Genomic DNA, 54,307 nt, shown 5'->3' with positions numbered 1-54,307 from the left:
CGCTCGGCTGGGAAACCCCAGCCGAGCGCCTGCATAAACTCATCGCGGCCTGATCAAACCGACCACGTGTTGCAACGACCCCTAGAAACCGCCCCCTCGCCCGGGGCACTGCCACGTCCGCGCCGCTACTTCCTCAGCTTCCACACCGGCGCGGTGGCGATCGCCTTCAGCTGGTCGTTGCTCAGCGCCGGGGTGCTGCGGGTCGCCGGGGTCTGCTGGGTGCCACTGTTGAACGCGCTGATCACCACCCGCAGGCCGTCCGCGTGCAGGGTGTCGACGGTCCACATGCCCGGGTTGGAACCCCGCTTGCCGACCACCACCCTGGTGCCGTCCGGCTGCGCCTGGGCGCTGCCGAACAGCTCCTCCTTGGTCTTGTCGTCGCGGGACCAGTCCTGCACATTGATCTCGACCAGGGACTTGCCCTTGCCGTCGTTGACCACGAAGTTCGCGTAGCCCGGCTGGCCCCCGGTCTCCGTCTCGGTCAGCCCGGACGGCAGCAGCTTGGCGACGATCGCCAGGATCTCGTCCTTGCCGTACTCCTTGCCGTTGTCCGGCCCCGGCTCCGGCCGCGGCTCGGGGAACCTGGCGATGATCCCGTCCCAGGCCTTGTCGGTGACGACCGCCCTCAGCTGCTCCGGCGACAGCGGCGGCGTCCGACGGCTGTCCGGCGCGCCCTTCTCCGCCTCGGCGTTCCACTCCGTCAGCTCGATCACACGGCCGTCGGCGCCGCCCAGCCAGGCGGACCACCTCTTGGTGCCCGCCTGCTTGTTCGGGTACTCGTAGCCCTGGAACAGGGTCAGCTTGCCGCCGCCCGGCAGGCCCGCGCTGGTGCAGGCGTCGTACGGGACGAGCTTCCGGTCCGGGCAGCCGTTCTCCGTCAGGACCGGGCTGCCGGCCCCGACCCGGTTGACCGAGACCGCCATCGCGGCCCTGCCCCGGCCGTCGTCGAAGACCAGCGTGCCGCCCTGGCGTTGGCCGGCGTTCTCGTCGCTGGTCCGGCCGCCCGGCAGCAGACCCCGCAGGGTGGCCAGCACCTCCTCGCCGGTGACCTCACCCGGCTCCGCGGAGGAGGCCGCGGCCGGAGCCGCCGAGCCGCTCCCGCCGCCACCGGCGGTGCTCGGGGCGGCCGCGGGCACCGTACTCGGGCGCGGCGAGGAGCCGGTGAGGTACACCGCGCCGGTCCCCACCAGGGCCAGCGCGGCCGCGCCGCCCACCACGGCGGCGGTCGAGCGGCGGCGCCAGCGGCGGCGGCCGCGCTGGTACCCGCCCGCGAGCAGGTCGGACGGCTCGGTGTGGAAGCCCTCGCCCGTACGGGTGAGGGCGTAGAGAAGATCGTCCTCGAACTTGTCCGGTTCGGACATGGGTGGTCACCGTCTCCTTGCGTCACGAAGTTGCGTCACGAAGTCGCGTCACGGATCGCGCCACGGATCGCGTCCCGGACTGCGAGAAATGGTCAGCGGGCGGCGAGCTCGGCCAGCGAGTCGCCGAGCAGGCCGCGCAGCCGGGCCAGCGCCCGGGTGGTGCGGGTGCGGACCGCCCCCGGGGAGGAGCGCAGCACCTCGGCGGTCTCCGCGACGCTGCGGTCCTCCCAGTAGCGCAGCACCAGGACGGCGCGGTCCTTGGGCGGCATCCGGCCGAGGGCGTCGAGCAGGGTCATCCGCAGCGCGCCGTCCGCCTCCCGCGCCTCCGACTCGGGCACCGCCCCGATGGGGCGCTCGGTGCTGGAGCGGCGGCGCTGCTGGGCGAGGAAGGTGCGCACCATCACCGTGTGGGTGTAGGCGGCCGGGTTGTCGATCCGGTTCCGGCCGCCGGTCCAGGCGCTGCGCCGCCAGAGCACGTACATCCGGCTGAGGGCCTCCTGGACGAGGTCCTCGGCGTAGTGGGTGTCGCCGCTGGTCAGCAGGCAGGCCGAGCGGTACAGGTGGCCGGTGCGGCCGGACACCAGCTCCAGGAACTCGGCGTCCTCGGCCTCCCGGCCCGCCCCGATCCACCCCATGCCCACCGCTCCCCCGTGTCCGCGCTCCCCGACACTTCTTGGATGCGGCGAGCGGCCCACGACGTTACAGCCGTTGCGGAGGATTCCTCCGTGCACTCCCCGGGCGCCGGGCAGGTGCCGCGCACCCGGATCAGTCGGCGGACCTGCGGCGCAGGTCGCGCAGGACGACGCCGCCGCCGATGAGCAGCGCGACCAGCAGCGCCCCGATGCCGAGGACGTACGTCGCGGTGCGGCCGTCGCGGTCGGCCTGGGTCTCGCCGAGGCCGACCGGCCGGGGCACGATCGGGGCGGCGGCCAGTTGGACGGGGGCGTCCGGGGTGGCGGTGAACGGCGCGCTCTCGGGGGCCTTGGTGACGGCCCTGACCGGGTCGACCACGCCCCAGCCGACGAACCGGTCCGGATCGCGCTGGGTGCGCTGGGCGGTCTGCTCGATCCAGGCCCGCACCTGGGCCGGCTTCCAGTTCGGGTGCGCGCCGACCAGCAGTGCGACGAGCCCGGACACGTACGGGGCGGAGAAGCTGGTGCCGTTGTCGACGCACTGGCCGCCCCGGGGGACGGTGGAGAGCATGTCGACGCCGGGTGCGGCGACCTTCACGAAGGAGCCGTACTGGGAGAACGGGGCGCGCTCGTTGTTGCGGTCGGAGGCGCCGACGGCGAGCACGGTCGGGAACGCGCCGGGGTAGGTGTCGCCCTCCTTGCCGTCGTTGCCGGTGGAGGCGACCACCACGACGCCGCTGTCCTCGGCGGCCTGGACGGCGGCCTTCAGCTCCTGGTACCCGCCGAAGCCGGCGGCGCCGGCGCCGCGGACGTCCTGGGAGATGTTGATGACCTGCGCCTTGGCCCTGACCGCCTCGTTGACGGCCTGGACCAGGGTGGAGACGTCGCCGTTGCCGTCGCTGTCGTTCTGGCGGATCGACAGGATGGTGGCGTCGGGGGCGAGCCCGACGAAGCCCGTCCGGTCGTCACGGCGGGCGGCGATGATGCCGGCCACCTTGGTGCCGTGGCCGACCGGGTCCTCCTTGGAGCTGCCCGGGACCTTCTCCTTGGTCTCCCGGTTGACCAGCAGGTTGCGGCCCTCCAGGACCTTGCCGGCCAGCTGCGGGTTCTGGTCGTCCACGCCGGTGTCGATGACCGCGACGGTCACCCCCGCGCCGGTGGTCCGACCGCCCTGCCACAGCTCGTCCAGCAGCAGGCGCTGCAGCGACCACGGCACGGTCGGCACGTCGGGCGCGTTCTTCGGGCAGTCGCCCGCGGCGGCCAGCCCTGGTCCGCTGTCCGCGTGCGCCGGGGCGGCGAGCGGGCCGCCCAGCACGGCGAGCGCGGCCAGTGCCGCGGCCGCCTTCCGGTACCCGCGTCCGGACACCCTGCCACCCCTCATGTCGTCCACCCGTGCCGCGCGCCGAAGGGCGGGTGCCCGCAGTCCGAGCACCCGCCCCCTCACGTTCCCGCTGGGGAACGCGTGGTCAGCTGTTCCCCCACAGCTTGGCGTTGTTGTTCTCGGTCGTCCGGTAGCTCTGCGCGGCGCCGTCCAGCGAGGAGGCGATCTGCGTGCAGACCTTCTGCAGGTCGGCGGCGCGCGCGTCCCACTGGGTCTGGTGGGCCCGGTAGCCCTCCTGGGCCGCGCCCTGCCAGCTGGACGCGATGCGGTTGACGTCGCCCTTGAGGTCGTTCAGCAGGTGGTCGATGCGACCGGCCGAGGCGCGCACTTCCTCGGCCGCGTGGTGGACGGTCTCGAAGTTGACGAGGATGTGGTCGGACACGATGTCTCCCTTGACGAGGATGCGGAGCACCCCGCGCTCAGCCGCGGGCGCCCCACCGAGCGGAAGGTCGGAACAGAACGGTGATCAGCGCGGTGCGGCTGATCAGCCCTGGGCGTTGGAGAACAGCGCCTTCTGCTCTTCCTCGGTGCTCGCGTAGTGCTTGGTGGTCAGCTCGATCGCGTGCTGGATCGCGGTCAGCGACTCCTTCAGCTTCGCGATGTCGGTGTTGACCTGGTCCTGCAAGGCCTTGTAGGCGTTCGCCGCCTGGCCCTGCCAGCCGCCGGTGATGCCATCGACCGTGCTGATGAGCTTCTGCCGCTCGGCCTCGATCTTCCCGATCGCGTCCTCGATCCGCTTGGCGAAAGCCAGCATCTCCTGAGCGGTCATCGTGAACTGACCCTGAGCCATGCTCCACCATCCCCCATGAGACAGACATTGCGTGTACGGAGGGCAGCGCGGCCCGACCGTCCCATCACCCTAGTGATGTCCAGGAGCACTGTAGTCGGCACACGCAGCTCGCCCAACACCGAACTCGGCGCAGTTACCGGACCATGACACCGCGGCCAATTCCGTTGCCGGGCTTGGTCGATCAGGCGTTCTGCGGCTGGGCGGCGCTCTTCGCCGTCAGCGGCGGTCCGGCCGGGACGAGGTCCGACCACTCGTGCGGCACCGGGAGCGGCTGGAGCTCCTTGTAGCCCAACCTGGCCTGGTTGGCGCCCGATTCGTCCTGCGGCGGCTGCTGGTCCGGCGTGGTGGCGCCCGGCTGCGGGGTGGGCGCCCTCGGGGCGGCGCCCTGGCCCGGCTGTCCGCTCCGGCCCGGCTGCGGGGTGGGCGGGGTGGTGGCGCCGCGGCCGCCGTCGCCGTTGGACGGCACCGAATAGCGCAGACCGGTCTCGGTGATCAGGAAGTCGGTGCCGGAGCCGCCCGCCGCGTTGTCCAGCGCGCGGTAGAAGAGGCCGTGCCCGGGCGTCACGTACGCGGCGCCCGCGCCGTTGTTGTACGGCGCCGGGTAGGACGTCCCGGCCCACACGCTGCGCCGGGGAGTGCGGCCGTCCTCGGCGACGCCGTCGAAGGTGCTGCACACGACCAGGCGCGCGTCCTGCCGGTCCTGCCAGTTGTTGGCCGGCGCACCGGACTTCAGCGGCCAGTCGTCCCCGGTGCTCGGCAGCCGGACGTCGTTGCCGAGCTTGGCGTGGTCGGCCGGGGTCATCTCGTCGCTGCGCGGCCGCTTGTCGCCGTCGTACTTGTAGAGGTCCTGGTAGTCCGGGTTCTGCCGGATCAGCTCCGCCTGGAACGGCGTCACCAGGTAGAGCCGGTCCTTGCCGACCACGTAGTGGCGGTCCTGGTAGTGCACCAGCCGGCCGATCCGGCGGTCGGCCTGGTTGCCCAGCTCCACCGAGGAGTTGGGGTTCGGGCTGTCCGCCACCCCGTCGACCTTCGGGAAGGTGATCGGGCTGCCGGTCACCAGGGTGTCCAGCCACTCGCGCTTGACGCGCTGCGGCACCGCGTTGGGCCCGAAGACCGCGGTGATCAGCGACTTGCGCTCCTTGTCGTCCGCCTGCGGCGAGCCGATGCCGTGCTTGCGGCCCTGCGCGTCGACCAGGAACACCTTCGCGTCACCCGGCCCGGCCGCGGGCTGGCCCGGCGCCGGCTGCGCGGAGACCTGCTGCTCGTCCGCCTGCTGCACCAGCAGCAGTTGGTCCTGGCCGAGCATCCGGTCCCTGGCCGCCAGCGCCGCCGCGTCCGGGCCGGCCGCCACGAACACCGCCTGGTTGACGGTCTCCTGCTTGTCGTCCGAGCCCGGGCGGTCGCAGACCGACCACTTCATCGGCTTGTCCGCGTTGTCCCTCGCCGGCAGCTTGTCCGGCGCGTACGGGATGCCGATCGTCGGACCGTGGTTGGGGTAGCTGTCGAGCACCCCGTCGTCGACCACCACCACCTTGGCGTCGGCCGGCAGCACCAGCCGCGCCGAGGACATGTTGAGCACCTGGTGCAGCCGCTTGGTCCGGCCGTCCGGGTCGGTCAGCACCACGTACCGGGTGGTCGACTTCTTGCCCTGGACGACGTTCTTGCCGTCGTCCCAGTGCAGCGGCGCGCTCGGCTTGAACACCCCCCACAGCCCGAACCCGGCGACGATCACCGCCCCCGCCAGCACGCTCGGCAGCACCGCCTTCACCGGGCGCGGCGCGTCCTCGTCGCTGCCGCCGCCACCGGGCAGCAGGAACGCCCCCACCGTGCGCTTGCGGGCGAAGGTGTACGCGTTCAGCTCGTCCCGGCGCGATGCCATCCTCGTCGTCCCCCTCGTCAGACAGTGTCGGACCGGCCTGCACCACCCCCCGCACCCGCCGGGCGGGAACCCGTACGAACCCTCTACGATGCGGCAGCAGACGGTGAGTACGGTACGGGTACGGTCCGCGCACCGGCCAGCCGGGCCGCGGCAACTGATCAGAGAGGGTCACCCGGGGGATGCCAAGCCAGACCGCTCCAGGACGCCGCGGACCGGCAACGGGCGGGAGGTCGCGCCGCTCCGGCCGGGCGCAGCGCGGCGGCCCCGCCCCCGAGACCGCGCCCGGGCAGCCGCTGCCGCCCGCCGGCGAGAGCGGCGGCGGTGAAGGCGGCGGCGGTGAAGGCGGTGGCGGCGGGCCCGTCCTGATCCGGGTCAACCCCCGGCCCGGGCTGCTCGGCGGGCGGCTGAGGCTCCAACAGCTCGTCCTGGTCGAGGTCGCGGCCGCGCTGGTCGCGGTGGGCTGGACGATCAGCCGGCCGGTCGCCGCCGGCTTCGGCGCGGTCGCGCTGGTCCTGGTGGTGCTCGCCGTGATCCCGCTGCGCGGCCGGACCATCCCCGAACTGCTGCGGGTGCGCGCCGCCCTCAAGTCCCGCCGCCGGCAGGCCCGCGGCACGCTGCCGCCGGCCGGCACCGACCCGGCGCTGGCCCCCGCCCTGGAACTCGAACCGGCACTGCGCACCTGCACCCACGCCACCGAGGCCGACCTGGGCGGCCGCCCCGTCCGCCGGGAGACCGGCATGGTCGGCGACGGCACCTTCCTCAGCTCGGTACTGCTCGTCCAGGCCAAGGACCAGCCGCTGCGCCCGGTGCGCACCGCGCTGCCGCTGCCCCTGGACGTGATCTGCTCGGCACTCCAGATCGACGACATCACCCTGGAGTCGGTACAGCTCGTCCAGCACACCCAGCCGGCCCCGGCCCCGCACCTGCCCGAACAGTCGCTGGCCGCCCGCGCCTACCGGGAGCTGCCGGACGGCACCGCCACCCCCGGGCTGCGGCTGACCTGGGTGGCGCTCAAGCTCGACCCGGAGCGCGCCGCGGCCGCCGTCCGGGCCCGCGGCGGCGGCGAGGAGGGCGCCCGCAAGGCGCTGCAACGGGTGACCGACCAGCTGGCCGGGCGGCTCAACAGCGCCGGGTTCAACGCGACCGTGCTGGACGAGCGCGAGCTGATCGCCGCGCTGGCCATCTCCACCTGCGCCAACCCGCTCGCGGTGGCCGGGCGCCAGGGCACCGGCAGCGGCGGCGGGACCACCCGCCGCACCCAGGAGGGCAGCCGGTTCTGGCGGATCGACGACCGCTGGCACAGCACCTACTGGATCTCCCGCTGGCCGCAGCTCAGCCGCCCCGGCGGCTCGCCCGGCCGGATCGCCGCGCCCGACCTGGTCAACCTGGTCACCGGCTCCCCCGCGCTGGCCAGCACCTTCAGCCTGACCGCCGGGCGCGGCACCGGCGGCTCGGTGACCGTCAGCGGGCACCTGCGGGTGACCGGGCGCAGCGAGAGCGAGGTGACGCAGGTCGGCCGCCAGGTGGAGGCTCGGGCGCAGGGCGCCGGACTCGGCCTGGTCCGGCTCGACCTGGAACAGGCCCCCGGGGTGCTCGCCACCCTGCCGCTGGGAGGAGCGTCCTGATGGCGTACCAGACCTATCCGGCCCCCGGCCCGCAGCACGGCACCGAACGGCCCCGGGCGCGGTCCCGGATCCTGCCCGGCTTCGGACTGCGCGGCCCGCGCCGGGAGAAGCACGTGCTCGACGCCTCGGACCTCGGGGCGCTGGCCTTCCCGGTCGGCGACGACGGCGTGGTGATCGGCGTCGACCCGCAGGGGCTGCCCGCGGTGCTCGGCCTGTTCCGGCCCAGCGCGTACGACCTGGTGCTGGTCGGCGGCGTGTGGACGGCGCAGGTCGTCGCGCTGCGGGCGGCCGCGATCGGCGCCCGGGTCGCGGTGGAGACCGCGCGCGGGCAGCTGTGGGGCCCGCTGGCGCAGGCCGCGGGCGGCGGGCAGCCGTGCGTGACGGTCCACCAGGTCGGCCGACTCGGCCCGCAGGGCGCCTCGGTGGCCTCGCCGGTCCTGGTGGTGCGCGACCTCGGCGCCCGCCCGCCGCGCAGCCGGCTCTCCGCCACGCCCTGGCAGACCACCCTGACCCTGCTGCCGTACCTGGGGCCGAACGCGGCCCGGGTGCTCAACGCGGCCGACCTGGTGGGCGTGCAGCGGATCTCCCCGCAGGAGGCGGAACTGACCGGCCGGGTGCTGTCGCTCCCGCCGGAGGACGTCGCCGCGCTGCCCACCCTCGGCGACGACCTCACGCTGTGGGCCACCCGGGTGCGGCGCCAGTACGTGCGGGCCGTGGCCGGGCAGGCCGAGCAGCAGGTTCTCGGCGGTCCGCGCCGGATGGACTGAGCGGCGGCGCCGGGCCCGGGGGGCCGCTCCGGATCCGACGCCGCCTTCAACGGGGGTTGCCGCACGGCCTAGTCTTTGATGCGGTAACGGCACCGCTGAACAAGCGGCGGCGAACACGAGGGAGCCCTAGTGAGCAGCGATCGGGACGGCGTCTACGTCGGCGACAACGCGGCAGAGGACGACGACGACTGGTCCGACGCGCCCGACTACACTCCCCCGTCCTGGTACGTGCAGACGGACGCCTCGGCGGCACCGGCACCGGCACCGGCACCGGCACCGGCGGTGCAGGCTCCGGCAGTTCAGGCTCCGACGGCGGTGCAGGATCCGCAGGCCGCCGCTCCGGCGCCGGTGCCCGCCCGGACTCCGGCCCCGACGCCGGCTCAGGCGCCCGTACCCGCACAGCCCGTACCCGCGCAGCCCGTCCAGGCCGAGGCGCAGCACGTCCCGTTCCCGGCGTCCGCCCCTGCCCAGGTCCCCGCCCCCGCCCCGGCGTTCGAGCAGCCGCCGGCCGTCGTCCCGGGCTGGCCGGCGCAGGCCCCGGCGCAGCCGCAGCCCACCCCGGCCGCGCAGCCGCCGTACCCGGCCCCGGCCTCGCCGCCGGCGCAGCCCGCCCAGCCGGTCCCGCCGCAGCCGTACCCGCAGCACCTGCCCCCGCAGCAGCCGCTGCCGCCGCAGGACCCGCAGCCCGCCGCCGCGTGGTCCGCCCAACAGGCCGCCGCCCAGCCGCAGCCCGCGCAGCCGCAGCAGCCGGCCCCGCAGCCCGCGCCGGTGGATCCGCGCCAGGGCGGCTGGCCGCAGCCCCCCGCCTACCCGCAGTCGGCCCAGCCCCAGCCGCACGAGTACCGGCCGTTGCTGCCGGGCTCGCCGCACGAGCAGTCCGGCGGGGTGCAGCCGTGGCCGCCGCAGAGCGCCGCCGCGCCGCCGCCGGTCGCGTTCCCGCACTCCGCCGCCCCGCAGCCGCCCGTGGCGCACGGTGCGCCGCTCGGCTACACCGCCGCGGTCGAGCTGTCCTCGGACCGGCTGCTGCGCAGCCAGCCCAAGCAGCAGCGCCAGCAGCCGCGGTTCCAGTTCGGCGGCAAGGCGGCGGCCGCCGAGAAGTCGCGCAAGCTGGAGATCATCCGCACCCCGGTGCTGAGCTGCTACCGGATCGCCGTGATCAGCCTCAAGGGCGGGGTCGGCAAGACCACGACCACCACCGCGCTCGGCGCGACCCTGGCCAGCGAGCGCCAGGACAAGGTGATCGCGATCGACGCCAACCCGGACGCCGGCACCCTGGGGCGCCGGGTCAAGCGCCAGACCGGCGCGACCATCCGCGACCTGGTGACGGCCATCCCGCACCTGCGCAGCTACATGGACATCCGTCAGTTCACCTCGCAGGACCTCAACTCGGGCCTGGAGATCCTGGCGAACGACGTCGACCCGGCGGTCTCGACCACGTTCAACGACTCGGACTACCGCCAGGTCATCGACGTGCTGGGCCGCCAGTACCCGATCATCCTGACCGACTCCGGCACCGGCCTGCTGTACAGCGCGATGCGCGGGGTGCTGGACCTCGCCGACCAGCTGATCATCGTCTCCACCCCCAGCGTGGACGGCGCCTCCAGTGCCTCGACCACCCTGGACTGGCTCTCCGCGCACGGCTACGCGGACCTGGTGCAGCGCAGCATCACGGTGGTCTCCGGGGTGCGCGAGACCAGCAAGCTGATCAAGGTCGAGGACATCGTCGCGCACTTCCAGACCCGCTGCCGCGGGGTGATCGTGGTGCCGTTCGACGAGAGCCTGGCGGCCGGCGCCGAGGTCAACCTCGACATGATGCGGCCCAAGGTCCGCGAGGCCTACTTCGAGCTGGCCACCCTGGTCGGCGAGGACATCGTGCGGGCCCAGCAGGCCGCCGCCCAGCAGTCCGGGTGGCAGCAGCAGGCGCAGGCGACGCCGTACCCGCCGCAGCCCCAGCCTTATCCAGGTCAGGCGGGTCAGGCCGCTCAGCCCGCCCCCGGGGCGCCGTGGGCACCGCAGCCCGGCCAGGCCCCGCCGCCACCACCGGGCTACGGCTACCCGCAGCAGCCGCCCGCCCCCACGGCCTGGCCGCAGCCGGGCGTCCAGCAGCAGCCGGCCCCGCAGCCGGGCCCGGGCTACGGCTACCCGCCCGCCCAGGGCCAGCCGCCGCAGCCCGCCCCGCCGTCCCCGCCGGACGGCTACCAGCCGCCGCCCGGCTACGGACACCCGCAGCAGCCCCCGCAGTGACGCCGAAGGGCCCGCCGACCAGGCGGGCCCTTCCCCGTGCTGCGGCGGTGCTCAGACGCCGTCGGTCAGCTCGCGGGCCTGCTTGACGTCGTCGGCCATCCGGTCGAGCAGCGCGTCGATGGAGTCGAACTTCTCCATCCCGCGCAGGTAGGCCAGGAAGTCCACGGCCACGTGCAGCCCGTACAGGTCCAGGCCGACCCGGTCGATGGCGTACGCCTCGACGGTGCGGGCGGTGCCGTCGAAGGTCGGGTTGGTGCCGACCGAGATGGCGGCGGGCATGCGCTCGCCGTCGGCGGTCAGCCAGCCCGCGTACACGCCGTCGGCCGGGATCGCGCTGTGCGGCACGGTCTCGACGTTGGCGGTGGGGTAGCCGAGCTCGCGGCCGCGCTGCGCGCCGCGCACCACCACGCCCTCGACCCGGTGCGGGCGGCCCAGCACCTCGCCGGCGCCGGCCATGTCGCCGGTCTCGACCAGCCGCCGGGTCAGGGTGGAGGAGAACGGCTCGCCGGCCCCGGCGGCGCCGCTCACCTGGAGGTCGACGACCTCGACGTCGAAGCCGGCCGAGCGGCCCAGCTCGCCGAGCAGCGCGACGTCCCCGGCGGCCCGGTGGCCGAAGCGGAAGTTGGGGCCCTCGATGACGGCCCGGGCGTGCAGGGCGTCGACCAGGACCTGCTGGACGAAGGTCTCCGGCGACTCCTGGGACAGCTCCGGGGTGAACGGCAGCACCAGCACCGCGTCCACGCCGAGGCCCGCGATCAGCTCGGCGCGGCGCGCCTGCGGGGCGAGCAGCGGCGGGTGGCTGCCCGGGCGGATGACCTCGCGCGGGTGCGGGTCGAAGGTCACCACCACCGCGGGGAGACCGAGTTCGCGGGCCCGCTCGACCGCCCGACCGATGATCAGCTGATGCCCGCGGTGCACCCCGTCGAACGAGCCGATGGTGACGACGCTGCGTCCCCAGTCAGCGGGGATCTCCTCCAGGCCACGCCAGCGCTGCACCCTGACCGCTCCTTGTTCCGTACGGCGCGTACCCTCTGTACGCTCAAACGCTCAAACCCGAACCCCTATAGCGTGCCATGCTCCTGCTCCGGCACCGGAATACGGGTTGGGCGCACCGGCGGGTTCACGGCCCGCCCGGGCGCGGTCCGCTCGGCCTCGGCGGCCGCGTACTGCGGGTCGCGGCCGGCGGCCACCAGGGCCCGCATCCGGGCCAGCCCGGGCCCGTCCGGCGCGGTCGGGGCGGCGTCCCGCGGCCACTGGACGAGCAACTGCGCGAACGCCGCCGAGCGACCGGCCCAGCGCACCAGCAGTTCGTCCGCGCCCGGCAGGGCGGGCGTCGCCCGGGCCAGCACCGCGCGGGCCCGGGCCGGATTCTCGGCCGCGCAGTGCTCGGCCAGCCGCTCCACGGCCGCGGTCAGCACCGCCGGGTCGGTCTCGATGGCGAGCAGGGTGTCCAGCAGTTCGCAGCGCAGCGCGTCCGCCGCCGGGTCGGCCACCGGGACGGACAGCACCTGGGCGAACGGCCGCCGCACGCCCGCCGTCCGGGCGGCCAGCGCGCCGCCGAGCAGCACCCGCAGCTCCAGCCGGGCGGCCGGGCCGCCGGTCGCGGCTCGCTCCAGGCGGCGGCCCAGGTAGTCGACGGCGACCGGGCCGGCCAGTGCCGGGTGCTCGCGCAGCAGCCGGGCGGCCAGTTCGGCGCCCCGCCGGGTGGCCACCGGGGTGCGGGCGTCGGCGAGCATCCGCAGGGTCTCGGCGGCGGCCGCGCCGGGGACCGCCAGCCGGTCGGCGAGCGCGGCCAGGACGGGTTCCGGGTCGCTCTCCAGGGCGGGGGCCAGCGCCCTGGGGGTGAGGAAGGCGTCGCCGCCCGCCCGGTGCAGGGCCAGCGCGGCGGGGAGGTGCTCGGCCCTGGTCGCCGGGTCGCCGACCAGCAGGGCGAGGGCGGCGCCGTGCAGGCCCGGTTCGTCCTCGCGGGCGAGCAGGGTCAGCGCGGTGAACCGCAGCAGTCCGGCGGCGGCGCCGACGGCGTGCGGGGCGGCGTGCAGGGCGTGCACGGCGGCGGCGACGTGCCGCTCGGGCCGCCCGTCGTGGCTCCAGCGGTCCACCGCCCGGCAGAGCGCGGAGGGCTCCTCGGCGGCGAGCACGGTGAGCAGCGCGTCCGCTCTCGGGTGCGCGGCGTCGGCCAGGGCGTCGGCCAACTCGTCCAGGGCGAGCCGGCGGTGGGCGTGCAGCAGGTCGTGGGCGAGGTCGGCGACGGTGTGCCCGGGGCGGCCGGGCAGGCCGCGCGGATCGTCGAACCAGGCGCAGAGCAGCGGGAACACCGCGACGGGGGCGGCGCGCAGCCGCTCGGCCACCGCGCCGAGGAACGGCTGCCCGGGCCCGTCGGCGGCCACCAGGCGTCGTAGCAGGGCGAGTTCGGCCTCGGCGGGCAGGCCGAGGCCGGTCCAGAACGCCGGGCCGAACGCGCCGAGTCCGTCGGCCGGGAGAACGTCCAACCCGCCCTCGGCGACCGCCCGTTCGGCGATCCGACCGGCCAACTGGTCGAGCAGCGCCAGGTGTTCGGACGGATCGGGGCTGGCGGCCAACCCGGCGGTGAGCAGCCGGCCCGCCCACCAGGCCGGTTCGCTGCCGGGCGGGCGCAGGTCCAGGGCGCGCCAGAGCCGGTGCAGCCACGGGTCCAGGGCGGGTGCGCCCCAGGTCTCGGCCAGTCGGCGCAGCGCGGCGGCGACCGGGCCGATCCGGTGCCGGGGAACGCTGCGCGGGGGGCCCTGAGCAGGCGCGCCCTCCAGTCCGTTCGCGGGTGAGGAGGGCGTGTCCGCGGCCTCGCCGAGCAGCAGCCGCAGCGCGGCGTCCAGGTCCAGGTGCAGGCCCTGCAGCCAGTCCGCGAACTCCCCGTGCGCGAACCGGAATCCGGGCCCGGCCGGGACGAACAGGCCCTCGGCGAGGACGGCCGTGGCCCAGCCGCCCGTCGCCGGGAACAGCTCCTCGAAGGCGGCCCGGCCCAGCCCGCCCGGCCCGGCGCCGAGCATCCGCCGGGCCGCCTCGTGCACCCGTCCGGCCACCGCGGCCGCCAGCCGCCGCACCCGCCCGTGGGAGGGCCCGGCCGGGCGGGCGGAGCTCCGGCGGTGGGCGCCCGGGCGGCGCTGCCGGCCGTCCTCGGCCAGCCGCCCGGCCACCCGCAGGCAGCGCAGGTCCAGGTAGGCGGCGAACAGTTCGCCCCGGCGGGCCGGCTCCCCGCGCAGGCCCTCCGCCCACAGCTCGCCGGCCAGCCGGACGGCCAGCGGGTGCCGCGCGTCGGCGTCGGCCGGCCAGCCCGGCGGCAGCCCGTAGCGGCGGCGCACCCGCTCGGCCGCCTCGGCGGGGAGCGGGCCGAGCCGGTGCCCGGCGAGGCTGGGGGCGCCGGGGCCGCCGCCGTCCATCCGGACGGTGGGGGCGCTGGCCAGGTCGCCGCCTGGCTCCGGCGGGTCCGGGTACCGGGCGGGGCCGGTGCCGCTGCCCCACTTCTCGGCCGCCAGCCGCACCCAGGCCTCCTCGCCGCAGGCGGTCAGCAGCCGCGCCCCGCAGCCGGTCAGCCAGTCCCCCGCGCCGCGCAGCCAGCGCGGGTCCAGCGGCGCCGGGGCCTCCTCGGGGCCGTCCAGGATCACCAGCAGCGGCCGCCCGGCCGCCGCGCACAGTGCCGCCACCGGTTCCGGCGCGGGCGCCGGGATGCCCAGCTCGGCCGCGACGGCGGCCAGGGCCCGTTCCACCGGGGCGGCGAGCGAGCGGTCCTCGGCGCGCAGGTCGGCGCCGCGCAGCCAGAGGGTGGGCAGCGGCCGGGCGCCGCCGGCGCGGCGGGCGGCGAGGGCCGCGAGTTCGGTGGAGCGCCCGCTGCCGGGGGCGCCGACCAGGGCGGTGACGGTGGCCTGCGGCTCGTCCCCGGCCAGTCCGTCGGGCCGGTCGACGCGGTCGGCGGCGAGCCCGGCGACCCGGTCCGGGCCGGCTCCGGCGGCGGCCAGCTGGGCGGCGGTCAGCCGCAGCACGCCGGCCAGGTTGAGCGCGGGCCCGTAGCCGGGCACGGCCGCGCCGTTGCGCGCCAGCAGTTCGGCCAGCACCGGGGCGACCGCGACCGCGCCGCCGCCGGCCGGCACCGCCGGGAGCGCGCCGCCGTGCTGCGGCCCGCGCAGCGCGGGCACGGCCAGGGCCACCACGGCGCCGCTGCGGGCGTCCAGCACCGGCGAACCGGCCGGCACCGCGACGCCGGCGACCACCGGCGGGTCGAGCAGCAGCACCCCGCCGACCCCGCCGACCCCGCCGCACCCGGCCCCGGCGGCACCGAGCAGACCGCAGCGCAGCGCCACCACCCGCCCGTCCTCGCCGGCCAGCGCGGGCAGCAACACCTCGCGCCCGGCCCCGAGGGCCGCGACGGGCAGCGGCGGCACGGGCAGCCCGCCGACCGCGTCGGTGCGCAGCAGGGCGAGCCCGTGCTCGGGCAGCGGCAGTACGGCGTCAGGGCCCAGCACCCTGGTCTGCCCGCCGGGGGTGTGCAGGACGATCCGGTCCAGGCCGGTGACGCTCTCGTGGGCGGTGAGGACGGTGCCCTGCGGGTCGGCGACGAACCCTAAGCCGTGCAGTCGCCCGTTGAGGTCGCGGATCCGCAGCAGGTACCGCCCCGGGTCTCCCGCCACGCCGTCGCCGTCCAGGAATCCCGGCATTCGCACTGCCCTCCCCGCAGGCCGGACGGCCCGGGGGCGGGCTCGTCACGGCGACCTGCTCGCCGCCGGGGAGCCTGCCCGCCAGGGAGGCGGCCCCACCGCGCCTGCGCCGCTCACCACGGGCGTTCACCTCGCGCGCTCCCCCGGGCGGGTGACGCCTACCCCGCCGGAACGAACCCCCCGACCTCGCCGGAACACCCCCGAACGAGCGAAGCACCTCCCGGTACACCCCCCGAACGGGCGAAACCCCCGCCGGAAGACTCCCGACGGAGGTTGCGCGTGCGCTGCGGGGCGTCAGCCGACGAAGACCGCGACCGGCTTCGCCTGCCCGCCCGTCTCCTCGACCAGCGCGAGGAAGCGCCCGTCCGGCCCGAACACCGCGATCGGCCCGTCCACGCCCAGCCCGGGCGCCTTGAGCCGGGCGCCGTGCGACAGCTTCTCCGCCGCCGACTCGTCCAGGTCCCAGCGCGGGAAGGCGGCGGCCGCGGCCTCCCCGATCGGCAGCACCTGCAGCCCCGTCGGGGACTCGCCGGTGACCGCGGCCTCCAGCTGCTCCAGGGTGTGCGCCGACTCCACCGAGTACGGCCCGACCCTGGTGCGCCGCAGCGCGGTGAGGTGGCCGCCGACGCCGAGCCCGGCGCCCAGGTCGCGGGCCAGCGCCCGGATGTAGGTGCCGGAGGAGCACTCGACGGTCACGTCCAGGTCGATCACCGGCGTGCCGTCCTCGGCGAGCGCCGCGCGCTGCCCGTGCACGGTGAAGGAGTGGATCGTGGTGGGCCGGGCCGCGAGCTCGAAGTCCTCGCCCTCGCGCACCCGCGCGTACGACCGCTTGCCGTCGATCTTGATCGCGCTGACCTTGGAGGGCACCTGCATGATCTCGCCGGTGAGCGCGGCGATCCCGGCGTCGATCGCCTCCCTGGTCACCGCGTCGGCCGGAGCGGACGCGGTGACCTCGCCCTCCCGGTCGTCGGTGACGGTGGTCTGGCCGAGCCGGATGGTCGCCTCGTACGTCTTGGCGGTGAGCATCAGGTGGCCGAGCAGCCGGGTGGCCCGCTCGACGCCGATCACCAGTACGCCGGTGGCCATCGGGTCGAGCGTGCCGGCGTGCCCGACCTTCCGCGTCCCGGCCAGCCATCGCAGCTTGGCGACGACCCCGTGGGAGGTGATGCCCTCGGGCTTGTCGACGATCACCAGGCCGTCCGGGCCGGTGCCTTTGCGCTTCATCAAGTTCTTTCTCTAAAAAGCGGTCAAGAGATGATCAACGTACCGGTCGCAGCGCGCTCCGGAACCGTTCGACCACCGCGGCCACGTCCTCCCGGGCGCTGAACCCGGCCGCGAAGACGTGCCCACCGCCACCCAGCTCGGCGCAGGCGGCGGCGACGTCCACCGCGCCCTTGGAACGCGAGGAGCCCCGCAGCGTGCCGTCCGGGTCCTGCTTGAGCACCAGCGCCACCTCGGCCTCGGCCGGGCGGCGCAGGATGTCGATCAGCCCCTCGATCTCCTCGACCGTGACGCTGAACAGCACCAGGTCCTGGTACGGCACCCAGGTCCATACCAGGCCCAGCCCGCCGGCCGCGTCCGGCTCGTAGACGGCCCGGTCGAGCGCGCCCGCGAGCACCTTGAGGTAGCCGAAGGAGGAGGTGTCCCACAGCTGCCGGGAGATCAGGTCGTGCCGGATGCCGGTGGCCAGCAGCCGCCCGGCGAGTTCGTGGGTGGCGGGCGTGGTGGCCCGGTACTTGAACGAACCGGTGTCGGTGGCGACGCCGGTGTACAGGCAGGTGGCCAGGTCCTGGTCGAGTTCGACGCCGAGCCGGCGCAGCAGTTCGTCGACCAGGACGGCGGTGGCCGGCGCGGTCGGGTCGATCAGCTGGTGGGTGCCGAAGCCCGGATTGGAGGCGTGGTGGTCGAACACCACCAGCACCGGCGCGGCGAAGGCCTTGCCGTGCAGCAGGCCGAGCCGGCTCTCCGCGGCCACGTCGAAGCAGAGCACCAGCTCGGGGACGTCCGGCACCTCGGCGGCCGGCACGATCAGCTCCTGGCCGGGCAGGAAGGCCAGCGACTCGGGCACGATCTGCGGGTCGTCGCCGAAGGAGACCCGCACCCGCTTGCCGAGCCCGCGCAGCGCCAGCGCGGCCGCCAGCGAGGAGCCCAGGGCGTCGCCGTCCGGGCAGATGTGGCAGATCAGGTCGATCGAACGGGCCCGCCCGATCTCCGCCACCACCTGCTGCCAGAGCAGCTCGAAACCGCTCTCCTCGGTGCGCGGCCCCGGGAGCGCCACGAGGGCGTCCTCCACCGTGCTGGTGGAGGACGCCCCCGTGGTCGAACCGGCTCGCGAGGCGGCCTTCGCCGGCTCACCCGCCATGACTACTCGTCCTCGTCGTCACGCTCGGCCGCCGGAACCTTGTACGGGTCCGCCTCGCCGGCGTAGGTCGCGCCCGCGGCGGTGGTGCGCACCGCCGCGTCGATGGCCTTGGCCCGGTCGAGCAGGTCGTCGATGTTCCGGGCGTTGTCCGGCAGCGCGTCCGCGACGAAGGTCAGCGTCGGGGTGAAGCGCACCCCGATCTTGCCGACCTCGGAGCGGATGACGCCCTTGGCGCTCTCCAGCGCGGCGGCCGTGGCCTCGCGCTCGGTCTCGTCGCCGAAGACGGTGTAGAAGACGGTGGCCTCGCGCAGGTCCCCGGTCACCCGGGTGTCGGTGATGGTCACGAACCCCAGTCGCGGGTCCTTGATCCGCCGCTCCAGGGTCTGGGCGACGACCACCTGGATGCGGTCGGCGAGCTTGCGCGCCCTTGCGGTGTCGGTCACGTTGCCTCCTCGTGCAGTGGGTCCGGCATTCGGGTGAGCTACGCACCCTTCGGGGCCCACGCCCCAAAGTACCGGCCCGCGCCCGGCCTTGCGGGCGCTCTGGGTCCTGATCCGTGTGAGAACGGCGACTTCCGCCGACCGTCTCCACGGCTCTCATTCGTCGTCGTCGTTGTGGTACCTCCTCCTCGCGGAGAGGAGCTGCACCTCGGGGCGGCCGGCGACCAACCGCTCACAGCTGTCCAGGATCTCGGTGACGTACCCGGCATCGCCGGCCACCACCGCGAGGCCGATCTCGGCCCTGCGGTGCAGATCCTGGTTCCCGGTCTCGGCAGCGCACACGCTGTACTTGCGCTGCAGTTCGGCCACGATGGGCCGCACGATCGAACGCTTCTCCTTGAGCGAGTGGACGTCGCCCAGCAGCAGGTCGAAGGTGAGTGTTCCCACGAACATGTATGACAGGTCTCGCCGACCTGGAAGGCCTCGGGGGGCAGCCCGGAACCGGGCTGCGGGTGAACTACCCCGGACCCTACACAGCGAGACCGGGGCCGGTCGACGGAAATACCACCCGTCGACCGGCCCCGGCTTTCACCGACTACGAACGCGGCTTCTCGCGCATCTCGTAGGTCTCGATGATGTCCTCGACCTTGATGTCGTTGAACGACCCCAGGGTGACACCGGCCTCGAAGCCCTCGCGGACCTCGGTCGCGTCGTCCTTGAAGCGGCGCAGACCCTCGATGGTGAGGCTCTCCGCCACGACCTTGCCGTCGCGGATGAGGCGGGCCTTGGCGTTGCGGCGCAGCAGGCCCTCGCGGACGATGACACCCGCGATGTTGCCGAACTTGGAGGAGCGGAACACCTCGCGGATCTCCGCGGAGCCGAGGCGCACCTCCTCGTACTCGGGCTTGAGCATGCCCTTGAGGGCGTTCTCGATCTCCTCGATCGCCTGGTAGATGACCGAGTAGTACCGGACGTCCACGCCTTCCTTGTCGGCCGCGGTACGCGCACGGCCTTCGGCGCGCACGTTGAAGCCGATGATGATGGCGTCCGAACCCATCGCCAGGTTGACGTCGGACTCGGTGATCGCACCCACACCGCGGTGCAGGATGCGGAGCTCGACCTCCTCGCCCACGTCCAGCTTGACGAGGGCGTCCTCGAGGGCCTCGACCGAACCGGAGACGTCACCCTTGATGATGAGGTTGAGCTGCTCGATCTCGCCGGCGGCGATGGCCTTGTCCAGGTCCTCCAGGGACACCCGGACCCGACGCTGCGCGAAGGCGGCGTTGCGGTCGCGGGCCGAGCGCTTCTCGGCGATCTGACGGGCGGTGCGGTCCTCGTCGACGACGATGAAGCTGTCGCCGGCGCGGGGCACCGAGGTCAGACCGAGCAGCAGCACCGGGCGGGACGGGCCGGCCTCGGCGAGGCTGTTGCCGTTCTCGTCCAGCATCGCGCGGACGCGGCCGTAGGCGTCGCCGACCACGATCGAGTCACCGACGCGGAGGGTACCGCGCTGCACGAGCACGGTCGCCATGGCGCCGCGGCCCTTGTCGAGGTGGGCCTCGATGGCGATACCCTGCGCGTCCTGCTCGGGGTTGGCCCGCAGGTCGAGCGAGGCGTCCGCGGTGAGGACCACGGCCTCCAGCAGCTGCTCGATGTTGAGGCCCTGGCGCGCGGAGATGTCGACGAACATGGTGTCGCCGCCGTACTCCTCGGCCACCAGACCGAACTCGGTCAGCTGACCGCGGACCTTGGTCGGGTCCGCGCCCTCGACGTCGATCTTGTTGACGGCGACCACGATCGGCACACCCGCGGCCTTGGCGTGGTTCAGCGCCTCGACCGTCTGCGGCATGACACCGTCGTTGGCCGCGACCACCAGGATCGCGATGTCGGTGGACTTGGCACCACGGGCACGCATGGCGGAGAACGCCTCGTGACCCGGGGTGTCGAGGAAGGTGATCGGGCGCTGCTCGCCGTTCACCTCGGTGACGACCTGGTAGGCACCGATGTGCTGGGTGATGCCACCGGCCTCGCCGGCCACCACGTTGGACTTGCGGATGGCGTCCAGCAGGCGGGTCTTACCGTGGTCGACGTGACCCATGACGGTGACGACCGGCGGGCGCGGGGCCAGCTGGTCCTCGTCGCCCTCGTTCGCACCGAAGTCGATGTCGAACGACTCCAGCAGCTCGCGGTCCTCGTCGTCGCGGCTGACGATCTCCAGGATGAAGCCCATCTCGCCGGCCAGCAGCTCGAGGGTCGCGTCGGAGACCGACTGCGTCGCGGTGACCATCTCACCGAGGTTGAACATGACGGAGACGAGCGCGGCCGGGTTGGCGTTGATCTTCTCCGCGAAGTCCATCAGCGAGGCGCCGCTCGACAGGCGAACGGTCTGGCCGTTGCCGCGAGGCAGCATCACACCGCCGACGGACGGGGCCTGCATGGCCTCGTACTCCTGGCGCTTCGCCCGCTTCGACTTGCGGCCACGCGCCGGGCGACCGCCCGGGCCACGACCGAAGGCGCCCTGCGTGCCACCACGGGCACCCGGGCCGCCGGGACGACCACCGAAACCACCGGGACGCGGGCCGAAGCCGCCGCCGCCACCGGGGGCACCGCCACCGGGACGCGGACCGCCGAAGCCGCCGCCACCGGCCGGACGCGAGCCCGGACCGGCCGGACGACCCTGGAAGCCCGGACGGGCGCCACCGGCACCCGGACCACCCGGACGGCCACCGGGGCCACCGGGGCCACGGCCGCCGGGGCCCGGACGCGGGCCCGGAGCCGGACGCTGCGGCATCATGCCCGGGTTCGGGCGCGGCATGCCGGACGGGGACGGGGCGCCGGGGCGCGGGCCGGCCGGACGCGGCATGCCGTCGGGACGCGGACGGTCGCCACCGGGACGCGGGGCGCCACGGTCGGCGCCGGGAGCACCGGCGGGACGCGGACGGTCGCCACCCGGACGCGGGGCGCCACGGTCAGCGCCGGGAGCACCGGCGGGACGCGGACGGTCGCCACCCGGACGCGGGGCGCCACGGTCGGCACCGGGAGCACCGGCGGGACGCGGACGGTCGCCGCCCGGACGCGGACGGTCGCCGCCCGGGGCGCCCTGACCGGCCGGACGCGCACCCGGCGCGCCCTGACGGCGGTCGCCGGGGCGGGCCATACCGGTCGCGCTGCCCGAGGTGAACGGGTTGTTGCCCGGACGCGGGCCGGCCGGACGCGGGCCCGGACGGGCACCGCCGGCGGCGGGACCGGCCGGACGCGAGGCCTGCGGGGCCTGCGGGGCCGACGGAGCCTGACGCGGGGTGTCACCGGCCGGAGCCGGCGAGGAGAACTCGGCCGCGGGCGCGGCCGGGGCCGCCGGAGCGGCGGGACGCGCCGCCGGGCGCGGGCCCGGAGTCGGGCCACCCGCCGGCTTCGCGGCGGCGGGGGCCGCCGGGGCGGCGGGCGCGGCCTGGGCCGCAGGGGCCGCGGGAGCCGCGGCCGGGGTGGGACGGGGACCAGGGGTCGCGCTGGGGCGCGGACCCGGGGTCGGAGCACCCGGCTTGGGTGCACCCGCGGCGGCGGAACCACCCGCGGGCTGGGGCGCCGCGCTCTTGCGCGGGCCCGGCTTGGCAGCGGAACCACCACCGGTGGGGGCCACACCAAGCGCGTCAGTCAGCTTGCGTACGACCGGCGCCTCGATCGTCGAGGACGCCGAACGGACGAACTCACCGAGCTCGGTGAGCTTGGCCATGACGGCCTTGCTCTCCAAGCCAAGCTCCTTGGCGAGTTCATAAACCCGGACCTTAGCCACTTCACTCCTGTCTATGAGTCCGGGGTGTCTCGTCCGCCGGACCGTCGCTACTTCATGGGCGTACCCATCGCGTACTCATCGCGTACTCATCGAGAGCTCATCGCAATCTCGACCTACTTCCACATCGCGAGGTACCTGACTGGTGGCACGGCACGCGGCTGCCCGCGAACCGTGCTTGTTGCGGTGGTTCTCCCGCCGCACTGAGCGGCGGCCGTCACGGGCGTCGCCCCACCGGGCGGCCTGAGGGACTCAGGGCTCCGGGGTGTCGACGGTCCGCTCCCCGATGAACTCGCGGAGCCGCTCCGTGTCGAGCGTCCCCTGGAGGCGGAAGGCCCGGGGAAACGCCCGACGGCGGACCGCGAGGTCGAGGCAGGCCGGATCGGGGTGCAGGTGAGCGCCCCGGCCCGGCAGTGCGCCACGGGGGTCGGGGACGCAGACGCCCTCGACCGCCGTGACACGCAACAGCTGGTGCTTGGCCGCTCGCTTGCGGCAGCCCACGCAGGTGCGTTCCGGGCGTGCTCGGACGTGCGTCCGGCCAGACGAAGGCAAGTCTACCCCTCCGAAGGGACATGGCGCCGCCCCGCCGATCCCGGGCGGAACGGCGGGGGGCTTTGACGGGGCGAACGGCCGGTCAGCGCCGCACTCAGCGGTCGGTGTCCCGACCGCCGTCCTCGGGCTGGCCCTCGGTGTCCGGCCGGATGTCGATCCGCCAGCCGGTGAGGCGGGCGGCGAGGCGGGCGTTCTGCCCCTCCTTGCCGATCGCCAGCGACAGCTGGTAGTCCGGCACGATCACCCGGGCGGACCGCTGCGCCAGGTCGACGATCTCCACGCTGGTCACCCGTGCGGGGGACAGCGCCGCGGCGACCATCTCCCGGGGGTCCTCCGACCAGTCGACGATGTCGATCTTCTCGCCGTGCAGCTCGCCCATCACCGCGCGCACCCGGCTGCCCATCGGGCCGATGCAGGCGCCCTTGGCGTTCAGCCCGGCCCGGCGCGACCAGACCGCGATCTTGGTGCGGTGGCCGGCCTCACGGGCGATCGCGGCGATCTCCACGCTGCCGTCCGCGATCTCCGGGACCTCCAGCGCGAACAGCTTCTTCACCAGGCTCGGGTGCGTGCGCGACAGCGTCACCGAGGCCCCGCGCACACCGCGGCGCACCGCCACGACGTAGCACTTCAGCCGGGTGCCGTGCCGGTAGTCCTCGCCCGGGACCTGCTCCTGCGGCGGCAGGATGGCCTCCAGCTTGCCGATGTCGACCAGCACGTTCTTCGGGTCGTTGCCCTGCTGGACGACACCGGTGACGATGTCGCCCTCCTTGCCCGCGTACTCACCGAAGGTCTGGTCGTCGGCGGCGTCGCGCAGGCGCTGCATCATCACCTGGATGCCGATGCTGGACGCGATCCGGCCGAAGCCGTTCGGGGTGTCGTCGAACTCCTTGGGCTCGACGCCCTCGTCCAGCTCGGCCGGGTCCTCCGTCGCCCACACGGTGACGTGGCCGGACTTGCGGTCCAGGTGCACCCGGGCGCGGCGGCGCGAGCCCTCGGTGCGGTGGTACGCGGTGAGGAGGGCGGACTCGATGGACTCGACCAGCAGGTCGAAGGGGATGTTCTTCTCGTTGACCAGCGTGCGCAGGGCACTCATGTCGATGTCCACGGCTACGCCTCCTCGTCTTTTTTCGTCACGTTCGTCATGGTCCGGGCGGTGCGCAGGTCACAGCGCACCGTCGTCCCCCTCCTCGGAGGCGTCGTCGTCCGCGTAGTCCGCGGCCTCGTCGAGGAGCTTGTCGTCCTTGCGGTTGAACTCGACCTGCACGCGCGCCCGGTCCACCTCGGCGTACGCCAGCCGGCGCTCCTTCGGACGGCCGCGGCCCTTCACCGGCTGCACCTCGACCAGCGCGCCGTCCTCGTCCGCCTCCAGCACCCGGGCGACGATCTCCCCGCCGTCGACCAGGTGGATCTTGGCCAGTCGGCCCTCCGCGCGACGCCAGTGCCGGGGCAGGTCCAGCGAACGCTCGGCGCCCGGCGAACCGACCTCCAGCAGGTAGGGCTCGTCGCCCATCAGGTCCGACTCGTCCAGAGCCTCACCGACCACCCGGCTGAACTCGGCGATGGCGTCCATGTCCACGCCGCCGTCGGTGTCGACGTCGATCTGCACCTGGCGGCGGCTGCCGGCCTTGGTGACCTTGACGTCCTCCAGGTCCAGACCGGCCTGCACGGCCAGCGGCTCCAGCAACGCGCGCAGCCGGTCGGTGTGGGTGGTGCTCATCCGGGTGGACTCCTCGGCCGCGTCTGCTGTTGTCAGAAGGTCGCTCCGCGCCCTCCGGCGCCGGTCCGGCGCACACCGGGTCACGGCAGCTCGGCCCAAAGCCTAGCCGGTGAAGCCGCGAACCACCGATTCCGGACCACGCCCGACCGGGCGCACGCCACCCACTGCGAGCAAGCTCACACCCGCTCCCGGGGCGTCCCGGGATCCGAATCCCCGCCCGGAATCGTGGGGATTCTGTAATCATTCACGCCTACGAAGGGCAGGCGGGGAGGCCGCCCTCCCGCACACGCCCCGGAGTGACACCCATGCAGCCGCCCAGCCGACGGACGTTCCTGGCTCTCGGGCTGCTCGCCCTCACCGCCCTCGCCGCCTGCACCGGCTCCCACGGCGGCGACGCCGCGCCCGGCAACCGCGGCCCGCTGCCGAACCCGGACGAACCGGTCATCCTGCGCTCGATCGCCGCCACCGACACCCTGCTGGCCGGCTACGACGCGCTGCTCGCCGGCCCGGGCGGCGCCCAGACCGCCGTGCTGCAGCCGCTGCGGGCCGAGGTGGCCCAGCACCGCGCCGCCCTCGCCTACGGGCTGCCGGCCGCCTCCGTCCCCCCGGCCACACCCTCGACCAGCCCGAGCGGGACACCGAGCGCACCGCCGAGCGGGACAGCGAGCGGCACAGCGAGCGGGGCGCCGAGCGGAACGCCGGTCGGCACCCCCGCCGCGCTCGCCGCACTCGAACGGCAGACCGCCCAGGCCCGCCTCGCCGACCTGGCCGCGGCCCGGCCGCCGCTGGCCCGGCTGCTCGCCTCGGTCGCCGCCTCCGACGTGCTGCACGCCGTCGCCCTCGGCGACACCACCCCGCTGGTCGCCCCGCCCCCGGCCGCCGCCACCCCCACCGAGGCACCGACCGCGCCCCCGAGCGACCAGCCCACCGCTTCCCCCTCCGCCGGCCCGTCGGCCGACCCCACCGCCACCGCGGCGGTGACCGCCCTCCAAGGCGCCCTCGGCGCCGAACACGCCGCCGTCTACGGCTACGGCGTGGTCGGCGCCCGGCTCCCCGAGGACCAGCAGCGCACCGACGCCCGCACCGCCTACGCCGCCCACGAAGCCCGGCGGGACGCCTGGCAGCGGCTGATCGGCTCGCTCGGCGCCACCCCGGCGGCCGCGGCCGCCGGCTACCAGCTCCCGTTCGCCGTCACCGACGCGGCCGGCGCCACCAAGCTCGCCGCCCACCTCGAAACCCGGCTCACCGCCGTCTACGCCGACCTGGTCGCCGCCGTCCCCGGCCCCCAACGGGGCACCGCCGCCGACGCCCTGCGCGACAGCGCCCTGCGCGCCCACCGCTGGGGCGCGGCCGACCCCGCCTTCCCCGGCATCCCCGAGCCCCTCCCCACCCCCTCGGCCACCACTCCCTAGAGCCCGCGGCGCTGACCTGCGGTTTCCCGTTCATGGCCGACAATGGACGGGTAACACCAACGGGGGAGCGTCAACCGGAAGGTCGGCATGTCGGGAGCAGCACCGCAGATCACCGTCCCCGCCTGGCTGGCGCGCGGCGTCGCGGCGAGCGAGGGCGAACCGGGCCGGCAGTGGCTGGCCGGGCTGCCCGCGCGGGTGGCCGCCCACCTGGCGCGCTGGGAGCTCACCCTGGAACGGGTGCTCGACCCCGGCGGCAGCCTGAGCCTGGTCGCCTACGTCCACCGCGACGACCTCTCCCCCGCCGTCCTCAAGACCGGCCTGCGGACCCCCGAGACCGCGCTGGAGCACGCGGCGCTCGCCCACTGGGCCGGGCGTGGGGCCGTCCTGCTGCTGGACGCCGACCCCGCCGAGGGCGTGCTGCTGCTGGAGCGGCTGCACGGCGACATCCCGCTGCGCTCGCTCGCCGAGGCGAAGGCGATGCTGGAGGCGACCAGCCTGCTGCACCGGCTCTGGAGCCCCCTGCCCGAGGATCACCCGTTCCCGACCCTCGCGGCCCGGACCGCCGACACCGCGGAACGGCTGCGCGGGCACCGCGCCCTGCCCGGCGCCGCCGAGGCCGAACCCCTGATCGCCGAGGCGCTGGACACCGCCGACGGCCTGGCCGGCTCCGCCGCCGAGACCTTCCTGCTCCACGGGGACTTCCACCACGGCAACGTGCTCGCCGCCGACCGGGCGCCCTGGCTGGCGATCGACCCGCGCCCGCTGGCCGGTGAGCGCGCCTTCGACCTGGCCCGGCTGGCGCTGGACCGGGCGGACACCCTGGTCGGCTCCCCCGGCGTGGCCGCGGCCGTCCGCCGCCGACTGCACCAGCTCGCGGACGCGCTGGAGGTGGACCGGGAACGGCTGCGCGGCTGGACGCTGCTCCGGGCCGTCGACCTCGCCCTGCGGGCCCTGGCGGCCGGCCGCCGGGAGGACGCCGAGCTCTACCTGGAGTTCGCCGGGGCGCTGTAGCGCGAGCCCCGGGAGCCCTACGCCTCGCCCGGCCCGCGCAGTGGAAGCCGGGCCCCCATCACCGCGTACAGCCGGTCCGTGGCGGGAAAGCGCACCGCACGGGCGAGGTCCTGGTAGCCGAGCGCCCGGTAGAGCCGCCGGGCGGGGGTCTCCGCGTCGATCGCGGAGAGGATGCTGCGCTCCAGCCCGGAGCGCTCGCAGAGGGTGCGGATCAGCCGGGAGCCGACGCCCTGGCCCTGGTACTCGGGCAGCACGTGCAGCTCGGTGACGGCGAACACGTCGTCCAGCCAGGCGTCGTGGCCGCGCGCGTCCAGGTAGGGCTCGATCACCGTGCTCCACCAGTGGTCGCGCTGGTTGGGCATCCCGTAGCCGAAGCCGACCAGCCGGCCGCCGCTCATCGCGCCGAGCGCGATCACCCCGGGCTGGTGGGCGTGCCGGCCGACGATGTGCAGCCGGACGGCGACCTCCTCGGCCGTCAGGCCGAACGCCACCGCCTGGACCTCCAGCGCCTGCGGCGCCCAGGCCGCAAGGTCGATGGCCTCGATCGTCACCCCGGTCAGCTGATCCATGCCTCGGACGTTACTACCCGTGGGCCGCCCGTGCGGGCGAAGATCGGAACCGAACTCCCGGGGGCGGGCTCAGAACAGCACGCTCATGAACGCGCCGACCTCGCGGAAGCCGACCCGCCGGTAGGCGGCCCGGGCCCGCAGGTTGAAGTCGTTGACGTAGAGCGAGACCACCGGGGCGATCTCGCGCAGCGCGAGGTCGAGGACGGCGGCCATGCCGGTCTCGGAGAGGCCCCGGCCCCGGTACCCGGGGGCGACCCAGACGCCCTGGACCTGGCAGGCGCCCTCGGTGACGGCGCCGATCTCGGCCTTGAAGACGACCTCGCCGTCCTCGGTGAAACGCGCGAACGACCGCCCGGCGGAGACGAGTTCGGCGACCCGGGCCTGGTAGAGCAGGCCGCCGTCGCCGGCCAGCGGGGAGACCCCGACCTCCTCGGTGAACATCGCCACGCAGGCGGGCATCAGCGCGTCGATCTCCTCCCGCCGCACCCGCCGCACCAGCGGGTCCGGCGCGATCTCGGCGGAGGGCACGGCGGTGGCCAACAGCGGCTGGTGGGCGCGGACTTCGCGGGCCGGGCCCCAACTGCGTTCCAGCAGCGCCCAGAAGGCGGCGGTGGCCCCGGCCGGGCCGACGATCGAGGAGCAGCGGCGACCCTGCCGACGGGCCCGCTCGGCGAAGGCGGCGACGGCCTCCGGCCCGGCGTCGACCAGGACGAGGTTGGCCCCGGCGTAGCAGAGCGCGGCGAGGGCGCCGTCCCCGTCGTACCAGCCCCACATCTCGCCGCCGAGCCGCCAGGGGTCCAGCCCGACGGCCTCGACCCGGGTGGCGACGAAGGAGTTGGCGACCGGGTCGCGGTGGAGGATCTCCAAGGCGTCCGCGAGGTCGGGGGGCTCCAACACGCGGGTGGTGGCCAGGGCCCGGGCGGCCTGGAACGAGCCGGGGAGCATCACACCTCGATCGAGCATCGAGACAGCACCTCACTGAGACGAATCTGGCCGCACCCTACTCCGTGCCCCCACCCGGCTACGGCCGCGGGGCCGTCCGCGAACGGACGGCCCCGCTTCCGGAAGACTGCGCGAGGCGCACCGCGCGGCCCCTGCGCGGTCAGTCGGCCGCGACGACGGTCGGCGTACCGGCCTCGACGCCCGCCTCCTGCATCTGCTCGGCGAGCTTGAGCGCCTCCTCGATCAGGGTCTCGACGATCTTCGACTCGGGGACGGTCTTGATGACCTCGCCCTTGACGAAGATCTGGCCCTTGCCGTTGCCGGAGGCGACGCCGAGGTCGGCCTCGCGGGCCTCGCCGGGGCCGTTCACGACGCAGCCCATGACGGCGACGCGCAGCGGCACCTCCATGCCCTCCAGGCCGGCGGTGACCTCCTCGGCCAGCTTGTAGACGTCGACCTGGGCGCGGCCGCAGGACGGGCAGGAGACGATCTCCAGGCCGCGCTGGCGCAGGCCGAGCGACTCCAGGATCTGGTTGCCGACCTTGATCTCCTCGGCCGGCGGGGCCGAGAGGGAGACCCGGATGGTGTCGCCGATGCCCTCGGCGAGCAGCGCGCCGAAGGCCACCGCGGACTTGATGGTGCCCTGGAACGCCGGGCCGGCCTCGGTGACACCGAGGTGCAGCGGGTAGTCGCAGGCGGCGGCCAGCTGGCGGTAGGCGTTGATCATCACGACCGGGTCGTTGTGCTTGACCGAGATCTTGATGTCGCGGAAGTCGTGCTCCTCGAACAGCGAGCACTCCCAGAGCGCGGACTCGACCAGCGCCTCGGGGGTGGCACGGCCGTACTTCTCCAGCAGGCGCTTGTCGAGCGAGCCGGCGTTGACGCCGATCCGGATCGGCACGCCGGCGCCCCGGGCGGCCTTGGCGATCTCGCCGACCTTGTCGTCGAAGGCCTTGATGTTGCCCGGGTTGACGCGGACCGCGGCGCAGCCGGCGTCGATCGCGGCGAAGACGTACTTCGGCTGGAAGTGGATGTCGGCGATCACCGGGATGTGGGACTTCTTGGCGATGATCGGCAGCGCGTCGGCGTCGTCCTGGGTGGGGACGGCGACCCGGACGATCTGGCACCCGGACGCGGTGAGCTCGGCGATCTGCTGCAGCGTGGCGTTGATGTCCGCGGTCACGGTGGTGGTCATCGACTGCACCGAGACGGGAGCGTCACCGCCGACCGGCACGTTGCCGACCATGATCTGCCGGGATACACGGCGCTTGGCGAGCGGCTTGAGCGGCAGGGACGGAATACCGAGCGAGATCGCGGTCATGTGCGCAGGGTTCCCCGGGGTTGAGGTGTGGTCGACCGCCCGGCCAGTGGGACGGCCGAGGCCGGGCGCGCCTCGATCGCGCACCCGGCCTCCACGGTACGGCACGGCGCCGGGCCCCAGCACACCCGCCGTACCCGAACGCTCTAGCTGAGCTTCACCGGGTTCACCAGGTCGGCGACCATCACCAGCAGGGTGAAGCCGATGAAGACGCTGGCCACGACGTACGCCACCGGCATCAGCTTGGCGACGTCGAAGGGGCCGGGATCGGGCCGCTTGAACATTTGAGCGAATCGGCGGCGGACCGATTCCCAGACCGCGCCCGCGATGTGGCCGCCGTCCAGCGGGAGCAGCGGCAGCATGTTGAACAGGAAGAGCGAGAGGTTGATCCCGGCGAGCAGGTTGACGAACATCGCCACCCGCTGACTGGCGGGCAGGTCCATGCTCACCAGTTCACCGCTGACCCGGGCGGCGCCGACCATGCCGATCGGCGAGTCCGGGTCACGCGGGGAGTCCCCGACGACGGCGTTCCACAGACCGGGGATCTTGCCGGGCAGCGCGGCCAGCGACTTCACCCCGTTCTCGGCCATGCCGACCATCCGGTCCAGGGACTGCCCGAAGCTCTGCTGGACGACCCCCTGCTTGGGGGTGAAGCCGAGGAAGCCGGCCTGCACGGTCTGGCCCTTGAGCGGCACGCCGTTGCCGTCGTACTTCTGCACGTCGTTGACGGCGATGACGGGCTTGAGGACGAGTTGCTGCCCGCCCCGGTCGACCAGGATCTCGACCTGCTGGCCGGCCGACTTCCGGATGTCCGCCTGGAGCTGGTCGTAGTCGCGGATCCGGTCGCCGCCGAAGGAGAGGACCTTGTCCCCCTGCCGCAGCCCCACCTCGTTGGCGGGGGTCTTGGGCGCGTCCGCGGGGCACACGTCGGTCGGCGAACCGGCCTTGACCACGCACTGTGCGACCGAGCCGATGGTCGGCACCGACGTCGAGACGCCGAAGCCCATCAGGACCGTCAGGAACAGGCCGAAGGCCAGGACCAGGTTCATGAACGGCCCGGCGAACATGACGATGACGCGCTTCCACGGCTTGCGGGTGTAGAACAGCCGGTGCTCGTCGCCCTCCTGGAGCTCCTCGTAGGAGGCCTCCCGGGCGTCCTCGATCATGGTGCGCCAGGGGGAACTGCTGCGCTTGGTGATCCGGCCGTCCGCACCCGGCGGGAACATCCCGATCATCCGGATGTAGCCGCCCAGCGGGATCGCCTTGAAGCCGTACTCGGTCTCGCCCTTCTTCCGCGACCAGACGGTCGGGCCGAAGCCGACCATGTACTGCGGCACCCGGATGCCGAACAGCTTGGCCGTCGAGAGGTGGCCGAGCTCGTGCCAGGCGATCGAGACGAGCAACCCGACCGCGAAGACCAGGATGCCGACCACCGTCAAAACCATTGCCACCGCTGGCCCTCCGTCATGCCGCTCCGCTCGTCGTCTTGTCTTACCGCAGTCACGCCCGGCCGGACACCCGGAACGGGTGCACCCGGCCGGAAACGGCCCACGCCGTCAACCCGCCGCCGTCACCCCGCCGCCAGCTCGCGGGCCCGGGCGCGAGCCCAGTCCTCCGCGTGCAGGACGTCCTCGACCGTCAGGGAAGTTCCCGGCACGGGCGTGCCGTGCTCGGCGACGACCTTGGCAACAGTGTCCACGATTCCCGTGAAAGCGAGGCGCCCCTTCAGGAACGCCTCCACGCACTCCTCGTTGGCCGCGTTGAAGACCGCCGGCGCGGTACCGCCCAGGGTGCCCACCTCGCGGGCCAGCTCCACCGCCGGGAAGGCCTCGTCGTCCAGCGGGAAGAACTCCCAGGTCGCCGCCTTGGTCCAGTCACAGCCGGGGGCGGCGTCCGGCACCCGCTCCGGCCAGCCCAGACCCAGCGCGATCGGCATCCGCATGTCCGGCGGGCTGGCCTGCGCCAGCGTCGAACCATCCGTGAACTCCACCATCGAGTGCACCACCGACTGCGGATGGACCACGACCTCGATCCGGTCGAAGGGCACGTCGTACAGCAGGTGCGCCTCGATCACCTCCAGGCCCTTGTTCACCAGGGTCGCCGAGTTGATCGTGACCACCGGGCCCATCGCCCAGGTCGGGTGCGCCAGCGCGTCCTGCGGCGTCACCCCGGCCAGCTGCTCACGCGTCCGGTTGCGGAACGGACCGCCGCTGGCCGTCACCACCAGCTTGCGGACCTCGGCCCGGGTGCCGCCCGCCAGCGCCTGGAACAGCGCCGCGTGCTCGGAGTCCACCGGCACGATCTGCCCCGGCCGCGCCACCGCCTTCACCAGCGGGCCGCCGACGATCAGCGACTCCTTGTTGGCCAGCACCAGCACCCGGCCCGCCCTCAGCGCGGCCAGCGTCGGCCGCAGCCCGATCGACCCGGTGATGCCGTTCAGCACCGAGTGGCACTCCATCGCGGCCAGCTCGGTCGCCGCGTCCGGCCCCGCCAGCACCGCCGGCAGCGCGGCGCCCGCCGCCTTCGCCGCCAGCGCAGCGCGCAGCGCCGGCTCGGCCGCCGGGTCCGCCACCGCCACCGTGTGCACGCCCAGCCGCAGCGCCTGCTCGGCGAGCAGCTCCACCCGGCCGCCGGCCGCCGACAGGGCGACCACCCGGAACCGGTCCGGGTTGCGGAGCACCACGTCGATGGCCTGGGTGCCGATCGACCCGGTCGAACCGAGGATCACCAGCTCCCGGGGGCCGGAAGGGTCCTGCACGGTGGGCGTGAACCGCAGCTGCGGGTGGGCGAGCGAAGTCATGCGCCCATTGTGTCCTGCCCGGGGCCCCGCGCAGGACGCCTCCCGACAGGACGCCGGTCCGCGCCCCGGGCTACCGTCGGAGCCATGCGTACCGTCATCGCCGGGGGCCACGGACAGATCGCGCTGAAACTCGAACGGCTGCTCGCCGCGCGCGGCGACCGGCCCGCCGGGATCATCCGCCGCCCCGAACAGGCCCGGGACCTCACCGACGCCGGCGCCGAGCCGCTGCTGCTCGACCTGGAGTCCGCCGCCGCCCCGCGACTCGCCGAACTGCTCGCCGGTGCCGACGCGGTGGTCTTCGCCGCCGGCGCCGGACCGGGCAGCGGCGCCGACCGCAAGAACACCGTCGACCGCGACGCCGCCGTGCTGCTCGCCGACGCCGCCGAACTCGCGGGCGTCCGGCGCTACCTGATGATCTCCTCGATGGGCGCCGACGCCCACGCACAGTACCCCTCCGACGAGGTCTTCGAGACCTACCTGCGGGCCAAGGGCGCCGCCGACGACGCCGTCCGGGCCCGCGCGGCGCTGGACTGGACGGTGCTGCGCCCCGGCCGCCTCACCGACGGCCCCGGCACCGGCCTGGTCCGGCTCGCCGCCTCGGTCGCGCGCGGCGCCGTGGACCGGGCCGACGTCGCCGCCGTCCTCGCCGCGCTGCTGCGCGAACCCGGCACAGCCGGGCGGACGCTGGAGCTGGTCGCCGGCGACACCGCGGTCGAGGAGGCCGTCTCCGCCGCGGGCGGGCACAACGGCTGACGCGAGCGGACCCGACGGCTGACGCGAGCGGACCCGACGGCTGGGCCGACCGGGCCCGGAACGGGCGAAGGGCCCGGTCACCGGACCGGGCCCTTCACCCACGGGTTCGGCTCAGAGGTCGAGGCCGCTGAGGACCAGGACCTTCTCGACCGTGTAGTCGTCCATCGCGTACCGGACGCCCTCACGGCCGACGCCGGAGTCCTTGACGCCGCCGTACGGCATCTGGTCGGCGCGGTAGGACGGCGCGTCACCGATGATCACACCGCCGACCTCCAGCTCCCGGTGGGCGCGGAAGGCGGTCTGCAGGTCGTGCGTGAACACGCCCGCCTGAAGGCCGAACGCCGAGTCGTTGACGGCCGCGAAGGCCTCGTCCACGCCGTCCACCCGGTGCAGCGACAGGACCGGGCCGAACACCTCGGCCTTGGCCAGGATCGCGTCCGCGGGCAGCTCGGCCAGCACGGTCGGCGCGTAGGTCGCACCCTCGCGGCCCCCGCCGACGAGCACCTTGGCGCCCTTGGCGACCGCGTCGTCCACCCAGGACTCCACCCGCTTCGCGGCGTTCTCGTCCACCAGCGGGCCGACGTCCGTCGCGTCGTCGTTCGGGTCACCGGTGACCTGGGCCCTGACCTTGGCCACGACCTTCTCCACCAGCGCGTCGTACACCGACGCGTCGGCGATCACCCGCTGCACCGAGATGCAGGACTGGCCGCCCTGGTAGTTGGCGAACATCGCGATCCGGGTGGCCGCCCAGTCCAGGTCGGCCTCCGAGGACCAGTCGGCGAGCACCACGGCTGCGGCGTTGCCGCCCAGCTCCAGGGTGCAGTGCTTGCGCGGCACCGAGTCCATGATCTGGTAGCCGACCTTGTCCGAACCGGTGAACGAGATCACCGGCAGGCGCTCGTCCTGCACCAGCGCCGGCATCCGGTCGTTCGGCACCGTCAGGATGCTCCACGAACCGGCCGGCAGGTCGGTCTCGGCCAGGATCTCGCCCAGCACCATCGCCGACAGCGGCGTCGCCGGGGCCGGCTTCAGGATGATCGGGGCACCGACCGCGATCGCCGGGGCGACCTTGTGGGCGACCAGGTTCAGCGGGAAGTTGAACGGGGCGATCCCCAGCACCACACCGCGCGGGAAGCGGCGCACCACCGCGAAACGGCCCACGCCGCCCGGGTCGGTGTCCAGCCGCATCGTCTCGCCGTTGGTCCGGCGGGCCTCCTCGGCCGCCCAGCGGAAGACCGACACCGCGCGGCCGACCTCACCACGGGCCCACTTGATCGGCTTGCCGTTCTCCGCGGTGATCAGCTGGGCGAGCTCCTCGGTGCGCTCGGCCAGGCGCTTGGCCACGTGGTCCAGCGCGGCGGAGCGGACGTGTGCCGGGGTGGCGGCGAACACCGGCAGCGCGGCGACGGCGGCGTCCAGCGCCTCCTCGACCTGAGCCTCGGTCGGGATGCTCACCTTGCCGACCAGACGGCCGTCCCAGCTGTTGTGCACCTCGAAGTCGGCGTCGCCGCTCGCCCGTCGGCCGGCCAGCCAGAAATCGTACGTGGTGGTCACCGTGGTACCGGCCCTCTCCTCGTCGTCATCGGGCCCACGGGTGTGGGACCCGAACCCGAGGGTAGGTGGGGCGGCGCACCGACCGGATTGGCCGACTCGGAGCGTTCGCCCCCGACGCTGCTCCATCCCGTCCAGGGCCTCCCAGGCCTGGCCGCGCCCGGGCACAGCCCGGACGGCCCCGATGCGGCTCGGGTGCGACTCGGGTACGGCTCGGGTGCGACCTACTCCTCGCCGGAGCGCAGCGCCAGCCACAGCTCCATCCGCACGTCGGTGTCGTCCAGCGACCGCCCCAGCAGTTCCTCGACCCGCCGCATCCGGTAGCGCAGCGTGTGCCGGTGCACCCCGAGATCGGCCGCCGCCGCGTCCCACTGCCCGTGTCGGGACAGCCACGCCCGCAGCGAGGCCACCAGATCGCCGCGGGCCGTCCGGTCGTGCTCGCGCAGCGGCCGCAGCAGCCCCTCGGCGAACGCCGTCACCGCGTCCTCGCCCAGCAGCGGCAGCAACGACCCCGCGCCGACCTCCTCGTGGTCCACCGACCGCCGGCCACCGCGCAGCGCCACCGCCAGCGCCCGCTCGGCCTGCGCGTGGGCCGTCCCCGCGTCCTCCAGCGCGGCCGGCGCCGACACGCCCAGCGACAGTCCCTCGTGCTCCTCCACCGCGCCCAGACAGGCCCGGTGCACCGCCCCGTTGTCCAGCGCCAGCACCATCAGCCGCGCCCCGTGCGCGCCGTCCTCCCGCGCCACCAGCAGCTTCTCGCCCACCCGGGCACCCGCCTGCTCGGCCCGGTCCCCCAGCTCCCCGAGCGCCTCCGCGGCCTCCGCGTTCGGCCCGGCCCCGGCCACCAGAACCCGTATCGTCCCCTCCGGCATGCCGCCGAACAGCCCCACCGCCACCTGGCGGGCCGTCGCCACCTCGCCGGCCAAAACCATCCGCAGCAGCGCCGCGCCCATCCGCTCCTCGGCCTGGCGCAGCTCGCGCGAGCGCTCCAGCGTCAGGGTCAGCAGCGCCACCGCCGCGTTCAACACGTACCGCTCGGTCGGGGTGATCCGGTCCTCGGTGCCCACCGCCAGGAAGCCCCGGGCCCGCCGGTCCGCCCCCAGCGACTGGACCACCACGTAGTCCTCGTCCGCCGTGTCGATCCCCGGCGCCCGCCCCTGCAACGCGGCGCTCGACGGCGCCGGACGCCGGCGCAGCCGGTCCACCTCCGCCGCCAGCCGCCCCGCCCGGCGCGCCGCCCAGTCCGGCGCCACCACCGACAGCGCCCCCGACCCGTCGTACAGCGCCGCCCAGCCGCCCAGCCTGGCCGCCAGCCGGCGCACCACCGCCGTCGTGCCGTCCTTGCCCAGCGCGGCCCGGGTCAGCTCCTCCTGCGCCTCGAAGGAGGTCGTCACCGCCTCGTACTGCTCCGCGGCCAGCGCCGCGGACACCACCTTGCTGATCGCGATGAACGGCGTCGGCTCCGGCACCCGCAGCAGCGGCAGCCCCCGCTGCGCGGCCGCGTCCACCAGCGGCTGCGGCACCTCCGTGTGCGACAGCCCCACCCCCAGGCCCAGCCCCACCACCCCGGCATCGGCCAGCCGGTGCACGTACGCCTGCAACCGGGCCGCCGTACGGCCCAGCTTGATCCCGGTGGTGAGCAGCAGCTCGCCACCCTCCAGGAACGGCGTCGGGTCGTCCAGCTCGCTGGTGTGCACCCAGCGGACCGGCCGCTCCAGGTGGTCCGCGCCGGCGAGGACCGTCAGATGGAGCGAACTGTTGCGGACAACGGAGGCGAGTGTGGGGGGCATGGCACCTTCGGGGGATCGACCTGACCGCGCCGTTGCGGCCGGGCGAGGAGAGGGCAATGGGACAAGTGAGAGTCTCTCCCCCTCATTATGGACGCTCCGGACAACCGGCACTGCCGAATCCACCGTGAAGGCGAGCTTCCGCCCCGCGCCCCGTCAGCCCCGAAGATCCACCAGCAACGGCGGCACCTGCTCCCCCGACACCGCGGTCAACGACACCACCGCGTGCCCCGCCGGCAGCGCGTGCGCCAGATCCGACGGCGACCAGCGCAAGCGCTCCACGTCCCGCGTCGTCACCGACTCCGTCTGCGCCGCCGTCCCCGACAACGCCCGCCGCCCCAACCGCCCGGCCCGCCGCACCACGCCGCCCGAGGTGTCGGGCGTGTGGGTCACCGCGGTCTCCTGCACCAGGTGCGTCCCCCAGGCCTCCGAGAACAGCCGGCCGTCCCACGGCGCGATCCCCGGGAACGCCATCCGGCAGCCGACCGCGCCGAACAACGGCGCCCGCAACGCCTCCGGCAGATCCACCAGCGTGCGCAGCAGCAGCACCGCGCCCGCGTTCGCCCCCCGCATCCGCTGCACCCCGCGCACGGCGGTCGCGTCCAGAGCCGCCGAGGCGTCGTCCACCACCAGGCCGGCGAACAGCGAACGGTCCGTACGGGCCCCCGCCGCCTGCACGAACTGCCCCACCACCAACCGGGACAGCATCCGCGCGGCCTCCGGATGGCTGCGCTCCGGCAGCTTCACCCGCACCCGCAACGGATGGTCCAGCACCCGCATCGCGAACGGGGGCCGCCCGGTCCCGTCCGTCGCGAAGGCGCCCTCGAAGGCCGGCCGGTCCAGCAGCGCCAGCCGGTCCGCCAGCAGCGCACCGGGATCGTCCGCCCGGCCGCGCTGACGCTCCCGGTGCTCCAGGTCCCGCTCGTACACGGCCAGCTGGCCCGCCACCCCGAGCACCTTCACCAGGGCCGCCAGCACGTCCGGCTCACCGGCCAGCAGCGCCCGCAGCTCCCGCACCCCCGGATAGCGGGCGTACGCGGCGTGGAACGGGCCCACCACCTGCTGCAGCGCCGTCCGGGCGTTCTCCGCGCGCGCCGTCAACTCGTCCGGCAGCAGCGCCTCGGCCAGCCGGGCGGCCGCCTCGTCCGGATCCTGCGCCGCACCGTAGAGGTCCAGCCCGTACACCGACGCCGGATCCCCGGGCGCGATCACCACGTCGTACCAGGCGTCCGGGCCGAGATCCGCGTCCGCCGCCCCCACCACCACCACGCACGCGGTACCGGCCAGCGCCTGCAGACACAACGCCTCCGCCACCGGCCGCGCCAACCGCGCCGTCTTCCCCGTCCCCGCCGGACCCACCGCCAGCAGCGACGTGCCCAGCAGCGCCGGATCCAGCGCGAAACCGGCCGCCCGATGGCTCAGCGGGTTCTTCGGCACGTCCTGGGCGGTCCCGAGGCAGACCTGGCCCAGCAGCAGATCGTGCCGCTCACCCCGGTCCGCCAGCTCCCGCGACTCCGAAGGGTGCGCGAACGCCGCCCCACCGCGCGCCGCCACCTGCTCGACGAAGGCCGGCACGAACGCCGGATCCGCCTGAGCCGACTCCCACGCCCTCTGGATCCGCACGTAGTCGACGTCCCCGACCGCCTCCCCCTCCAGCCGCCCCGCCGCCTCGGCCGCCCCGCCCTGCCGCAGCCCGCCCCACGGATCCAGCCGCCGCACCACCGGGGCCACCGCCACATCCTCCTCCGCGGGCTGCTCCTGCGTCACCGCCCGCGACAGCAACGGCGACACGTACCGCCGCCACACCTCGGGCCACCGGCCCATCCGGCCGAAGAGCTTGATGACGACGCCGATCACGAGCGCGTTGACCACCAACAGCGTGAACATGGCCTCGGACTCGGACGGCGACGCGAGCGGGCCGATGCCGGCCTGTCCGCCGCACCACACGAGCACGTACATCAGGAGCTGCGTGCCGTAGAGATAGACCAACCACCCCACCACCGCGTTGAGTCCCGCCCGCAGGAGCAGCGGCCAGGCCGCGACCCGGGCCGCCTCCGCCCGTTCCGGGTCGATCGGGCGGTAGCCCAGCCGGTAGACGCCGGGTTCGGCTTCCGGGCGCGGGGCTGCGGCCCAGGTGGGGAGGTCGAAGGCGGGGGCCCCGTCGGTGCGGGTGCCGGGCCGCTGGTGCGGCATGGGGGCCGGGGGTCTGGTGGTGGTCGGATCGGTGTGGTGGTGTGCCCCGTCGTGCGCCATGTACGGCCCCGCTCCCTCGCCCGCCCGGCCCGATCGCCGTCGGTGCCGCCATACCCATGCCGCCGTACCGGCGACACGCCCGCGCTCAATGTAGTGGAGCGGGGCCTGCTGGTAGTCGCACCACCCGCGCTGGCCGCGCCGGACAAGTCGGACGGCTCAGTGCTACCGAGTGGCGCATGCCCGGCCGGGGAGGGCGGCCGTAGCCTGCGAAGCACCGAGCCGAGAAGTCTGGAGAACCCCATGAGCGCCGCAACGCCGCTCCCGCAGGAGCGCCGCCTGGTCACTGCGATCCCCGGTCCGAAGTCGCAGGAGCTGCAGGCCCGCAAGCTGGGTGCGGTGGCGGCCGGTGTCGGCACCACCCTGCCGGTGTACGTGTCCCGTGCCAACGGCGGCGTGCTGGAGGACGTGGACGGCAACTCGCTGATCGACTTCGGCTCCGGCATCGCCGTGACGAACGTCGGCAACAGCGCCGAGGCCGTGGTGGCGAAGGCGAGCGAGCAGCTGGCCGCCTTCACCCACACCTGTTTCATGGTGACCCCGTACGAGGGTTACGTGGCGGTCGCCGAGCAGTTGAACGAGCTGACCCCGGGTGACCACGACAAGCGCACCGCGCTGTTCAACTCGGGCGCCGAGGCGGTCGAGAACGCGGTGAAGGTGGCCCGCGCCTACACCAAGCGCACCGCCGTCGTGGTGTTCGACCACGGCTACCACGGCCGTACGAACCTGACCATGGGCCTGACGGCGAAGAACATGCCGTACAAGCAGGGCTTCGGCCCGTTCGCCCCGGAGATCTACCGGGTGCCGGTGGCCTACCCGTACCGCTGGCTGACGGGTGCGGAGAACTGCGCCGCCGAGGCCGCCGCGCAGGCGATCGAGGTCATCAACAAGCAGATCGGCGCCGAGAACGTCGCCGCGATCATCATCGAGCCGATCCAGGGCGAGGGCGGCTTCATCGAGCCGGCCAAGGGCTTCCTGCCGGCGATCGTGGAGTACGCGAAGGCGAACGGCATCGTGTTCGTCGCGGACGAGATCCAGACCGGTTTCTGCCGTACCGGCCAGTGGTTCGCCTGTGAGGACGAGGGCATCGTCCCGGACCTGATCACCACCGCGAAGGGCATCGCCGGCGGTCTGCCGCTGGCTGCGGTGACCGGTCGCGCCGAGATCATGGACGCCGCGCACGCGGGCGGCCTGGGCGGCACCTACGGCGGCAACCCGGTGGCCTGTGCGTCCGCGCTGGGCGCCATCGAGACGATGAAGGAGCAGGACCTCAACGGCAAGGCGCAGCGGATCGGCGAGATCATGCTGGGCCGCCTGCGGGCGATGCAGGAGAAGTTCGACATCATCGGCGAGGTCCGCGGCCGCGGCGCGATGATCGCCGTCGAGCTGGTGAAGCCGGGCGGCAAGGAGCCGAACGCGGAGGCCACCGCGGCCATCGCGAAGGCCTGCCACGCCGAGGGCCTGGTGGTGCTGACCGCCGGCACCTACGGCAACGTGCTGCGCTTCCTGCCGCCGCTGGTCATCGCGGAGCACCTCCTGGCCGAGGGCCTGGACATCCTGGAGGGCGCTTTCGCCGCCGTCTGAGCGGTGTCGCCCGTCAGGTCGTGAACCCCTCCGGAGGGTTGTCCGGACAGCGCTGAACGGCCCGTGGGGACCTCTGGTCCTCGCGGGCCGTTCGGTTGTCACGGGCCGGTCGGAGGGGCCCGCCACCTGGTCGGGCCAGGTCGTCGGGGCTCCCGGAGGGCCGCCCGGGGCGGGGTGAAGATGATGTGGGGAATCGCTGAAGGCGCTCGGCGCGGAAGGGCTGTTGACGTAGTGTCATCACAGATGGACAGCGAGCCGCAGCCATGGGCGGAGCCGCCTGCGGGGTCGCCCCCGACGACGGGTCCGCATGCGTGCCGCGAGGACGACCAGGCCGCCCCGGGAGGGGTGGCGCCCACCGAAGACCGATCGACCGACCGTCCGACCCACACCCCCCGGGGCGCACGGAACGGCGATCATCAAAGCCGCCCCGGAGCTCTCCCCCCTGCTCCGGGGCGGCTGTCCGGCGTTCCGGGCCGGGTGACCCGCTCGGTGGCCGTGCCGCTGACGGCGGCGGTCGTCCTACTGCTGGTGTCGTGGCAGGTGGCGGTGGACGGCCCGCTGCTCGGCTGGGACCGCGCGGTCCGCGGGGCCGTCCGGACCGCCCACCGGGACCACCCCAGCGCGCTGCTGGACCAACTGGGCCGGATCCTGTCCGACCTGGGCGACAGCGTGCCCGCGATCCCGGTGCTGCTGGCGGTCGGCGTGCTGGCCGCGTGGCGGTGGCGCCGGTCGGGGGCGGCGGGGCGCTGGTGGCTGCCGCTGCCGGTGGCGGCGCTGACCGCCGGGCTGATCCCGCTGCTGGTGGTACCGGCCAAGGCAGCGTTCGCCCGGCCGGGCCCGCTCGGTGATCCGCTGACGCCGGGGCAGTGGGGCTGGTACCCGTCCGGGCACACCGCCACCGCGTCGCTCTCGTACGGGGTGGCGGCGCTGCTGCTGGTGCGGGTGGCGGGGCCGTGGGCGGCGCGCCTGCTGACGGCGGGCACGGCTCTGCTGGTGGTGGGCGTCGGCGTGGGGCTGGTGTGGAGCGACTTCCACTGGCTGCTGGACGTGGTGGCCAGCTGGTGCCTGGCCGCCCTGGTGCTGTGGGGGCTGGCCCGATGGCTGCCCCGGCCAGGCGGCGGGGGCAGCGGTCAGGCTTCGGGGTCGTCGTTGCGGTGAACGAGGCCGGTCTCGCCGTTGTCGCGGTGCCATTCGATGACGAGTTCGTCGCGGGCGCCGAAGCGGACGAGGTGGCGGCCGACGACGTCCTCCAGGCCGGGCAGGTTCTCCCGCTCGCCCTCGACGGCGAGCAGCAGCGCGTCGGCCTGGGCTTCCAGGGTCGCGGTGCCGGCGCCGAAGACCAGGGTGCCGCGGCCGGTCCCCTCGGAGAAGGTGGCCTCGATCTTGCGGCCCATGTGGGCGGCGAGCTGCTTGGCGTAGCGGGCGGGGCGGTCGGTGGTGACGCGGGCTTCGGAGCGGGGCACGGGCCCTCCAGGATCGGGGGAGGGAACTTAGGGTCCCCTCAGTCGGGGCTACGCTAACCCAGATACTGAGCCAAGCTCAACATTTTTCTCCGGGCGTCGTCCGCTGTCGGTCACCGGCCCCGGACCGGCCGATACCCTGGGGCGGACGCCTGCCGAGGAGACCGCCGATGACCACCACGCCGACCGACCCGGCGGACCCCTCCCCCGGCCCGCCCGGCGCCCCTGCCGAGGCGGCCGCCTCGGACACCGCAGGCTCGGACACCACGGCTTCGGACTCCCCGGCCTCGGACACCGCCGCCGAGCTGGCCGACACGATGACCAGGGCGATCAAGCGGATCCGTCGACAGACCGGGTGGCAGCTGGAGCCGTACGGCATCACCCCCGGCCAGGCCCGGGCGCTGAACACCCTCGCCCACGCGCCCGGCTGCGAGCTGCCGGACCACGCGATGCGGCTGAGCGACCTCGCCGAGCGGCTGCACATCGCGCCGCGCTCGGCGACCACCGTGGTCGACGCGCTGGAGGAAGCAGGCCTGGTCGAGCGCAGGCCCGACCCGGCCGACCGGCGGGCGGTCCGGATCCTGCTGACCGAAGCGGGCCGCGCAGCGGTGGAACGGATCGGACAGGTCCGGCACGAGGTGGCCCAGGAGTACTTCGGCGAGGTCAGTCCCGACGAGCAGGAAGTGCTGCTGCGAGTGCTGCGCGCCGCCGAGGCCCGCTTCCTCGCAGCCGGTCCGTCACCGCGGACGGCGCCCCCGGGCGCGGCGCGGTGATGCGGGAGCGGTCGGCGACGCCGGGCGCCCCGCCGCGTCAGGCCCCGTCCCGGCCTGCCTTGGCCCTGCCGAGCCAGGCCTAGTTGGCGAGGCCGATCACCAGCCACATGAACCCCACCCCGGCGACGGTGCAGAGCAGCGTGCTGCGGGAGGGGTGCGGGCTGTGCGCCTCCGGGAGGATGTCGGAGGTGGCCAGGTAGAGCAGGAACCCGGAGAAGAAGCCGAGGTAGAGGCCGAGCAGGTGCTCGGGGATGGTGAAGGCCAGGGTGATCGCGGCGCCGGACACCGGGGCCAGCGCGTCCGCCGCGAGCAACGTCAGCGCCCGCCGCCGGTTGTTCCCGTAGAGCCGGGTGATCGTGTACGTGTTGAAGCCGTCGGCGAAGTCGTGGGCGACGACGGCGATGGCGACGACCGTCCCGACCGTGGTGCCGGCCTGGAAGGCGGCGCCGATCGCGAAGCCGTCCATCACGCTGTGCCCGACCAGGGCCAGCGCGGCGGTCAGGCCGACGCCTTGGCGCCGGCCGCGGTGGGCGTGCGCGTGCTGGTGGCCGTGGGTGTGCTCGGCGTACTCGCTCTCGTGGCCGCGGTGGATGGCGACCGCGCGTTCGACCACGTGGATGGTGAGGAAGCCGACCGCGAACATCAGCAGCGCCTGGGGCACACCGTGCACCTCGTCCGGTGCCTGGCGCATGGCCTCGGGCAGCAGGTCGAAGGCGACCACGCCGAGCATGAGGCCGGCGGCGAAGCCGAGCACGAGGTGGCGGCGGTCGCCGGTGCGCTGGGCAACGAAGCCGCCGATCAGGGTCATCAGGAACGCCCCGGCGGCGACCAGGACGGCGGTCACCGGGCCGCCTCCGGGTGGGTCGATCCGCCGTGCGGGCGCCGGCGGGTGCCGCCGTGTGGTCTGTCGGGCGCTCTGCCCATTCCTCTCCCCCTGGGGTCCGCCCGTGGCCGGGCCGACCGCCGACCGTATCGGACGACCGTTCGACGGTGATCGCCCGGGGTGCCGCTGCTCCGCCGGTGCCCGTTTTCCCAGCCTCGGGTCGGGTGCGGGGGCGCGCCCGCCGGGCGGTCCGTCGGGGTGAGCTGCGAAGACGGGGACGGGGACGGGGGTGGGGCCGCGGACCGGAAGTGGGGTCAGCGGCCGGCGGCGAGGGGCAGGCCGAGGTGGGTGCGGGCGAGTTCGCTCACGCCGTCGCCGTCGACCAGGTGGATGTGCCGGTGGCTCTCCTCGCCGGTGAGGTCGAGGGCCTCGTCGGCGAAGCGGCCGGTGGTCAGCCGCAGGCCGCGCTCGGCGGACTCCTCCTGAACGGCCTCGGCCAGGGTGGCGATCTCCTCCGCGCTGACCGGCTCGGCGCCCCGGGAGGCCCAGACCACCCAGCGGCCGGGCAGCGCGCTGCCCGGGGCCCCCTCGCCGGTGGCGACCAGTCCGGCCGGACCGCGCAGCCGCACGCTCCACTCGGCGAGCCCGCCGCGGGTGAGCAGGTCGCGCACCAGCTGGGCGAACTCGTTCGCGGACAGGTCGGGTGCGGCCGGTACGGCGGCACCCGCCTGCGCGGCGGGCTGCACGCCCACACGGCCGTACGGGTCCGGAGTGACGGCGGCGCCGAGCTGACGCAGCCGGACGAGCGCCTCGTCCTGCTCGGCGTCGGCGTAGACGCCTTCGTCGTCGCGCTCCTCGTACGGGGTGGCGGGCGGCAGCAGCCGGGTGCGGGCCAGTGCGTCGCGGTCGGCGTCCACGCTGACCAGGCAGAGCGGCTCGGCGGTGCCGGGCTCGCGCAGCCAGCCGTTGAGCACGACGCCCGCGAGTATCTCGTCGGTGTCGACGGCGTCGGCGGCCTGGAGGGCGCGCAGGGCGAGCCGGGCGACCAGGCGCAGATAGTCGGTGGCCCGGTCCGCCGGCGGGCGCGGGACCGGGACGATGTCGCCGTCCGGGGCGAGCCGGTAGCCGGTGAGCGAGGGCACCAGGTCGAGCGGCGGCAGGTCGAGGTCCAGCACGGCGGTGCGGGTGAGCGGGCGGAAGACCGCCCGGCAGGGGGCGGGCAGGTCCTGGGTGGCGGTCTCGGCGGCGGCGAGCGCCCGCTCCAGCAGAGACTCCACGGCGGCCGGCTCGGACAGCCGGTAGGCCCGCCGGCATTCCTCCAGGCTCTCGTTGTACTCGCGCACGGCGCGGGCCCGGGCCTCCTCGGCCGCCTCGTGGACGCGCCGGGACTCGTCGACGGCCGGGTTGTCGGCCTCGGCCCGGCGGGTGCGCCACTCGCGCAGGGAACGCTGGTGGGCCAGCCGGGCCTGGGCGAGTTCGCGCTGGTAGCCGGAGTCGAGCAGGCGGCGGGCCGGGGCGCCGTCGGGGTCGGCGGTGGCCGGCCCGGCGGGCGCGAAGTCCGCCCAGCGGGGCTCGGCCTCGCTGCCGGTCTCCGACCCGTCGGCCGGGTAGGGGCGGGGCTCGTAGTGGCGCAGCTGGCTCTCGAAGTCCATGGCCGAGACGGGCAGTGCGGCCCGCCGGAGCAGGTCGGCCAGCCGGTCGTGCTCGGCCTGGACGGTGAGCGTGCGGTGGTGCGTCAGGGCGGCGGCCCGGCCGTGGGCCGCGATGGACTCCTCGGGCTCGGCCGGGCCGTCGCCGGACGCGGCACCACCGGACGAACCGCCACCGGGCGCGCCGTCATCGGGCGTACCGGGGGCGGCAGGGCCGGGGTCGGCGGCGTCCGGGCCCAGGCCCTGCCCCTGACCTCCACCCTGACCTTGGCCCTGGTCGGGGTGGAACTCTCTGAAGACCGAGGCGAGGAAGCCCGGCCGGGGGAACTGGACGGTGGCGGTGCCGTCGGGCTGGCCGTCTGCTGAGTCCTGCATCGGTCGTCGTTCCCCCATGCTCGTCCGGCGCCTGCCCGGGGCGGCCGGCGACCCTGCGGCCCGCCCCTGCCGGACATTGTCCACCGAACGGGCGGCAGTGGTCAGCCCAGCCTCTCAGTTGGTCCGGGTGTTGGTCAGGTGCAGGCCGATGTAGCCGACATAGATCCGGCCACTGCCCGAGCAGTCGTCGAGGTAGTGCAGCCGGGGAGCGGTACGGCCGCCGCCGATCCGCAGGTGCGCGCCCATGAAGGCGCGCCGGGAGACGTCCACGCTCTCCGGGACGGGCAGCATCCGCTCGCGCTTCCACTTGGTGTGGCTGAACACCGTCCGGGACTCCCCGCGCACCGCCTTGCGGGGCGGGAAGTGGTGGCAGCCCTCCGGGGTGTGTTCGCACCACTGTTTGAAGTCGCCGCCGGCCGCGCCGCGGACCGCCGCCTCGGCGTACTCCTGAAGGGCGGTCAGCCCGTCCCAGGCGAGCCGGGCCCAGCCCGCGCCGGAGCACCGGAGCCCGTCCAGGGCGAGCGCGTTCTTCTGGTCGCCGGTGAAGGTCAGCAGAGGGAACTCGTCGATCCTGGCCATGAGTTCGGTGAAGGTCTCCGGCTTTCCGGGCCGGGCGAACGGCTTGGCGGCGAAGTGCCCGGCGGCGCCCTGGAGGATGCAGTGGCGCCCGGTGAGGCCGCGGGAGCCGGCCCGTACGTGGCCGTCCCGCCCGTCGTGGCGCTCGCGGAGCTCCGGACGGTCGCGGCCCTCATGCCCCTCGCGGCCGTCCTGCTTGTCCCGGCTGTCCCGACCCACGCGGTTGTCCCGGCGCTCGTGGCGCAGGGTGCGCCGGACCCGCTCCAGCTCGTCGGCCCTGGCCTGCTGCTCGGCGCGGTCCTGCTGCTCCTCCCGGACGAGCGCGGCCAGCTCGGCGCGGGCGGCGGCCGGGTCCCCGGCCGGGCTGGCGGCCTCGCGGGGCGGTGCCGGGGCGACCCGCAGCACCGGGACGGCCGCCAGCGGGGGCGGCAGCGGCAGGTCGGCGGCGAGCCGGCGAGGCTCGCGGGCGAGCAGCCCGGCCGCACGGCGGAGGTCCTGCTCTATTCGCCCCCGGGCGAGCACCGGGTGCCGGGCACCGTCGCCCCGGGAGGCGGGGTCGACCTCGGGCAGGTAGGTGCGCACCGCTCCGCCGTAGACGCTGTGGTACTCCAGCGCGACGTTGAACCCGGTCCGGGCGCCCGGGTCCAGGACGTAGGCGGTGGCCAGGCCGGGCAGCTGGTGGCAGAGCGGGCGGACGACGTCCTCGACCCAGCGGTCGAGCGGGAGGTTCACCGGGACGCTGGCGACCACGACGGGCAGCCGGCGCTCCGGGTCGCAGAGCTCGTCGATCAGGCCGTCGACCTCGCCGGCGGTGATCACCCGGGGGGCCGGGTGGACGGCGGCCGGGCCGTCGGTGGCGTCGAGCAGCGGCAGGAGGGTGCGGGCGAGTTCGGGCACCGGCACCCGGCAGGGGGTCCGCACGCCGTTGCCGGTGCTGTGCGTCTCGGCCTCCAGCCGGACCCAGGTGGGGCCGTCGGCCGCGGTGGCCACGGTCAGGGTGAGCTGCTGGGTGCCGTGCGGGGTCGGGGTGCGCAGGCGTCGGCGGTCGTAGCGGCCGGCGGCCGGGCCGCTGCGCAACGGGCCCTGGTCGCGGTCGAGCAGGACCCGGTCGCCCAGGCGCAGTCGCTCGGCGGCGGGGGCCGATCGGGACTGCGCCGATCCGGACGTCGTCAGCCCAGGGGTCGTCAGTCGGGGCGGTTTCGGTCGGGTTGGAGCCGTCCCCGTCGAGGCCGGTCCGGCCGGGGGCGGCCCGGTGAGGGCACGGGGAACCGGCGGGGGCTCCTCGCAGCCTTCCTGTTTCAGCCAGGCGGCGAGCTGCTCGTCGGCCAGGGCGACGGCCTCGCGGTGCGGGAGAGTGGTGGTGACGGTCATCCGGTAGGGCGTCGCGGGGCCGGTCAGGTCGGCGCCGGCGGGCGACGAAAAGCGGTCTGAGGTCATGCGCATACCTCCGTGGTGCGGGGTGGGGTCTGGTGTCCTCCATCGATGGGTTATTCGTCCGGTTCGGCCGGATCCTTGCCCAGGAAACGCCACGGCCCGGAGCGGAAGTTCCAACTCCGGGCCACGTCAATACGTTCGGGTGAATCTGCTCAAGCCGTGCACCGCGTGGCGCGACTCCCGGTCCGACCCCCCCTCATCGCCGGGCGGAACGGGGACAACCCAGGGGCGGCCCTGCTCAGGCCTCAGCGGGTCAGGCCCCGGCGGGCCGGGCGCCGCTGCGGCTCCACTCGGGCTCCGCGACCGGCACCGCCAACGGGCAGCCGGCCGGGGCCGCGTAGCCCGCGATCAGCACCACGGGCTCGTCCCCGAGGTTGCGCCCCACGTGGACGTGGACCGGGCCGGCCTCCTCGACCAGCGAGTCCCCGGCCCGGCTGACCTCGACCCGGCCGTCGTGCAGGGTCCGGGTCAGCGTCCCGGACAGCACCACCACGTCCACCCGGCCCGGGTGGTAGTGCCAGCCGGTGCTGGCCCCCGGCGGCAGGGTGACGGTCTGGACGACGGGCATCTCGGGGCGGCTTCCTGCTCGACGACCGGACCAGGCTAGGCACGCCCCGCAAGACTCCGAAACGAATCGGCCGCGATCTGGCCGAATAGGTGGCCGAAAGCGCCGCCGCCCGTCTGCTCCGGCATCAGACGGGCACCTCGACGTACGTCCGGCCCGCCGGGACCGCGACGGCGGTGCCGGCGGTCGCCTCGGCCAGCCAGGCGTGGAAGGCCGGCACCTCCGGCTGCGGTACGCCCACCTCGATCCGCACCCCGGCCGGTTCGTAGGCCAGGTCGCTCACCGTGTACCCGGCCGCCCGCAGGTCGTTCTCCACCCGCCCGGCGCGCACGTGGTCGGCCGTCACCGCGAGCAGGGCCACCGGCCGCCGCTCCAGCAGACCGATCTCGTCCACCGCCTCGGACACCGCGTTCCCGTACGCCCGCACCAGGCCGCCCGCGCCGAGCTTGATGCCGCCGAAGTACCTGGTCACCACGGCGGCGGTGTCGGTGAGGCCGCGTCGGCGCAGCACCTCCAGCATCGGCACGCCGGCGGTGCCGCCGGGCTCGCCGTCGTCGCTGGAGCGCTCACGGCGCTGCTCGTCGCCGACCACGAAGGCGGTGCAGTTGTGCCGCGCGTCCCAGTACTGCTTGCGGATGCCGGCGATGAAGGCCTGCGCCTCCTCCTCGTCGGCGACCCGGGCGAGGTGGCAGATGAACCGGGACTTCTTGATCTCGGTTTCGTGGCTGCCGGCCCGCCGGATGGTGAGGTACGGCCTGGCGGTCGGTTCCGGCGTGGCGGACATGACGCGGTGGTTCTCCCGGAAACGGCGACGGCTGGCGGCGCGCACCCCGGGCGTCCCGGGGCGGCACCGCCAGCTTAGGGCGTGGCCGGGCTTCGTCGGCCGGTCCCGGGGTCAGCGCCCGGCCAGGGCGTCCAGCCGGGCGCGGTCCAGACCGGTCAGCGCGGTGACCTCGGCCGGATCGACGGCGCCGCAGTCCAGGCCGCGCAGCAGGTAGCCGCTGAGCGCCCGGGCAGTGGCCGGCTCGTCCATCACGTCGCCACCCGCCTTGGCGACGTACGCGGCGAGCCGGGCGGCGGCGGCCGCCAGGCCCTCGCGGTAGAAGGAGTACACCGCGACGTAGCGGGTCGGCAGGTGCGCCGGGTGCATGTCCCAGCCCTGGTAGTAGGCGCGGGCCAGCGAGCGGCGGACCAGGTCGTGGTGAAGCTTCCAGGCGGCGTGCACCTGTTCGGTGGAGCCGGTCGGGACGACGTTGGTCGAGCCGTCGGAGAGCCGGACGCCGGTGCCGGCCGCGGCCACCTGCATGACCGCCTTCGCGTGGTCGGCGACCGGGTGGTCCATGCTCTGGTGGGCGGCGCTGACGCCGCATGAGGCGCTGTAGTCGAAGGTGCCGTAGTGCAGCCCGGTGGCGCGCCCCTCGGCCGCCTCGATCATCCGGGCCACGGTGGCCCGGCCGTCCGGGCCGAGGATGGCCTGGGTGGTCTCGATCTGGATCTCGAAGCCGATCCGGCCGGCGGGCAGCCCGGCACGGCGCTCGAAGTCCTCCAGCAGCCGGACCAGCGCGGTGACCTGCTCGGCGTAGGTCACCTTGGGCAGGGTGAGGACCAGGCCGTCCGGCAGGCCGCCGCCGCCGGCCAGCAGGGTGGCCAGGAACAGTTCCAGGGTGCGGATGCCGCGGTCGCGGACGGCCGCCTCCATGCACTTGATCCGGATGCCGAGGTACGGCGGCGCGGTGCCCTCGGCCACGGCGGCGGCGACCAGTTCGGCGGCGCGGACGGCGGCGGCGTCCTCCTCGGCGTCCGGGCGGGGTCCGTAGCCGTCCTCGAAGTCGATCCGCAGGTCCTCGACCGGCTCGCGCTCCAGCTTGGCGCGGACCCGGGCGTGCACGTCGGCGAGCAGTTCGTCGTCGGCCACGCCGAGGGCGCGGGCCAGCTCGGCGGGGGTGCCGGCGTGGGTGTCGAAGGCCTCCAGGGCCTGGCGGCCCCACTCCCTCACGGTGTCGGCGGCGAAGGCGTCGGCCGGGACGTAGACGGTGTGCACCGGCTGCCTGGTCCCGGTGTCGCCGGGGTAGCGGCGCGCCAGGTCGGCGTCGACCGGGGCGAGCAGCGCCTCCACGGCGGCGCGGGCGGCGGCGGAGAAGGAGGCCCCGCCCGTCGGTCCGTTACCGTCGACCTCGACCTGCGACATCCGCACTCCTCCACGCCGGACCAACACTTCAACAGTTTGTTGAGGCGAAGGTAGCTCCGGCCGGATCGGGCGTCAATGGCCGACCGAGCGGTGGACGGAGGAGCGTTCGACGGAGCGTCCGGCCGAGGCGGCCCGGGTCAGTCCCTCCCGGCGGCGGCGTAGCGGTCGCGCAGCTGCGGGTAGAGCTCGGCGACGTCCTTCGGGTGGACCGAGCCGTCCGGGCGGTTGCCGGTGACGCCGTACTGCTTGGTCAGCCACTCGGCGAGGCGCTGCGGGTCGGGCTGGTGCTCGTGGTTGTCCATGTAGCTGACCAGGGCGTCGTAGGCCAGGTCCGGGTCCAGCCGGGACGGAGCCGAGCGCGGCGCGGACTCCTCGTCGTGGACGGGGGGCTGCTCGGCCTGGGCGAACTGCTCGCCGTGGACGGGCTGCTCGGCCTGGGCGGGCTGCCCAGCCGGGACGGGCTGCCCGGGGTGGCGGGGCTGAGGCTCGGCGGCGAGACCCGCAGCCTGGGCGACCTGGGTCTGGGGCTGCTGCGGGAGGACCGGCTCCTCGGCGACCGGGCGCGGGGGCTTGAACCACGGCGAGGCCTGGCCGGGCACCCGCCCGCCGGGGGCGGCGTCGGACGGGTGGCCCGTGGTGCGCACCGGGCGCTCGGTCCACACGTTCAGCTCCTCGCGGTGCGGCTGCGGGGCCTCCTCCGCCACGCCGTCCGGCTCCTGCGCGGCGCGCAGCCGGACGGCCGCCAGCTTCGCCAGCATCGGCGCGGCCACCTCGGCGGACATCGGCGCGACGGCGACCGGGGCCGCGGCCGGTTCGGGCTGGGGTTGGATCTGGGCCTGGACCTGCTGTATCTGCTGCGGCTGCTGGTTCGGCTCCGGGCGGGCCGAAGCGGGCGCGGGAGCGGGGGCGGGAGCGGGGGCGGGAGCGGGGGCGGGAGCGGAAGCGGGAGCGGCGGCGGGAGCGGCGGCGACGGGAGCCACGGGGGCGGCGGCCTCGGCCGGGGCGATGGCCGTGGCGGCGCGGCCGTCCTGCCGCTGGAGCTCCGGTGCCTCCTTCTCCGCCAGAGCCTCCCGGGCCTCGCGCTCGCGCGCCTCCTCGTCCAGACGGTCGAACAGCGTCGGGTCCAGCGGCACCCCGTACTTGGCCAGCTTGAGCGGCAGCAGTGCCTGGATCGGCGCCGAGCGGCGCCAGCCGCGGCCGTACCGGAAGCGCAGCTGCGCCCGGTAGACGAGGCGGTTCTGCTCCAGTCGGACGACCTCGTCGTAGGAGCGCAGCTCCCACAGCTTCATCCGGCGCCAGAGCTTGAAGGTCGGCACCGGGGAGAGCAGCCAGCGCATCATCCGGACCGAGTCCATGTGCCGGTCGGCCGTGATCGCCGCGATCCGGCCGACCGCGTGCCGGGAGGCCTCGACCACGACCACGAAGAGCACCGGGATGACGGCGTGCATCCCCATGCCGAGCGGATCGCCCCAGGAGGCGGCCGCGTTGAAGGCGATGGTGGCGACGGTCAGCACCCAGGCGGTCTGCCGCAGCATCGGGAAGGGAATCCGCAGCCAGGTCAGTACCAGGTCGAGCGAGAGGAGGACGACGATGCCTGCGTCGACGCCGATCGGAAAGGCGTAGGAGAAGGCCCCGAAGCCCTTCTCCTCGGCCAGTTCGCGCACCGCGTTGTACGAGCCCGCGAAGCCGATGCCCGAGATGATGCAGGCGCCGGCCGCGACCAGGCCGAGCAGGCCCCGATGGGCCTTGGTGAGCGTTGGGCGTGCCATTACGTCTATCAACCCCTGGATGTCGGCTGCTGCCGTACGCTGCCTCGGCTGCCGGTTCCCGCTTGTCGGGGCGCCGGACGGCTGAGCGACCTCCGGGCTCGGCCCACCGGAGTTTACTCGTACACCTGTTTCAGCGTTTCCGCAGCCTGGCGTGTCACCCTCCGGGGCTGACGACCCGCCCGCCGTGGACCGGGCGGATCGTCAGCCCTTCGGCCCGGCCGTTCCGTTGAGGTAGGTCAGCACCGCGAGCACCCGGCGGTTGGCGTCCTCGGCGGGGGCCAGTTCGAGCTTGGTGAAGATGTTGGCGATGTGCTTGGCCACCGCACCGTCGGAGACCGCCAGGCGGGCGGCGATCGCCGAGTTGGAGCAGCCCTCGGCCATCAGCTCCAGCACCTCGCGCTCGCGCGGGGACAGCCGCAGCAACGGGCCGGGCCGACGCGAGGTGATCTGCATCAGCTTCGCGATCACGTCCGGGTCCATCGCCGTTCCGCCGGCCGCCACCCGACGGACCGCGTCGATGAACTGGTCGGCGTTGAACACCCGGTCCTTCAGCAGGTACCCGATCCCGCCGGTGCCGTCGGCCAGCAGCTCCCGCGCGTACAGCTGCTGGACGTGCTGCGACAGCACCAGCACCGGCAGGCCCTGGATCTCCTTGCGGGCCTTCAGCGCCGCCTGCAGCCCCTCGTCGGTGAGCGTCGGGGGCAGCCGGACGTCGACCACGGCCACGTCCGGCCGGTGGGTCAGCAACGCCTCCAGCAGTTCGGGGCCCGTCTCCACGGCCGCGGCGATGGTGAAACCGTGCGCTTCCAGCAGTCGGATCAGGCCTTCGCGAAGGAGGTAGAGGTCCTCGGCGAGGACAACTCGCACGGCAGCTCCAAGGTGATGGTGGTCGGACCGCCCGACGTGCTGTCGATGGCGAGGACACCGTCGAAGGTACCCAATCGCCGCTCGATCCCGCGCAGGCCGGTGCCCCGGGACGGATCCGCCACGCCCACCCCGTCGTCCGTCACCGTGATCCGCAGGAGCCCGGCCCGGTACAGGATGTCCACCCACACCTGCTCCGCCCCGGAGTGCTTCGCCGCGTTGGCCAGCAGCTCGCAGATGCTGAAGTAGGCCGCCGCCTCCACCGGCGCCGGCGGACGGTCCGGCAGGCTCACGCACACCTCGGTCGGCAGGGCACTGTCCAGCGCCAAGGCGCGCACGGCGTCGCCCAGTCCACGCTCGGCGAGCACCGGCGGGTGAATGCCGCGGACCAGGTCCCGCAGCTCCTGCAGCGCCCGGGCCGAGGACTGCCGCGCTTCGGAGAGCAACTCCCGGGCGGCCGCCTGGTCGGTGTCCATCAGGTGCTCGATCGTGCCCAGCGTCATCCCTATCGCGACCAGCCGCGCCTGCGCGCCGTCGTGCAGGTCCCGCTCGATCCGCCGCAGCTCCGCCGCCTGGTCGCCGACCGCGTCCGCCCTGGTCTCGGTCAGTTCGGCCACCCGCCTGGTCAACTGGGCGTGCGTCGCCCGGCCGTCCTGGTCCAGTACCCGGCGGGCCACCTCCGCGTACCCGCGCACCGCGTACGGTGCCACGAGCACCCCGACCGCCACCATGCCCAGCCCGAGCGCGGCGCTCAGCAGGACCGACACCAGGCGTGCGGGCACCGGCCCGAACCCGTCCACGGGCAGCGGCGTCAGGATGCAGGCCATGCCCAGCACCATCAGGACGGCCACCGGACCCGCCAGCACCACCACCAGAGCGGGGCTGACGGCCAGCCAGGCCACCTCCGACCGGGTGGTCCGGTCCCGGGCGCCCCAGTGCAGCAGCTGCGCGTACTTCGCGACCGTCCGGGAGCGGTGGTACGAGTAGCCCGTCCACCAGTGCCCGCGTTCGTCCAGCTCCAGCGCGGGCCGGGGCTGGTACACGGCCGGCAGGCGGATGCCGTACCAGCGCTCCAACTGCTGGCGCGTCCGGCTCGCCGTGCGGCGCACGAACAGGGCCGCCACCAGGGCGCCGGCGGCGGCCGCCAGCGCGAGACCGAACAGGACCACCGGGTAGTAGGAATCCTGGAAGACCGAGGCCGTGAGCCCGCCCGCCACCACCGCCGCCCCCACCGGCAGCGCCAGCCCCGGCACCGCGCCCACCACCAGGAGGGCCAGCCGCGCCAGCCCCTGCCCACCCGACGCGACGGCCGCCTCGGCCTGCGCGCGCACCGTCGCGCCGCTCGTTCGACTCGCTGTTGCCACGGAAGCTCCTGATGCCGGTCTCGATCGTCCTCCACAAGTGTTCACGAACGACCCGCTCCAGGCACTGGCCATGCCACCCCAATTGCGAGGTGGTCCTAGCACCACCTGCGGGTGGACATAGCCCGAGCGGATTCCTGAGATTGCCCGGAAATGCAGAGAACCCCCATCCGGTATCCCGGATGGGGGTTCTCTGTGAATGATTGTTCGGCGGCGTCCTACTCTCCCACAGGGTCCCCCCTGCAGTACCATCGGCGCTGTAAGGCTTAGC

The 54,307-nt window shown here is 74.6% G+C and carries 43 protein-coding genes and 1 rRNA gene; 9 read left to right on the top strand and 35 right to left on the bottom strand.

Annotation, left to right across the window (positions count from 1 at the left end; genetic code table 11):
- Nucleotides 1-125: 125 nt before the first annotated feature.
- The 6 genes from ABT015_RS32780 to ABT015_RS32755 all read right to left on the bottom strand — a co-directional run bounded on the left by ABT015_RS32780 (nucleotide 126) and on the right by ABT015_RS32755 (nucleotide 6,043).
- Nucleotides 126-1,361, bottom strand: a complete 1,236-nt coding sequence (locus ABT015_RS32780) for a hypothetical protein (RefSeq protein ID WP_350885684.1) — start codon at nucleotides 1,359-1,361, stop codon at nucleotides 126-128.
- 92 nt (nucleotides 1,362-1,453) lie between these two features.
- The gene (locus ABT015_RS32775; protein ID WP_350885682.1) at nucleotides 1,454-1,996 is read right to left on the bottom strand and encodes a SigE family RNA polymerase sigma factor; all 543 of its coding nucleotides are present in this window, start codon (nucleotides 1,994-1,996) and stop codon (nucleotides 1,454-1,456) included.
- A gap of 130 nt (nucleotides 1,997-2,126) precedes the next feature.
- The gene (mycP, locus tag ABT015_RS32770) at nucleotides 2,127-3,374 is read right to left on the bottom strand and encodes a type VII secretion-associated serine protease mycosin (protein ID WP_502897458.1); all 1,248 of its coding nucleotides are present in this window, start codon (nucleotides 3,372-3,374) and stop codon (nucleotides 2,127-2,129) included.
- A gap of 85 nt (nucleotides 3,375-3,459) precedes the next feature.
- Nucleotides 3,460-3,756, bottom strand: a complete 297-nt coding sequence (locus ABT015_RS32765; protein ID WP_350885678.1) for a WXG100 family type VII secretion target — start codon at nucleotides 3,754-3,756, stop codon at nucleotides 3,460-3,462.
- 102 nt (nucleotides 3,757-3,858) lie between these two features.
- Nucleotides 3,859-4,164 (bottom strand): WXG100 family type VII secretion target, encoded by a 306-nt coding sequence (locus ABT015_RS32760; protein ID WP_350885676.1) that lies wholly within the window; start codon nucleotides 4,162-4,164, stop codon nucleotides 3,859-3,861.
- 181 nt (nucleotides 4,165-4,345) lie between these two features.
- Nucleotides 4,346-6,043 carry a type VII secretion protein EccB gene (locus ABT015_RS32755; RefSeq protein WP_350885674.1) on the bottom strand — a complete coding sequence of 566 codons (1,698 nt, stop codon included), beginning with the start codon at nucleotides 6,041-6,043 and terminating at the stop codon, nucleotides 4,346-4,348.
- Nucleotides 6,044-6,222: 179 nt separating this feature from the next.
- Between ABT015_RS32755 and eccE the strand changes: the two genes are divergently transcribed.
- The 3 genes from eccE to ABT015_RS32740 all read left to right on the top strand — a co-directional run bounded on the left by eccE (nucleotide 6,223) and on the right by ABT015_RS32740 (nucleotide 10,679).
- Complete coding sequence (eccE, locus tag ABT015_RS32750; protein WP_350885672.1) at nucleotides 6,223-7,668, top strand: type VII secretion protein EccE; 1,446 nt, start codon at nucleotides 6,223-6,225, stop codon at nucleotides 7,666-7,668.
- A complete protein-coding gene (locus tag ABT015_RS32745; protein WP_350885670.1) occupies nucleotides 7,668-8,435 on the top strand; it encodes a hypothetical protein in 768 nt (255 codons plus the stop codon). Before eccE ends, ABT015_RS32745 begins: the two co-directional genes overlap by 1 nt.
- Nucleotides 8,436-8,564: 129 nt before the next feature.
- Entirely contained in the window at nucleotides 8,565-10,679 is a 2,115-nt protein-coding gene (locus ABT015_RS32740) for a MinD/ParA family ATP-binding protein (RefSeq protein ID WP_350885668.1), read from the top strand.
- A gap of 51 nt (nucleotides 10,680-10,730) precedes the next feature.
- On the opposite strand, the gene ABT015_RS32735 is transcribed toward ABT015_RS32740, so the two are convergent.
- The 10 genes from ABT015_RS32735 to rimP all read right to left on the bottom strand — a co-directional run bounded on the left by ABT015_RS32735 (nucleotide 10,731) and on the right by rimP (nucleotide 24,222).
- The gene (locus ABT015_RS32735) at nucleotides 10,731-11,675 is read right to left on the bottom strand and encodes a bifunctional riboflavin kinase/FAD synthetase (RefSeq protein ID WP_350885666.1); all 945 of its coding nucleotides are present in this window, start codon (nucleotides 11,673-11,675) and stop codon (nucleotides 10,731-10,733) included.
- Between the two features lie 65 nt (nucleotides 11,676-11,740).
- Nucleotides 11,741-15,364 carry a serine protease gene (locus ABT015_RS32730; protein ID WP_350885664.1) on the bottom strand — a complete coding sequence of 1,208 codons (3,624 nt, stop codon included), beginning with the start codon at nucleotides 15,362-15,364 and terminating at the stop codon, nucleotides 11,741-11,743.
- Between the two features lie 294 nt (nucleotides 15,365-15,658).
- Nucleotides 15,659-16,588: a tRNA pseudouridine(55) synthase TruB gene (truB, locus tag ABT015_RS32725; RefSeq protein WP_350885662.1), complete on the bottom strand. Its 930-nt coding sequence runs from the start codon at nucleotides 16,586-16,588 to the stop codon at nucleotides 15,659-15,661.
- A 34-nt stretch (nucleotides 16,589-16,622) separates the two neighbouring features.
- Nucleotides 16,623-17,726 (bottom strand): DHH family phosphoesterase, encoded by a 1,104-nt coding sequence (locus ABT015_RS32720; protein ID WP_350885660.1) that lies wholly within the window; start codon nucleotides 17,724-17,726, stop codon nucleotides 16,623-16,625.
- A 2-nt stretch (nucleotides 17,727-17,728) separates the two neighbouring features.
- Nucleotides 17,729-18,169 (bottom strand): 30S ribosome-binding factor RbfA, encoded by a 441-nt coding sequence (gene rbfA, locus ABT015_RS32715; RefSeq protein ID WP_350885658.1) that lies wholly within the window; start codon nucleotides 18,167-18,169, stop codon nucleotides 17,729-17,731.
- Between the two features lie 153 nt (nucleotides 18,170-18,322).
- Complete coding sequence (locus tag ABT015_RS32710; protein ID WP_063347622.1) at nucleotides 18,323-18,619, bottom strand: DUF503 domain-containing protein; 297 nt, start codon at nucleotides 18,617-18,619, stop codon at nucleotides 18,323-18,325.
- Between the two features lie 142 nt (nucleotides 18,620-18,761).
- Nucleotides 18,762-21,956 carry a translation initiation factor IF-2 gene (infB, locus tag ABT015_RS32705; protein ID WP_350885656.1) on the bottom strand — a complete coding sequence of 1,065 codons (3,195 nt, stop codon included), beginning with the start codon at nucleotides 21,954-21,956 and terminating at the stop codon, nucleotides 18,762-18,764.
- Between the two features lie 249 nt (nucleotides 21,957-22,205).
- The gene (locus ABT015_RS32700) at nucleotides 22,206-22,454 is read right to left on the bottom strand and encodes a YlxR family protein (RefSeq protein WP_350885654.1); all 249 of its coding nucleotides are present in this window, start codon (nucleotides 22,452-22,454) and stop codon (nucleotides 22,206-22,208) included.
- A gap of 145 nt (nucleotides 22,455-22,599) precedes the next feature.
- Complete coding sequence (nusA, locus tag ABT015_RS32695; protein ID WP_063347626.1) at nucleotides 22,600-23,610, bottom strand: transcription termination factor NusA; 1,011 nt, start codon at nucleotides 23,608-23,610, stop codon at nucleotides 22,600-22,602.
- A gap of 57 nt (nucleotides 23,611-23,667) precedes the next feature.
- Nucleotides 23,668-24,222, bottom strand: coding sequence for a ribosome maturation factor RimP (gene rimP / locus ABT015_RS32690; RefSeq protein WP_350885651.1), 555 nt, complete (start codon nucleotides 24,220-24,222; stop codon nucleotides 23,668-23,670).
- A 977-nt stretch (nucleotides 24,223-25,199) separates the two neighbouring features.
- On the opposite strand from rimP, the gene ABT015_RS38055 reads away from it, so the two are divergent.
- Complete coding sequence (locus ABT015_RS38055; RefSeq protein ID WP_402455688.1) at nucleotides 25,200-25,634, top strand: ferritin-like domain-containing protein; 435 nt, start codon at nucleotides 25,200-25,202, stop codon at nucleotides 25,632-25,634.
- Nucleotides 25,635-25,721: 87 nt separating this feature from the next.
- The gene (locus ABT015_RS32680; protein ID WP_350885647.1) at nucleotides 25,722-26,645 is read left to right on the top strand and encodes an aminoglycoside phosphotransferase family protein; all 924 of its coding nucleotides are present in this window, start codon (nucleotides 25,722-25,724) and stop codon (nucleotides 26,643-26,645) included.
- Nucleotides 26,646-26,662: 17 nt separating this feature from the next.
- On the opposite strand, the gene ABT015_RS32675 is transcribed toward ABT015_RS32680, so the two are convergent.
- The 5 genes from ABT015_RS32675 to dxr all read right to left on the bottom strand — a co-directional run bounded on the left by ABT015_RS32675 (nucleotide 26,663) and on the right by dxr (nucleotide 32,274).
- A complete protein-coding gene (locus tag ABT015_RS32675) occupies nucleotides 26,663-27,214 on the bottom strand; it encodes a GNAT family N-acetyltransferase (protein WP_063347629.1) in 552 nt (183 codons plus the stop codon).
- A 69-nt stretch (nucleotides 27,215-27,283) separates the two neighbouring features.
- A complete protein-coding gene (locus ABT015_RS32670) occupies nucleotides 27,284-28,159 on the bottom strand; it encodes a GNAT family N-acetyltransferase (protein ID WP_350885688.1) in 876 nt (291 codons plus the stop codon).
- A gap of 157 nt (nucleotides 28,160-28,316) precedes the next feature.
- On the bottom strand, nucleotides 28,317-29,477 hold the full coding sequence (ispG, locus tag ABT015_RS32665) for a flavodoxin-dependent (E)-4-hydroxy-3-methylbut-2-enyl-diphosphate synthase (RefSeq protein ID WP_063347631.1): 1,161 nt from the start codon (nucleotides 29,475-29,477) through the stop codon (nucleotides 28,317-28,319).
- 143 nt (nucleotides 29,478-29,620) lie between these two features.
- Nucleotides 29,621-30,925, bottom strand: coding sequence for a M50 family metallopeptidase (locus ABT015_RS32660; RefSeq protein ID WP_350885644.1), 1,305 nt, complete (start codon nucleotides 30,923-30,925; stop codon nucleotides 29,621-29,623).
- 119 nt (nucleotides 30,926-31,044) lie between these two features.
- Nucleotides 31,045-32,274, bottom strand: coding sequence for a 1-deoxy-D-xylulose-5-phosphate reductoisomerase (gene dxr / locus ABT015_RS32655; RefSeq protein WP_350885642.1), 1,230 nt, complete (start codon nucleotides 32,272-32,274; stop codon nucleotides 31,045-31,047).
- A gap of 84 nt (nucleotides 32,275-32,358) precedes the next feature.
- Between dxr and ABT015_RS32650 the strand changes: the two genes are divergently transcribed.
- Complete coding sequence (locus ABT015_RS32650) at nucleotides 32,359-33,027, top strand: NAD(P)H-binding protein (protein WP_350885640.1); 669 nt, start codon at nucleotides 32,359-32,361, stop codon at nucleotides 33,025-33,027.
- Between the two features lie 111 nt (nucleotides 33,028-33,138).
- On the opposite strand, the gene ABT015_RS32645 is transcribed toward ABT015_RS32650, so the two are convergent.
- The 3 genes from ABT015_RS32645 to ABT015_RS32635 form a co-directional block, all read right to left on the bottom strand.
- Nucleotides 33,139-34,581, bottom strand: coding sequence for an aldehyde dehydrogenase family protein (locus ABT015_RS32645; RefSeq protein WP_350885638.1), 1,443 nt, complete (start codon nucleotides 34,579-34,581; stop codon nucleotides 33,139-33,141).
- A gap of 221 nt (nucleotides 34,582-34,802) precedes the next feature.
- A complete protein-coding gene (locus ABT015_RS32640) occupies nucleotides 34,803-36,368 on the bottom strand; it encodes a PucR family transcriptional regulator (RefSeq protein ID WP_350885636.1) in 1,566 nt (521 codons plus the stop codon).
- A 153-nt stretch (nucleotides 36,369-36,521) separates the two neighbouring features.
- Nucleotides 36,522-38,618: an ATP-binding protein gene (locus tag ABT015_RS32635; RefSeq protein WP_350885634.1), complete on the bottom strand. Its 2,097-nt coding sequence runs from the start codon at nucleotides 38,616-38,618 to the stop codon at nucleotides 36,522-36,524.
- A gap of 240 nt (nucleotides 38,619-38,858) precedes the next feature.
- Here ABT015_RS32635 and gabT point away from each other — a divergent pair, with 240 nt between their 5' ends.
- Nucleotides 38,859-40,199, top strand: coding sequence for a 4-aminobutyrate--2-oxoglutarate transaminase (gene gabT / locus ABT015_RS32630; RefSeq protein WP_350885632.1), 1,341 nt, complete (start codon nucleotides 38,859-38,861; stop codon nucleotides 40,197-40,199).
- Nucleotides 40,200-40,688: 489 nt separating this feature from the next.
- Nucleotides 40,689-41,357, top strand: coding sequence for a phosphatase PAP2 family protein (locus ABT015_RS32625; RefSeq protein WP_350885630.1), 669 nt, complete (start codon nucleotides 40,689-40,691; stop codon nucleotides 41,355-41,357).
- Here the strand turns inward: ABT015_RS32625 and ABT015_RS32620 are convergent.
- Complete coding sequence (locus ABT015_RS32620) at nucleotides 41,330-41,662, bottom strand: DUF2218 domain-containing protein (RefSeq protein ID WP_350885628.1); 333 nt, start codon at nucleotides 41,660-41,662, stop codon at nucleotides 41,330-41,332. The two genes, ABT015_RS32625 and ABT015_RS32620, sit on opposite strands and share 28 nt — an antisense overlap.
- A gap of 167 nt (nucleotides 41,663-41,829) precedes the next feature.
- On the opposite strand from ABT015_RS32620, the gene ABT015_RS32615 reads away from it, so the two are divergent.
- On the top strand, nucleotides 41,830-42,432 hold the full coding sequence (locus tag ABT015_RS32615) for a MarR family winged helix-turn-helix transcriptional regulator (RefSeq protein ID WP_350885626.1): 603 nt from the start codon (nucleotides 41,830-41,832) through the stop codon (nucleotides 42,430-42,432).
- Between the two features lie 79 nt (nucleotides 42,433-42,511).
- Here ABT015_RS32615 and ABT015_RS32610 read toward each other — a convergent pair whose 3' ends face one another.
- The 10 genes from ABT015_RS32610 to rrf form a co-directional block, all read right to left on the bottom strand.
- Nucleotides 42,512-43,240, bottom strand: a complete 729-nt coding sequence (locus ABT015_RS32610) for a ZIP family metal transporter (protein ID WP_350885686.1) — start codon at nucleotides 43,238-43,240, stop codon at nucleotides 42,512-42,514.
- 329 nt (nucleotides 43,241-43,569) lie between these two features.
- Nucleotides 43,570-45,279: a restriction endonuclease gene (locus tag ABT015_RS32605; protein WP_350885624.1), complete on the bottom strand. Its 1,710-nt coding sequence runs from the start codon at nucleotides 45,277-45,279 to the stop codon at nucleotides 43,570-43,572.
- Nucleotides 45,280-45,393: 114 nt separating this feature from the next.
- The gene (locus tag ABT015_RS32600) at nucleotides 45,394-47,292 is read right to left on the bottom strand and encodes a hypothetical protein (RefSeq protein WP_350885622.1); all 1,899 of its coding nucleotides are present in this window, start codon (nucleotides 47,290-47,292) and stop codon (nucleotides 45,394-45,396) included.
- A gap of 250 nt (nucleotides 47,293-47,542) precedes the next feature.
- The gene (locus ABT015_RS32595) at nucleotides 47,543-47,857 is read right to left on the bottom strand and encodes a cupin domain-containing protein (RefSeq protein WP_350885620.1); all 315 of its coding nucleotides are present in this window, start codon (nucleotides 47,855-47,857) and stop codon (nucleotides 47,543-47,545) included.
- 124 nt (nucleotides 47,858-47,981) lie between these two features.
- Nucleotides 47,982-48,638 carry a YigZ family protein gene (locus tag ABT015_RS32590; RefSeq protein WP_350885618.1) on the bottom strand — a complete coding sequence of 219 codons (657 nt, stop codon included), beginning with the start codon at nucleotides 48,636-48,638 and terminating at the stop codon, nucleotides 47,982-47,984.
- Between the two features lie 111 nt (nucleotides 48,639-48,749).
- A complete protein-coding gene (locus ABT015_RS32585; protein WP_350885616.1) occupies nucleotides 48,750-50,042 on the bottom strand; it encodes a DUF6986 family protein in 1,293 nt (430 codons plus the stop codon).
- 137 nt (nucleotides 50,043-50,179) lie between these two features.
- Nucleotides 50,180-51,811, bottom strand: a complete 1,632-nt coding sequence (locus ABT015_RS32580; protein WP_350885614.1) for a DUF2637 domain-containing protein — start codon at nucleotides 51,809-51,811, stop codon at nucleotides 50,180-50,182.
- A 201-nt stretch (nucleotides 51,812-52,012) separates the two neighbouring features.
- Complete coding sequence (locus ABT015_RS32575) at nucleotides 52,013-52,678, bottom strand: response regulator transcription factor (protein WP_063347646.1); 666 nt, start codon at nucleotides 52,676-52,678, stop codon at nucleotides 52,013-52,015.
- Nucleotides 52,630-54,039, bottom strand: coding sequence for a sensor histidine kinase (locus ABT015_RS32570; protein WP_350885612.1), 1,410 nt, complete (start codon nucleotides 54,037-54,039; stop codon nucleotides 52,630-52,632). Before ABT015_RS32570 ends, ABT015_RS32575 begins: the two co-directional genes overlap by 49 nt.
- A gap of 202 nt (nucleotides 54,040-54,241) precedes the next feature.
- A 5S ribosomal RNA gene (rrf, locus tag ABT015_RS38050) occupies nucleotides 54,242-54,307 on the bottom strand; the annotation flags it as partial.

This window comes from Kitasatospora sp. NPDC094016 (genome assembly GCF_040304045.1).
GTDB lineage: Bacteria > Actinomycetota > Actinomycetes > Streptomycetales > Streptomycetaceae > Kitasatospora.
The sequence above is the reverse complement of the archived record's forward strand: the minus strand, read 5'-3'. Positions and strand labels throughout refer to the sequence as shown.

What these genes read in the sequence shown, in the direction of transcription:
- ABT015_RS32780 (WP_350885684.1), bottom strand. Translation starts at nt 1,361, where the DNA reads ATGTCCGAACCGGACAAGTTCGAGGACGATCTTCTCTACGCCCTCACC.
- ABT015_RS32775 (WP_350885682.1), bottom strand. Translation starts at nt 1,996, where the DNA reads ATGGGGTGGATCGGGGCGGGCCGGGAGGCCGAGGACGCCGAGTTCCTG.
- mycP (WP_502897458.1), bottom strand. Translation starts at nt 3,374, where the DNA reads ATGAGGGGTGGCAGGGTGTCCGGACGCGGGTACCGGAAGGCGGCCGCG.
- ABT015_RS32760 (WP_350885676.1), bottom strand. Translation starts at nt 4,164, where the DNA reads ATGGCTCAGGGTCAGTTCACGATGACCGCTCAGGAGATGCTGGCTTTC.
- ABT015_RS32755 (WP_350885674.1), bottom strand. Translation starts at nt 6,043, where the DNA reads ATGGCATCGCGCCGGGACGAGCTGAACGCGTACACCTTCGCCCGCAAG.
- eccE (WP_350885672.1), top strand. Translation starts at nt 6,223, where the DNA reads ATGCCAAGCCAGACCGCTCCAGGACGCCGCGGACCGGCAACGGGCGGG.
- ABT015_RS32745 (WP_350885670.1), top strand. Translation starts at nt 7,668, where the DNA reads ATGGCGTACCAGACCTATCCGGCCCCCGGCCCGCAGCACGGCACCGAA.
- ABT015_RS32730 (WP_350885664.1), bottom strand. Translation starts at nt 15,364, where the DNA reads ATGCCGGGATTCCTGGACGGCGACGGCGTGGCGGGAGACCCGGGGCGG.
- truB (WP_350885662.1), bottom strand. Translation starts at nt 16,588, where the DNA reads ATGAAGCGCAAAGGCACCGGCCCGGACGGCCTGGTGATCGTCGACAAG.
- ABT015_RS32720 (WP_350885660.1), bottom strand. Translation starts at nt 17,726, where the DNA reads ATGGCGGGTGAGCCGGCGAAGGCCGCCTCGCGAGCCGGTTCGACCACG.
- ABT015_RS32710 (WP_063347622.1), bottom strand. Translation starts at nt 18,619, where the DNA reads ATGTTCGTGGGAACACTCACCTTCGACCTGCTGCTGGGCGACGTCCAC.
- rimP (WP_350885651.1), bottom strand. Translation starts at nt 24,222, where the DNA reads ATGAGCACCACCCACACCGACCGGCTGCGCGCGTTGCTGGAGCCGCTG.
- ABT015_RS32680 (WP_350885647.1), top strand. Translation starts at nt 25,722, where the DNA reads ATGTCGGGAGCAGCACCGCAGATCACCGTCCCCGCCTGGCTGGCGCGC.
- ABT015_RS32675 (WP_063347629.1), bottom strand. Translation starts at nt 27,214, where the DNA reads ATGGATCAGCTGACCGGGGTGACGATCGAGGCCATCGACCTTGCGGCC.
- ABT015_RS32670 (WP_350885688.1), bottom strand. Translation starts at nt 28,159, where the DNA reads ATGCTCCCCGGCTCGTTCCAGGCCGCCCGGGCCCTGGCCACCACCCGC.
- ispG (WP_063347631.1), bottom strand. Translation starts at nt 29,477, where the DNA reads ATGACCGCGATCTCGCTCGGTATTCCGTCCCTGCCGCTCAAGCCGCTC.
- dxr (WP_350885642.1), bottom strand. Translation starts at nt 32,274, where the DNA reads ATGACTTCGCTCGCCCACCCGCAGCTGCGGTTCACGCCCACCGTGCAG.
- ABT015_RS32650 (WP_350885640.1), top strand. Translation starts at nt 32,359, where the DNA reads ATGCGTACCGTCATCGCCGGGGGCCACGGACAGATCGCGCTGAAACTC.
- ABT015_RS32640 (WP_350885636.1), bottom strand. Translation starts at nt 36,368, where the DNA reads ATGCCCCCCACACTCGCCTCCGTTGTCCGCAACAGTTCGCTCCATCTG.
- ABT015_RS32635 (WP_350885634.1), bottom strand. Translation starts at nt 38,618, where the DNA reads ATGGCGCACGACGGGGCACACCACCACACCGATCCGACCACCACCAGA.
- gabT (WP_350885632.1), top strand. Translation starts at nt 38,859, where the DNA reads ATGAGCGCCGCAACGCCGCTCCCGCAGGAGCGCCGCCTGGTCACTGCG.
- ABT015_RS32615 (WP_350885626.1), top strand. Translation starts at nt 41,830, where the DNA reads ATGACCACCACGCCGACCGACCCGGCGGACCCCTCCCCCGGCCCGCCC.
- ABT015_RS32610 (WP_350885686.1), bottom strand. Translation starts at nt 43,240, where the DNA reads ATGACCCTGATCGGCGGCTTCGTTGCCCAGCGCACCGGCGACCGCCGC.
- ABT015_RS32605 (WP_350885624.1), bottom strand. Translation starts at nt 45,279, where the DNA reads ATGCAGGACTCAGCAGACGGCCAGCCCGACGGCACCGCCACCGTCCAG.
- ABT015_RS32600 (WP_350885622.1), bottom strand. Translation starts at nt 47,292, where the DNA reads ATGACCTCAGACCGCTTTTCGTCGCCCGCCGGCGCCGACCTGACCGGC.
- ABT015_RS32595 (WP_350885620.1), bottom strand. Translation starts at nt 47,857, where the DNA reads ATGCCCGTCGTCCAGACCGTCACCCTGCCGCCGGGGGCCAGCACCGGC.
- ABT015_RS32590 (WP_350885618.1), bottom strand. Translation starts at nt 48,638, where the DNA reads ATGTCCGCCACGCCGGAACCGACCGCCAGGCCGTACCTCACCATCCGG.
- ABT015_RS32585 (WP_350885616.1), bottom strand. Translation starts at nt 50,042, where the DNA reads ATGTCGCAGGTCGAGGTCGACGGTAACGGACCGACGGGCGGGGCCTCC.
- ABT015_RS32580 (WP_350885614.1), bottom strand. Translation starts at nt 51,811, where the DNA reads ATGGCACGCCCAACGCTCACCAAGGCCCATCGGGGCCTGCTCGGCCTG.